General features: G+C 63.9%; 48 protein-coding genes, 5 tRNA genes and 1 pseudogene (1 of these 54 running past the window's edge). 40 read left to right on the top strand and 14 right to left on the bottom strand.

Going from position 1 to position 57,671, the window contains the following annotated elements; translation table 11 throughout:
* The 5 genes and pseudogenes from QZ149_RS02185 to QZ149_RS02205 all read left to right on the top strand — a co-directional run.
* Positions 1 to 469, top strand: a pseudogene (locus QZ149_RS02185) (DNA topoisomerase IV subunit B); the annotation flags it as partial.
* A 186-nt stretch (positions 470 to 655) separates the two neighbouring features.
* Positions 656 to 1,594: a GNAT family N-acetyltransferase gene (locus tag QZ149_RS02190; protein ID WP_291449569.1), complete on the top strand. Its 939-nt coding sequence runs from the start codon at positions 656 to 658 to the stop codon at positions 1,592 to 1,594.
* Positions 1,595 to 1,611: 17 nt separating this feature from the next.
* Positions 1,612 to 2,634, top strand: coding sequence for a GNAT family N-acetyltransferase (locus QZ149_RS02195; RefSeq protein WP_291449417.1), 1,023 nt, complete (start codon positions 1,612 to 1,614; stop codon positions 2,632 to 2,634).
* A 219-nt stretch (positions 2,635 to 2,853) separates the two neighbouring features.
* Positions 2,854 to 4,320, top strand: a complete 1,467-nt coding sequence (locus QZ149_RS02200; protein WP_291449420.1) for a sugar porter family MFS transporter — start codon at positions 2,854 to 2,856, stop codon at positions 4,318 to 4,320.
* On the top strand, positions 4,313 to 5,263 hold the full coding sequence (locus QZ149_RS02205; RefSeq protein WP_291449423.1) for a PfkB family carbohydrate kinase: 951 nt from the start codon (positions 4,313 to 4,315) through the stop codon (positions 5,261 to 5,263). The genes QZ149_RS02200 and QZ149_RS02205 overlap by 8 nt, the downstream gene beginning before the upstream one ends.
* 139 nt (positions 5,264 to 5,402) lie before the next feature.
* Here the strand turns inward: QZ149_RS02205 and QZ149_RS02210 are convergent, their stop codons facing one another.
* Positions 5,403 to 7,877: a DNA topoisomerase IV subunit A gene (locus QZ149_RS02210; RefSeq protein WP_291449425.1), complete on the bottom strand. Its 2,475-nt coding sequence runs from the start codon at positions 7,875 to 7,877 to the stop codon at positions 5,403 to 5,405.
* Positions 7,878 to 7,944: 67 nt separating this feature from the next.
* Here QZ149_RS02210 and QZ149_RS02215 point away from each other — a divergent pair, with 67 nt between their 5' ends.
* Positions 7,945 to 8,481, top strand: coding sequence for a DUF5998 family protein (locus QZ149_RS02215; RefSeq protein WP_291449428.1), 537 nt, complete (start codon positions 7,945 to 7,947; stop codon positions 8,479 to 8,481).
* Positions 8,474 to 9,622, top strand: coding sequence for a nucleotide pyrophosphatase/phosphodiesterase family protein (locus QZ149_RS02220; protein WP_291449430.1), 1,149 nt, complete (start codon positions 8,474 to 8,476; stop codon positions 9,620 to 9,622). Before QZ149_RS02215 ends, QZ149_RS02220 begins: the two co-directional genes overlap by 8 nt.
* A gap of 36 nt (positions 9,623 to 9,658) precedes the next feature.
* Here QZ149_RS02220 and sepH read toward each other — a convergent pair whose 3' ends face one another.
* Positions 9,659 to 10,921, bottom strand: coding sequence for a septation protein SepH (gene sepH / locus QZ149_RS02225; protein WP_291449432.1), 1,263 nt, complete (start codon positions 10,919 to 10,921; stop codon positions 9,659 to 9,661).
* A 164-nt stretch (positions 10,922 to 11,085) separates the two neighbouring features.
* Here sepH and QZ149_RS02230 point away from each other — a divergent pair, with 164 nt between their 5' ends.
* From QZ149_RS02230 to QZ149_RS02245, 4 genes are read left to right on the top strand one after another with little or no spacing between them, the layout of a single operon-like run.
* Positions 11,086 to 11,388: a DUF4193 domain-containing protein gene (locus QZ149_RS02230; protein ID WP_009648860.1), complete on the top strand. Its 303-nt coding sequence runs from the start codon at positions 11,086 to 11,088 to the stop codon at positions 11,386 to 11,388.
* Between the two features lie 9 nt (positions 11,389 to 11,397).
* Positions 11,398 to 12,030: a DUF3710 domain-containing protein gene (locus tag QZ149_RS02235; RefSeq protein WP_009648872.1), complete on the top strand. Its 633-nt coding sequence runs from the start codon at positions 11,398 to 11,400 to the stop codon at positions 12,028 to 12,030.
* A gap of 1 nt (position 12,031) precedes the next feature.
* A complete protein-coding gene (locus tag QZ149_RS02240) occupies positions 12,032 to 12,412 on the top strand; it encodes a DNA-binding protein (RefSeq protein ID WP_291449439.1) in 381 nt (126 codons plus the stop codon).
* Positions 12,412 to 13,089, top strand: coding sequence for a DUF3159 domain-containing protein (locus QZ149_RS02245; RefSeq protein ID WP_291449441.1), 678 nt, complete (start codon positions 12,412 to 12,414; stop codon positions 13,087 to 13,089). The genes QZ149_RS02240 and QZ149_RS02245 overlap by 1 nt, the downstream gene beginning before the upstream one ends.
* Here QZ149_RS02245 and QZ149_RS02250 read toward each other — a convergent pair.
* Together QZ149_RS02250 and QZ149_RS02255 are read right to left on the bottom strand one after the other, a co-directional pair.
* On the bottom strand, positions 13,029 to 13,727 hold the full coding sequence (locus QZ149_RS02250; protein WP_034505466.1) for a TrkA family potassium uptake protein: 699 nt from the start codon (positions 13,725 to 13,727) through the stop codon (positions 13,029 to 13,031). The genes QZ149_RS02245 and QZ149_RS02250 overlap by 61 nt on opposite strands.
* A gap of 2 nt (positions 13,728 to 13,729) precedes the next feature.
* Complete coding sequence (locus tag QZ149_RS02255; protein ID WP_291449446.1) at positions 13,730 to 14,380, bottom strand: TrkA family potassium uptake protein; 651 nt, start codon at positions 14,378 to 14,380, stop codon at positions 13,730 to 13,732.
* 109 nt (positions 14,381 to 14,489) lie between these two features.
* On the opposite strand from QZ149_RS02255, the gene QZ149_RS02260 reads away from it, so the two are divergent.
* Both QZ149_RS02260 and QZ149_RS02265 read left to right on the top strand, forming a co-directional pair.
* Entirely contained in the window at positions 14,490 to 16,562 is a 2,073-nt protein-coding gene (locus tag QZ149_RS02260) for an APC family permease (RefSeq protein WP_291449571.1), read from the top strand.
* Positions 16,559 to 17,908 (top strand): TRAM domain-containing protein, encoded by a 1,350-nt coding sequence (locus QZ149_RS02265; RefSeq protein ID WP_291449447.1) that lies wholly within the window; start codon positions 16,559 to 16,561, stop codon positions 17,906 to 17,908. Before QZ149_RS02260 ends, QZ149_RS02265 begins: the two co-directional genes overlap by 4 nt.
* On the opposite strand, the gene QZ149_RS02270 is transcribed toward QZ149_RS02265, so the two are convergent.
* Both QZ149_RS02270 and QZ149_RS02275 read right to left on the bottom strand, forming a co-directional pair.
* Entirely contained in the window at positions 17,905 to 19,746 is a 1,842-nt protein-coding gene (locus QZ149_RS02270; protein ID WP_291449450.1) for a chloride channel protein, read from the bottom strand. The two genes, QZ149_RS02265 and QZ149_RS02270, sit on opposite strands and share 4 nt — an antisense overlap.
* On the bottom strand, positions 19,743 to 21,743 hold the full coding sequence (locus tag QZ149_RS02275; RefSeq protein WP_291449451.1) for a prolyl oligopeptidase family serine peptidase: 2,001 nt from the start codon (positions 21,741 to 21,743) through the stop codon (positions 19,743 to 19,745). The genes QZ149_RS02270 and QZ149_RS02275 overlap by 4 nt, the downstream gene beginning before the upstream one ends.
* Before the next feature lie 133 nt (positions 21,744 to 21,876).
* Here QZ149_RS02275 and dxs point away from each other — a divergent pair, with 133 nt between their 5' ends.
* Complete coding sequence (gene dxs, locus QZ149_RS02280; RefSeq protein WP_291449454.1) at positions 21,877 to 23,778, top strand: 1-deoxy-D-xylulose-5-phosphate synthase; 1,902 nt, start codon at positions 21,877 to 21,879, stop codon at positions 23,776 to 23,778.
* 97 nt (positions 23,779 to 23,875) lie between these two features.
* On the opposite strand, the gene QZ149_RS02285 is transcribed toward dxs, so the two are convergent.
* The 3 genes from QZ149_RS02285 to glgX all read right to left on the bottom strand — a co-directional run bounded on the left by QZ149_RS02285 (position 23,876) and on the right by glgX (position 27,901).
* The gene (locus QZ149_RS02285) at positions 23,876 to 25,120 is read right to left on the bottom strand and encodes an HRDC domain-containing protein (RefSeq protein ID WP_291449456.1); all 1,245 of its coding nucleotides are present in this window, start codon (positions 25,118 to 25,120) and stop codon (positions 23,876 to 23,878) included.
* Complete coding sequence (locus QZ149_RS02290; protein WP_034505474.1) at positions 25,121 to 25,675, bottom strand: DUF3000 family protein; 555 nt, start codon at positions 25,673 to 25,675, stop codon at positions 25,121 to 25,123. It abuts the gene before it with no gap.
* A gap of 114 nt (positions 25,676 to 25,789) precedes the next feature.
* On the bottom strand, positions 25,790 to 27,901 hold the full coding sequence (glgX, locus tag QZ149_RS02295) for a glycogen debranching protein GlgX (RefSeq protein WP_291449460.1): 2,112 nt from the start codon (positions 27,899 to 27,901) through the stop codon (positions 25,790 to 25,792).
* 154 nt (positions 27,902 to 28,055) lie between these two features.
* Here glgX and QZ149_RS02300 point away from each other — a divergent pair.
* From QZ149_RS02300 to QZ149_RS02325, 6 genes are all read left to right on the top strand, one after another.
* Positions 28,056 to 28,128: transfer RNA gene (locus tag QZ149_RS02300), tRNA-Gly, on the top strand.
* Position 28,129: 1 nt separating this feature from the next.
* Positions 28,130 to 28,201 (top strand) — tRNA-Val (locus QZ149_RS02305).
* Positions 28,202 to 28,253: 52 nt separating this feature from the next.
* Positions 28,254 to 28,326, top strand: a tRNA-Gly gene (locus tag QZ149_RS02310).
* 34 nt (positions 28,327 to 28,360) lie between these two features.
* Positions 28,361 to 28,431 (top strand) — tRNA-Cys (locus QZ149_RS02315).
* Between the two features lies 1 nt (position 28,432).
* Positions 28,433 to 28,507 (top strand) — tRNA-Val (locus tag QZ149_RS02320).
* A 711-nt stretch (positions 28,508 to 29,218) separates the two neighbouring features.
* Positions 29,219 to 30,862, top strand: a complete 1,644-nt coding sequence (locus tag QZ149_RS02325) for a DUF5979 domain-containing protein (RefSeq protein ID WP_291449462.1) — start codon at positions 29,219 to 29,221, stop codon at positions 30,860 to 30,862.
* 91 nt (positions 30,863 to 30,953) lie between these two features.
* Here QZ149_RS02325 and QZ149_RS02330 read toward each other — a convergent pair whose 3' ends face one another.
* Both QZ149_RS02330 and QZ149_RS02335 read right to left on the bottom strand, forming a co-directional pair.
* Positions 30,954 to 32,708, bottom strand: coding sequence for an alpha-glucosidase (locus QZ149_RS02330; RefSeq protein ID WP_291449465.1), 1,755 nt, complete (start codon positions 32,706 to 32,708; stop codon positions 30,954 to 30,956).
* Positions 32,692 to 33,201 (bottom strand): hypothetical protein, encoded by a 510-nt coding sequence (locus QZ149_RS02335; RefSeq protein WP_291449468.1) that lies wholly within the window; start codon positions 33,199 to 33,201, stop codon positions 32,692 to 32,694. The genes QZ149_RS02330 and QZ149_RS02335 overlap by 17 nt, the downstream gene beginning before the upstream one ends.
* A 71-nt stretch (positions 33,202 to 33,272) precedes the next feature.
* Between QZ149_RS02335 and QZ149_RS02340 the strand changes: the two genes are divergently transcribed.
* The 12 genes from QZ149_RS02340 to QZ149_RS02395 all read left to right on the top strand — a co-directional run bounded on the left by QZ149_RS02340 (position 33,273) and on the right by QZ149_RS02395 (position 46,727).
* Positions 33,273 to 34,550: a carboxylate--amine ligase gene (locus QZ149_RS02340; protein ID WP_291449471.1), complete on the top strand. Its 1,278-nt coding sequence runs from the start codon at positions 33,273 to 33,275 to the stop codon at positions 34,548 to 34,550.
* 126 nt (positions 34,551 to 34,676) lie between these two features.
* Entirely contained in the window at positions 34,677 to 35,702 is a 1,026-nt protein-coding gene (locus QZ149_RS02345) for a GNAT family N-acetyltransferase (protein ID WP_291449474.1), read from the top strand.
* Positions 35,703 to 35,773: 71 nt separating this feature from the next.
* On the top strand, positions 35,774 to 37,807 hold the full coding sequence (thrS, locus tag QZ149_RS02350) for a threonine--tRNA ligase (RefSeq protein ID WP_291449476.1): 2,034 nt from the start codon (positions 35,774 to 35,776) through the stop codon (positions 37,805 to 37,807).
* 5 nt (positions 37,808 to 37,812) lie between these two features.
* Positions 37,813 to 38,388 (top strand): HIT domain-containing protein, encoded by a 576-nt coding sequence (locus QZ149_RS02355; RefSeq protein WP_291449573.1) that lies wholly within the window; start codon positions 37,813 to 37,815, stop codon positions 38,386 to 38,388.
* Positions 38,388 to 38,969, top strand: coding sequence for a phosphatidylinositol phosphate synthase (pgsA, locus tag QZ149_RS02360; RefSeq protein WP_291449478.1), 582 nt, complete (start codon positions 38,388 to 38,390; stop codon positions 38,967 to 38,969). The genes QZ149_RS02355 and pgsA overlap by 1 nt, the downstream gene beginning before the upstream one ends.
* A 41-nt stretch (positions 38,970 to 39,010) precedes the next feature.
* Positions 39,011 to 39,937 carry a phosphatidylinositol mannoside acyltransferase gene (locus QZ149_RS02365; RefSeq protein WP_291449481.1) on the top strand — a complete coding sequence of 309 codons (927 nt, stop codon included), beginning with the start codon at positions 39,011 to 39,013 and terminating at the stop codon, positions 39,935 to 39,937.
* Positions 39,934 to 41,115: a glycosyltransferase family 4 protein gene (locus QZ149_RS02370; RefSeq protein WP_291449484.1), complete on the top strand. Its 1,182-nt coding sequence runs from the start codon at positions 39,934 to 39,936 to the stop codon at positions 41,113 to 41,115. The genes QZ149_RS02365 and QZ149_RS02370 overlap by 4 nt, the downstream gene beginning before the upstream one ends.
* A complete protein-coding gene (locus QZ149_RS02375; RefSeq protein ID WP_291449487.1) occupies positions 41,112 to 41,735 on the top strand; it encodes a hypothetical protein in 624 nt (207 codons plus the stop codon). Before QZ149_RS02370 ends, QZ149_RS02375 begins: the two co-directional genes overlap by 4 nt.
* Position 41,736: 1 nt before the next feature.
* Positions 41,737 to 43,035 (top strand): PrsW family intramembrane metalloprotease, encoded by a 1,299-nt coding sequence (locus tag QZ149_RS02380; RefSeq protein ID WP_291449489.1) that lies wholly within the window; start codon positions 41,737 to 41,739, stop codon positions 43,033 to 43,035.
* 17 nt (positions 43,036 to 43,052) lie between these two features.
* Positions 43,053 to 45,266: a PrsW family glutamic-type intramembrane protease gene (locus QZ149_RS02385; protein WP_291449492.1), complete on the top strand. Its 2,214-nt coding sequence runs from the start codon at positions 43,053 to 43,055 to the stop codon at positions 45,264 to 45,266.
* Between the two features lie 88 nt (positions 45,267 to 45,354).
* On the top strand, positions 45,355 to 46,203 hold the full coding sequence (locus QZ149_RS02390) for a PrsW family intramembrane metalloprotease (protein WP_291449494.1): 849 nt from the start codon (positions 45,355 to 45,357) through the stop codon (positions 46,201 to 46,203).
* The gene (locus QZ149_RS02395) at positions 46,200 to 46,727 is read left to right on the top strand and encodes an NUDIX domain-containing protein (RefSeq protein WP_291449497.1); all 528 of its coding nucleotides are present in this window, start codon (positions 46,200 to 46,202) and stop codon (positions 46,725 to 46,727) included. The genes QZ149_RS02390 and QZ149_RS02395 overlap by 4 nt, the downstream gene beginning before the upstream one ends.
* Positions 46,728 to 46,733: 6 nt before the next feature.
* On the opposite strand, the gene serB is transcribed toward QZ149_RS02395, so the two are convergent.
* The gene (gene serB / locus QZ149_RS02400) at positions 46,734 to 47,423 is read right to left on the bottom strand and encodes a phosphoserine phosphatase SerB (RefSeq protein ID WP_291449500.1); all 690 of its coding nucleotides are present in this window, start codon (positions 47,421 to 47,423) and stop codon (positions 46,734 to 46,736) included.
* Positions 47,424 to 47,425: 2 nt separating this feature from the next.
* Positions 47,426 to 48,661, bottom strand: a complete 1,236-nt coding sequence (locus tag QZ149_RS02405) for a glucose-1-phosphate adenylyltransferase (RefSeq protein ID WP_291449502.1) — start codon at positions 48,659 to 48,661, stop codon at positions 47,426 to 47,428.
* Positions 48,662 to 48,832: 171 nt separating this feature from the next.
* Here QZ149_RS02405 and glgA point away from each other — a divergent pair, with 171 nt between their 5' ends.
* The 7 genes from glgA to QZ149_RS02440 all read left to right on the top strand — a co-directional run bounded on the left by glgA (position 48,833) and on the right by QZ149_RS02440 (position 57,389).
* Positions 48,833 to 50,056 carry a glycogen synthase gene (gene glgA / locus QZ149_RS02410; protein WP_291449505.1) on the top strand — a complete coding sequence of 408 codons (1,224 nt, stop codon included), beginning with the start codon at positions 48,833 to 48,835 and terminating at the stop codon, positions 50,054 to 50,056.
* A gap of 36 nt (positions 50,057 to 50,092) precedes the next feature.
* A complete protein-coding gene (locus QZ149_RS02415; protein ID WP_291449508.1) occupies positions 50,093 to 50,881 on the top strand; it encodes an ATP-binding cassette domain-containing protein in 789 nt (262 codons plus the stop codon).
* A gap of 13 nt (positions 50,882 to 50,894) precedes the next feature.
* Positions 50,895 to 51,371: an NfeD family protein gene (locus QZ149_RS02420; RefSeq protein WP_291449511.1), complete on the top strand. Its 477-nt coding sequence runs from the start codon at positions 50,895 to 50,897 to the stop codon at positions 51,369 to 51,371.
* Positions 51,372 to 51,420: 49 nt separating this feature from the next.
* On the top strand, positions 51,421 to 52,380 hold the full coding sequence (locus QZ149_RS02425; protein WP_291449514.1) for an SPFH domain-containing protein: 960 nt from the start codon (positions 51,421 to 51,423) through the stop codon (positions 52,378 to 52,380).
* A 70-nt stretch (positions 52,381 to 52,450) separates the two neighbouring features.
* Positions 52,451 to 53,791: a glutamine synthetase family protein gene (locus tag QZ149_RS02430; RefSeq protein WP_291449517.1), complete on the top strand. Its 1,341-nt coding sequence runs from the start codon at positions 52,451 to 52,453 to the stop codon at positions 53,789 to 53,791.
* Positions 53,788 to 56,721 carry a bifunctional [glutamine synthetase] adenylyltransferase/[glutamine synthetase]-adenylyl-L-tyrosine phosphorylase gene (locus QZ149_RS02435; protein WP_291449520.1) on the top strand — a complete coding sequence of 978 codons (2,934 nt, stop codon included), beginning with the start codon at positions 53,788 to 53,790 and terminating at the stop codon, positions 56,719 to 56,721. The genes QZ149_RS02430 and QZ149_RS02435 overlap by 4 nt, the downstream gene beginning before the upstream one ends.
* On the top strand, positions 56,718 to 57,389 hold the full coding sequence (locus QZ149_RS02440; protein WP_291449523.1) for a histidine phosphatase family protein: 672 nt from the start codon (positions 56,718 to 56,720) through the stop codon (positions 57,387 to 57,389). Before QZ149_RS02435 ends, QZ149_RS02440 begins: the two co-directional genes overlap by 4 nt.
* Here QZ149_RS02440 and QZ149_RS02445 read toward each other — a convergent pair.
* Positions 57,377 to 57,628: a hypothetical protein gene (locus QZ149_RS02445; RefSeq protein WP_291449525.1), complete on the bottom strand. Its 252-nt coding sequence runs from the start codon at positions 57,626 to 57,628 to the stop codon at positions 57,377 to 57,379. The genes QZ149_RS02440 and QZ149_RS02445 overlap by 13 nt on opposite strands.
* 32 nt (positions 57,629 to 57,660) lie before the next feature.
* Between QZ149_RS02445 and QZ149_RS02450 the strand changes: the two genes are divergently transcribed.
* Positions 57,661 to 57,671, top strand: the start of a protein-coding gene (locus QZ149_RS02450) for a phosphoglycerate mutase family protein (RefSeq protein ID WP_291449528.1). The gene runs 472 nt beyond the window's last position; 11 of the gene's 483 nt are visible here — the first part of the coding sequence; the start codon lies at positions 57,661 to 57,663; its stop codon lies off the right edge, out of view.

Below are 57,671 nucleotides of genomic sequence, written 5' to 3' on the forward strand. Positions count from 1 at the left end.
CCTCATGACTGATGCCGACGTCGACGGCGCGCACATCCGCCCCCTGCTGCTCACCCTGTTCTTCCGCTACATGCGCCCCATGGTCGAGGCCGGCCGCATCTACGCCGCCGTCCCGCCCCTGCACCGCATTGAGGTCGCGGGCAAGGGACGCAAGAAGCGCGAGTACATCTACACCTACTCCGAGGATGAGCTGCACCGCAAGCTCGCCGCGCTGCGCCGCTCGGGCCGTACGTGGAAGGAGCCGATCCAGCGCTACAAGGGCCTGGGTGAAATGGATGCCGATCAGCTGGCAGAGACCACGATGGATCGCGCCCACCGGTCGCTGCGTCGCATCACCCTGGCCGACGAGGAAGCCCTGCGCCAGGCGGAGGACGTGTTTGAGCTGCTCATGGGTTCGACCGTGGGTCCGCGCAGAGAATTCATTGTCAATGAATCGGCCGGCCTTGATCGCATGCGGATTGACGCGTAATTTCGGGCGTAAGCCGTCCGCTTCCTGAAAAAACGTTCAGCGTGGGCACACAAAAATCCGAGGTCAGTGTGACTTAAGGCCCGATTACCCGCTAGGATGTTACGCATGACAGGACTTGCGCAGCGACTCACGCCGCCCGGGTCCGTCCCGTACCCGGGCAATCACCTCGGGTTGCGCTGGCGGCCCATGATTGGCCGCGACGCACCCGCCGTGTACGCACTCATCTCCCTGATCGAAGACGACGATAACGCTATTCGGCGCACCTCCGTGGAAGACATCGCTGACATGATGGAGGGGGAGAACGGCCGCGATTGGGTGGATACGATTGTCGGCCTTGATGCGAATCGGAATATTTGCGCGGTCGCATCGGTGCGTGTGCTGCGCGGGATCCACGAAGCTGCAACTGCCATCGTGAGTGCCTATATCCATCCGCATTGGCGAGGCCGTGGCGTGGGTCGAGCCCTTCTGTACTGGCAGGACGGGCGTGCTCGCCAGATGCTGGTCGAGACTTTCGGCGCCGAATCGGACGTCCCTGTGTCAATCTCGAACCTGGTGGACGCACACATGACGGATCGCCGCCGCCTCTACATTGCGGCAGGCTTCTTTGCCAAGTGCATCTACCGTGTCATGTATCGCGACCTGGCGGGCGGCGAAGTAGCCCCGCAGGCGCGCCACGGCTACCGCATCGTACCGTGGAGCCAGGTTCCGCAGGAGCAGATCCGTGCGATCCACATGGAGGCTTTCCAGCAGGCGTTCCGTTCTCCGCTGCGCGCCCTGTGGTGGGATGACGCGATGAATCACTTCGATCCGCGCTGGTCGTTCGTGGCTGTGGACAGCGAGGGCGAGGTCGTCGGCTATGCGATGACGGGTCGTCCTGCGCAGCGCTGGGTTGCTACCGGTCGGTCGGAGGCCTATATCTATCTGCTCGGCGTCGCCGAGGCACACCGCGGTCGTTCGGTGGCTAGTGCCCTCGTGGGTAACGCTGTCGCAGCCGCATCAGCATCGGGTGCGTCACGTATTGGGCTCGATGTGGATATGTCAAGTCCGGATCGGGCGCATAGTATTTATGAGCATCTTGGTTTCGTTGACGAAGCCGCCGAGGTTTACTATACGATCGATCAGTAGTCCGCTAGGAGCCGAGCATGAGCATTCCTCTCGCGCAGAGAGCCGGTGCCCCTGAGTTCGTTCCCTTCCCGGGCGAGCATCACGGCATCGAGTGGGAGCCGCTGACGGCTTCTCATCATGTCGGCTTGTCGGCGCTTTTTGCGCGCATGGAGGCACGCGATAATCCGCCGTACCGCACCAGCCCGGACGAGGTAAAGGAGATGCTCTCGTCGGCCTCTCATTGGCGAGGCCTGGTCGGGGTTGCGCGCAGGGGTATCGCCGCGGGTCGCCTCGTTGCCTTCGCGCAGGTGGTCTTGCGATTCCCTGGGCGCGTGGAGTGTGTGTGCGTCGGGGGAGTGGATCCAGACTTTCGACGTATCGGCCTCGGTAACGCGATTGTCGATTGGCAGGAGGGGACGGCGCGCCAGATGCTCGCTGGTGTTGAGGGCGACGGTCCTGCGCAGATTACCTGCCACGTCGAGGCGGGGCAGGATGATCTTGAGGCGCAGTTGAAGGTGCATGGTTTCCGCTGGGCGCGCACCTACTACGAGTTGCGCGCGACGCTGGAGGACCTGGCTCCGATGCCGGATCTCGGGTCGTACATGAGTATCGAGGCCTGGGATCCCCAGTGGGAAGAACCAGCCTTGCGCGCTGCGAACCGTTTGAACGAGTCGGAGTGGGGTCGCCCCCCGCTCACGCAGGAGCAGTGGATGCAGGGACGCACCGCTTTTGCCCCCGAATGGTCTTTTGTCGCCGTGGATCGCACGGGTGATCGTCCGCGCGTCGCGGGCTTCCTGCTGGCTTCGCGCTATGAGCAGGACTGGGCGGCGCTGGGGTGGCGTGAGGGCTATATCGACCAGTTGGGCGTGTTGTCGGCGTGGCGCGAGACTCACGTTGCAGACGCGCTGATCCTGGCCTCGATGTGGGCACAGAAGCGCGATGGCATGGATCGCTCGGGCACCGGCGTCGGTTCTGCCAACCACACGGGTGCCCTGGCGGTCTATGACTCTCTGGGCTTCCGCACGGTCGGGCAGACTCGGCTGTATGCGATCGAAGTGTGACAATCGTCCCATATTCTGGAACGGTGTCTAACTGAGATAATGTTGTGTTTTGTTTCACATTTGCAAGCTTCTTGTGAGGAGTGAGTTTCTGTGAGCACTTTCGCAGGAATCGCTCCCTTGGTCCTAATTGTCTGACCAATAAATTTTTTAGGCTCACAGCGGAGGACCGCGAGCGTCCTCGGTGCCACGCGCGCCCCATCTCCACAGTGCGGAGCCAGCATGACTACGAAGTCGTCAGCACAAAACACATCCATTCCGCCTCTGGTCATTCGAAGCGCCATCGTTGCCTCTCTCGGCGGCCTGCTCTTCGGCTTTGACACAGCGGTCATTTCCGGTGCGGAAGAAAAACTTACCGAGCTGTACGCTCTGTCCTCCTTGGGTGAGGGCATGATCGTCGCCATCGCAACCATCGGTACGATCTGCGGTGCCATCGTCGCCGGTAACCTCGCCGACCGCTTCGGCCGTAAGCCAATCCTGTTCTGGATCGGTGTCCTCTTCGGCGTTGGTGCTCTGGCAACCGCGCTGGCCCCTCTGCCCACACTGGTCACAGGTGCGGATGGAACTGTGTCGGCCTCGTCCTCCTTCCCGATCACTTTCTTCATGGTGTTCCGCTTCCTCGGCGGCGTTGGCGTGGGCCTGTCTTCCGTAGTCGCGCCCATCTACACCGCTGAGATTGCGCCCGCTCGCGTGCGTGGTCGCCTGGTCGGCCTGGTCCAGTTCAACATCGTCTTCGGTATCCTCCTGGCCTATGCCTCCAACGCGGTGATCCGCGAGATCGCCCACGAGGAGACTGCGTGGCGCTGGATGCTCGGCGTCATGGCCGTCCCCGCTGTCTTCTTCCTCATCTTTCTTGCCACCGTGCCCGAGACTCCGCGCTGGCTCCTGGCTCATGGACAGGAGGAACGCGCCGTCACAATCTCCGAGCGCCTCACCGCCACGCAGGCAGAGAGCCGCGAGCAGATCGACGAGATCAAGGCGCAGATCGCCGAAGACGCTGCGGGTGGTAAGGTCGCCTTCTTCACGCGCCGCTACCGCAAGGTCATCCTCATGGCGTTCTGCATCGCGATGTTCAACCAGCTCTCCGGTATCAACGCGATCCTCTACTACGCGCCGAAGGTCATGAAGCTCGCAGGCGGTGCCGCCGTCCTGGGCGACGCCTTCCCCTACATCGGCTCCGTCATCGTCGGCCTCATGAATCTCATCGCAACTATGGCTGCCCTGACCGTCATCGACAAGATCGGTCGCCGCCAGCTCATGATCGTCGGCTCGATCGGCTACCTGGTCTCCTTGGGCTTCCTCGCCGGCATGATGTTCGCCTACGAGGGCGGCTGGTTCGAGGAGGGCAGCGCTGCTCCCGTGTGGCTCATCCTCCTGGGTCTTCTCGGCTTCATCGCCTCCCACGCCTTCGGTCAGGGTTCGGTCATCTGGGTGTTCATCTCGGAGATCTTCCCCAACCGCGTACGTGCGCGCGGCCAGTCGCTGGGTTCGCTCACGCACTGGGTGTTCGCCTTCATTACCACCTATGCCTTCCCTGTGCTCACCGATAAGCTCGGTGGTGGCTACGCTTTTGGAATCTTCTTCCTCGCGATGGTCGGTCAGCTATTCTGGGTCCTGAAGGTTATGCCCGAAACTAAGGGCATCCCGCTCGAAGAAATGGAAGAGAAGCTGGGGTTGACGAATGACTAGGATCGTGAACATCGGGGAAGCTCTCATCGATGAGATCACCCGCCCAAACAGTGAACCCGTCGAGGTCGTCGGGGGATCGATGCTCAACGTCGCAGCCGGTCTGACTCGGCTGGGTCACGAATCCGAGCTGGCGACTTGGTTCGCGCGCGATGCGCGCGGCGACAAGGTCCGCGAGCACGCCGAGGCCGCGGGAGTGACCCTCACTCCCGGCTCTGACGGAGCCGAATTCACCACGGTTGCCCATGCGGCAGTCGACGAGAAGGGCCACGCCACCTACGAGTTTGATCTCTCGTGGGATGTGCCCGCCATCGATGATCCCGACAGCGTTGGACACGTGCATACCGGCTCCTACGTGGTTGTTGTCAAACCCGGTGCCGACAAGGTCCTGGCTGCCGTTAAGCGCCAGGCTATCCGTGGCACCGTCTCCTACGATCCGAACATCCGTCCCGCTCTGCTGGGGACGCCGGATGAAGCCCGCCCGCACGTTGAGGCGATCGTTGCCCTCGCTGACGTCGTCAAGGCGTCGGATGAGGACCTGGAGTGGCTGTACCCGGGCCGTCCCGTCGAGGATGTCTTGCGCGAGTGGTTGCAGTCCGGGCCCTCCCTGATCCTGTGCACGCGCGGCCCATGGGGCGTCTACATTTTGAGCGCCGCCGAGCGCGATATGCTGGTCGTCGATCCTCTCGACGTCGAGCTCGTGGACACGGTGGGCGCGGGCGACTCGCTTATGGCAGGCCTGATCTCTGGCCTGGTCGACGCGGATCTCCTGGGTTCGGCTGAGGCGAAGCAGCGCCTGCGCGAGGCGTCGTGGGACCAGATCCTGCCCGCCATTCACCGCGGCATCATCACCTCAGGTATCACGATCCTCTACCAGGGTGCCTACTCACCCACGCGCGAGGAGGTCAACGAGATCCTGGCAGCAGACAAGACGCTGCGAGGCTGATAGGGGAGCAATCCTCGACTGATGGGTGTGGGCCCGGCCAACTGACCGGACCCACACCCATATCAGCGTGACCCTGACAAAGCAGTGGGCTGGCAGGGATTTTTCCCGGCCAGCCCACCGTCGTAACGACAGGAGAGCGTCAGCCAATCGACGCAATCGCGAAGGTGATCGGCACGCCCGAGCCGTCGCGGCGCTCGTCCTCGGCGGGCAGCTCCACGGGGGTGCCGTCGGAGGCAGCAGCCCGCCCAGGCCTCGTGCCGACCCACGCGATGTCGAGGCGATCCTCGCCGCGCAGGAAACGCTGACAGCGCACGCCCTGTCCGCCGCGGCCCTTTGGCGGGTAGCACTCGAAGGGCGTGACCTTCACCGTTGTCTGGCCCGTGCCCGGCAGCGCGCCCAGCGCCGCGGCCACCGTCACCACGACAGCATCGGTGGGGGCCTCGACCACCCAGAAGCCCAGGGCCACGGCACCGGGGTCGAGCTTCATGCCCGCCATACCGCCGGCCGTGCGACCCTGCGGGCGAACCTTCGCCGCGGGCGTGCGCAGCAGCTGCGCATCCGAGGAGATAAACACCAGGTCCGCGTCGTCCGTGCACTGATCGAAGCCCACGAGGCGATCACCGTCCTCCAGGGTGATGACCTCCCACTCGTCGCGCTGGAGCACGTCCGGGCGCAGCCGCTTGACCGTGCCGTGGGCCGTGCCCATCGCGACGATGGCTTCGCTCTCAGGGTTTAGGAGACCCACGGCGGGCACATCCGTGTGCAGGAGCATCGAGGAAGGCATAGCCCCGGCCAACGACAGACCCGTCTCGAAGCGGGGGAGCGCTGGCAGGTCCACGACCTCGATGCGGTGCGCGATGCCATCCTGGGTGACCACGGCCACCTGCGAGCGCACCGTCGAAGCCAGCTGCACCCGCCAGCCGTCCGAGGCTGCGCGCGAACCCGGCTCGAGCGGATCCCCACCCTCGATGCGAGCAAGCGCGCCCGAGGAGGACAATACGACCACGCACGGGTCGTCCGGGATCTGCAGTTCCAGGCCCTCACCCGAACGCGACACCGACGGCAAGGCTGCCAGGGCGGCATCCTCCGCAGCAACCGTAGCCCCCACTGGCGTGCCCGTCGAGGCCATGAGCAGCGTGCGACGCGGCGTGCCCAGACGCTTCGAGACCTCGCGCAGCTCCTTCTTCACAAGCTTGCGCAACAGCTTCGGATTCTCCAGGATCTCGCGCAGGGAAGCGATTGCCGCTAACAGCTCGTCGCGCTCAGTCTCCAGCTCGATGCGGGAGAACTTCGTGAGGCGACGCAGGCGCAGTTCCAGAATGTAGTTCGCCTGGGCCTCGGACAGGTCAAAGGCCGTCATGAGGCGCTCGCGCGCGCTCTCCGCGTCATCGGAGGACCGAATGATCGCGATGACGTCATCGATGTCTAGGATCGCGATGAGCAGACCCTCGACCAGGTGCAGGCGATCCTCGCACTTTGTCAGGCGGAAGCGACTGCGGCGCGTGGTGACGTCCAGGCGATGATCCAGGAAGACCTGCAGCATCTCTTTCAGGCCCAGCGCGCGCGGCTGACCATCCACGAGCGCCACCGCGTTGATCGAGAAGGAATCCTCCAGCGGCGTGCGCTGGTAGAGCTGCTGGAGCACGGCCTCGGGAACGAAGCCGTTCTTCACCTCGATGACCAGGCGCAGGCCGTGGATGCGGTCAGTGAAGTTCTGGACCGACGAAATGCCCTTGAGACGGCCTGCGTTCGCGTTTTCCTTGATCTTTTCGATGACCTTCTCGGGTCCCACCATGTAGGGCAGCTGGGTGACGACGATGCCCATCTTGCGGGCCGTCACACGCTCGATCTGGACCCTCGCGCGCGTCTTGAACGTGCCGCGGCCAGTCTCGTAGGCTTCTTTGATGCCTTCGAGTCCGACGATGACGCCACCCTCAGGCAGGTCGGGGCCGGGAATGTAGCGCATGAGGTCGGTGACGGACGCCGACGGGTTATCCAACAGATGAATGGCACCAGCGATCGTCTCGGAAAGATTGTGCGGGGCGATATTCGTCGCCATACCCACGGCGATGCCCGAGGCGCCGTTGACCAGGAGCTGCGGGAACGCTGCCGGCAGGACGTCAGGCTGCATGAACTGGTTGTCGTAGTTGGGGACGAAATCGACCGTGTCCTCGTCCAGGCCCGTCACCAGGTCCAGCGCGGCGGGTGCCATGCGTGCCTCGGTGTAACGCGCTGCGGCCGGACCGTCATCCAGCGACCCGAAGTTACCGTGTCCATCCACCAGGGGAACCCGCAAATTGAACGGCTGAGCCAGACGGACCAAGGCCTCGTAAATCGCGGAATCGCCGTGCGGGTGCAGCTTGCCCATGACCTCGCCGACGACGCGCTGAGACTTCACGTGCCCCTTGTCGGGACGCAGCCCCATCTGATCCATCTGGAACATGATGCGGCGCTGCACGGGCTTGAGGCCGTCGCGCGCGTCGGGCAGCGCTCGGGCGTAGATGACGGAGACCGCGTACTCCAAGAAGGACCCACGCATTTCATCTGACACGTCGATCTCGGAGATGTTTTCGTCTTTTTCGGAAATGTCGACGACCTGGTCCTTTTTTGCCATAGGCGCAATTATGACGCGGGAACGCTCTCATTTCGACTGGGACGCAGGTTCGGGGCACAATTGTGGGATGAATACTTGGACCCGCATAGAACGAAGCGGCTTTTACCCGCGCGCAGTGGAGCGTGCGCTACGCCGAGCGCTGGGAGCAGGAGAACCGCTTGCGACGCTGTGTCAGGTGGACACGGGCTTCGACCGGGGTTCCGTGTTCCGTCACCTCACCGTCGCTTCCTTGACCGAGCGGGCCATCGTCCAGCTGCACGTCGACGAGATGGACGGCGGATCCGCGACCATCGCGACGGCCGTGCACCGCGTGACCGACATCGCCGGATATTCCACGATGGAGGTTTTCACTGACCCCGAGAACGCCGTCGGCCTGTCCGAGATGACCATCGCGCTGGACTTGAAGGGGGCGCGCCGAATTGACGTCGAACCCGCCCGCTGCGACGACCCGAATTGCATGGCCGACCACGGCTACACGGGTACTTCGTATCCGGATGACATGACCTTCCGTGTTTCGGCGGCTGCCGACGGGCAGGATGCCTTGGACGAGGCCGTCGAGTTCGTTGATTGCCTGGCTGGGCTGATGGGGACCCGCAGTGAGTGAACGCGTCATGACACTGGACATGCCCGGCGCTGACCTGCCGGGCACCACCGATCCGTCGATCACGGACATCATCCCCGGCGCGCTCGCCGCCATCGACCCGGCTCTGCCCGGCGCGTCGTCCGAGGCCGCCAGCGTGCTCGGGATCGAGCCCGGGGCTGGCCAGGTGCTCCTCATCCTCGTTGACGGCTTTGGCTATGAACTTATGCAGGAGCACTTGGGGCACACGCCGACGCTTCGTCGCATGCGGGCCGACATCCGTTCGATCCACACGATTGTGCCCTCGACGACGTCGGCTGCGATCACCGCGTTTGGCACGGGCGCGCGCCCGGGAGCAACCAACATGGTGGGCTTCTCCGTCGCCTACGGAGGTGGCGTCATGAACCTGCTTGCTATGGAGGGCGGTCCCGCGCCCACGCAGTGGCAGCCGGTCCCCACCTATTTTGAGCGTCTCGCTGAGGAGGGCGTGTCCTCAGCGGTCGTGTCGCCCGCGCGCTTCGCCCGGTCCGGCCTGACGGGCGCGGCACTGCGCGGTGCGCGCCACGTGCCCGCCGACACCCTTGAGCAGCGCGTGAGCGCGGCCCTGCGCGAGCTGCGTGCGGGGACGCCCGTCGTCTACCTGTACTGGTCTGAAATCGACCACTCGGGTCACGCTCACGGCGTGGCCTCCGATGCGTGGATCGGACAGGTCGAGCAATTTGATGCGGGCCTGGCAATGCTCATGCGGGGCCTGCCGAGCGGCGTACGCGCCGTTCTGACGGCCGATCACGGCATGATCAACGTGGAACCCGACCGCATTATCGACGTGGCCTCCACGCCCGCCCTGCGTGAGGGTGTGCGAATCGTCGCGGGCGAGACACGAGCGGCCCATGTGCACGCCGAGGAAGGACGCGCCGACGAGGTCGAGGAACGCTGGCGTGAGACGCTGGGGGAGAGCGCCTGGGTGCTGTCGCGCGCCCAGATGCCCGCGCTCATCGGCGAGGGCAGCGGCGCATCGGTTATCGGCGACCTGCTGGTTCTTGCGCGCGTGCGCGGGGGAGTGGTCGACTCACGGACACAGAGTGCGGCGGCCATCGCGATGCCGGGCATTCATGGCTCGGTGACGCCGACTGAGATGCGTATCCCCGTCGTTACGCTCTCCTAGCGGTGTCGGCCCTCTGTTGTCAGGGGGCCGACCTGTTTACGGCTTCGAGCCAAAGACGATTTCGTCCCAACTGGGCACCGAGCGCCGCCCCTTCTTAGAGGACACGCTACGTGTCAGGCGGCTCCCTGATAGACCCTGCGCAGGGATCGATCCGGTTGCGGTCGATGCGCCACCCGTCAGAACAGACACAGCCCCCGTCGTCGTGGGCGCATTGTTCGCGCCGGAGGACTCGCCGCCAGCGGTCACGGCCTTCAGGGGCAGCGCGGGAGTGCGTTGCTCCTCTGAATCCGCCGAGGCCTCGGTCCCTTCGGAAGGAGAGGCGGAGTCAGAGAGCCACGGCAGCGCGTGGGACGAGGTCTGGGCACCGTCACGCGTCGAGCGGATACCGACGGGGATGGCACCGGTGACCTGACGACGCGTGGGCAGGGGGACGACACCGGAAGCTGGCGTACCCGCGTCCTGCTCAATCTTGGTGCGCGCGGAAGCCAACGAGTAGATACGTGCGGAGATCGGGCCGCTCGACGGCTCAGGCTCGGCGGAGTCCTCCGCATCCTCACCCGCGATAGCGGCCAAGTATTCTGCTTCTTCATCCTCCTCGTCGCCCAGATCTACGTCGACCTTCTGGCGTTTGCCGCGTGCAGCGTTCAGTTGATCGATCAGGGCCTCGCGGGTGCGTAGATCCTCTTCGTCGGGATCCGGAGCCGGCGCGGGGCGGGGAATGGGAGAGAAAATCGACGAGGAGGGGGAGACAGCGACCTGTTCGGTCAGCCACTGGGCCTCCTGGTCGATGGCCTCGAGCGTGCCTGAATTCGACAGATGCCAGTGGGCCGCGTGCTCGGCCGCTCCCTGTACAAAGGTGACGATGATCTGCCAAGGTTCCCCGGCCTCGCGCGTCGCGGACCAATCGAGGGAAGACGGCTCGACGCCACGCGCCGCCAGGCGGTCCAACACGAGGTCGCCCATCGTGGGGCCGCCCTCACCGATACGCACCGCTTGGGCCCGAAACAGCGCGTAATCTTTCTCCGCCTGAACGGGAGCCTCAAAACGCTCAACAGCCTTCACATCCATGCCGTGTGTGGATGCGATCTCCTCCGGGGTCGCGCCTGCGCGCAAGAGAGCCTGAATGTCGCGGGGAGCAAGAGTAGGACGCGAGGGCGTGATATCCACCTTGGGGCGGTCACGGCGGATAGCGCCGCGGAGCTCGTCCGAGATCAAGATCGAATAGCGTTCACCCTGGGCGTCGGTGAGCACCAGGGACTCGCCGTCGGAGCTGGTCCCGAGCAATTCGAGCTCAATCATCGCTTCCTCCTCATACGTCACGGTGGAATCGTCTCAAATTATGCGCACAATGTCGCGTAACAGCGCGCGTGTCACACATACGATGGCACATTCGTTCCACAAGTGTTATCCTCCCTGCGCATAGACACTCGTATAAAACTGTACGAGGGTGAAAGGGGAGAACCATGGCAACCGATTACGATGCACCGCGTAAGAACGAAGACGAGGTCTCAGAGGACTCGATTGAGGAGCTGAAGTCCCGTCGCAACGATGCCGGTTCAGCCGAGATCGAAGAAGACGAGAACGAGGCTGCCGAAAACTTTGAGCTTCCCGGTGCCGACCTGTCCAAGGAAGAGCTGACCGTTCACGTCGTTCCGCGCCAGGATGACGAGTTCACCTGCTCGGAGTGCTTCCTCGTCCACCATGCGTCGCAGCTCGATCACGTGGATGCCAACGGCAATCCTGTGTGCACCGAGTGCGCGATGTAAGGTAGAGGGATGTTCGGACGCAAGAAAAAGACATACAACGACGACTTCGACGAGGTTGAGGCGCTGCCTCGCCTCAGTGACGAAGACGCCGAAATCTGGAGTCAGCCCGGTCCTCGCAACTACAAGGACGTGGATACCTCCGAAGGCTACGTCGACATGGGTGCCATTTTACTCCCGTCTCGTCCGGGTATGCAGCTGCGCACCCAGGTCGCCGACGACGGCACCACCGTCCTGCAGATTCTCGTAGTACTCGGTAACTCGGGCATCCAGATGAGCGTCGCCGCCGCGCCGCGATCCGGCGGAGTCTGGGATGAGCTGCGCGATGAAATCCGTGCGGGCTTCGAGAAGCAGGGTGCCAAGGTTGCCGACATCCGCACGCGCTACGGTGCCGAGCTGCTCGTTGATATGCCGATGAAGATGCCTGATGGCCGCTCCGCGACCTCGCGCATGCGCATCCTGGGCCGCGAAGGCGACCGCTGGTTCGCGCGCATCGACATCATCGGCCCCGCCGCCGCCAACGCTGAGTCCGGACTCGAGATCGAAAAGGTCATCGACCGCATCGTCATTCGTCGCGACGAGCAGCCACGCACGCGCCTGGAGCTGCTGCCCGTTCACCTGCCCGCAGGTGCCCAGGAGGACTGACATGACCTCGTGGATTTCTCGGGTCGGTGCGGCCCTCGGCCTCGATAAGGACGCGCGTTCCTTGGATGCCGCCCTCGACGAAGATTCTGCGCGCGCCGCCCGCGGCGTCACACCCATCCGCGACGTGACCGACCGCAGCCACGCGCTGGTGTTCGGCACCCTCCTGAGTATGACCTACCCGCCGGAGGAGGGTACCCAGCGTGTTCTCGTCGCCACGCTCTACGATGGAACCGACACGCTCGAATTGCGCTGGCCGGGCCGCTCATCCATCCCGGGCCTGAGCGTCGGTCAGCGCCTCGAAGTTGAGGGCACCGTCGGTCGTGTTGGCGAGCGCACGGTCATCATCAATCCCCTGTACCATGTCATCGCGGGGGAGGGCTGATGCCCGCGCCGCGCTGGATGAGCCAGGCTGCCTCCGAGGAATTCTCGTGGTCGCAGACCTTGGGCGGCACACGCGGCGTCATTGAGACCAGCGCTCCCGGGCTGATCTTCGTCATCGTCTACGTCGCAACCCACGCCCTCGTGCCAACCCTCGTCGCGGCCTCCGCCGTCGCAGTCATCGCCTGCATCATTCGACTGATCCAGCGTCAGAGCATTCAACAGGCCGTCTCGGGGTTTTTCGGCGTCGCGGTTGGCGTTATTCTGGCCGCCGCGACCGGGCGTGGCGAGAACTATTTTGCGTGGGGGATCGTCACGAATCTCGCCATGGCCGCGGTCTTCGCCCTGTCAGTCCTCGCGCGGCGTTCCCTGGTCGGCTTCTTCTACGCAATGCTTACCGGCCTCCCCACGGGCTGGCAGCGTAAACCTTCCCTGCGTCCCCTCCGCCGCCGTTGCGCCCTGCTCACGTGGATGTGGGCGGGTTTGTTTGGCCTGCGCGTCGCCGTCCAAGCCCCCCTGTGGGCCGCGGGCGCGGTCGCGGCACTCGGCATCGCCAAGCTCGCTCTGGGTCTGCCGCTCTTCGCGCTCGGTGCCTGGGCTACCTGGTGGGGCCTGCGCGACTACTCCTCGTCCTCCGTCTCCTCTTCCGAGGACGGGGACGCTACGGCCTCGCGTAGCTGATCCAGAGCCGACGCGTCCGAATCCGGCACCAGCAGCAACAGCTCGTCCGAGGCCTCGAATACGTCATCGGCGCTGGGAGTGAGCGGACGCCCATCGCGCAGGAGAGCAGCCAGGACGGAGCGCGGAGGCAACTCCAGGGAGTGCACGCGCCTGCCGACCACGGGCGAATCCTCGGGAAGGATCAGTGCGTGCATGGACACAGCAGCGGTATTGAACGAAAAGAGACGCACCGGGATGCCGATGGAGACAGCCTCCTCGACCAGAGCGGTCATGATGCGCGGCGTCGACACCGATACGTCGACACCCCATGCCTGATCGAAAAGCCACTCGTTATTCGGATTGTTGAGGCGTGCGACGACACGCGGGACGGCGAACTCCGTCTTGGATAGCAGCGAAATCACCAGATTCGCTTTGTCGTCGCCGGTCGCTGCGACAACGACGTCCGCCTCCTCCACGCCGGCGTCACGCAGAGCATCAGGCGAGCAAGCGTCCGCAAGCACCCAGTCCGCGTCCGCGACGGTCGCGATGCGCAGCTTCTCCGGCATGTTGTCGATGAGTGTGATGTCGTGGCCGTGCGCCAGCAGCTCCAGGGCGACGCTGCGGCCCACCGAACCCGCTCCCGCGATGACGATTTTCATGCTCATTCCTCCGTCTTGGGCGGACTCGCCAGCTGGTTACGCAGCTGCGTCGTGTCCGTCCCGTTGATCGCGAAATACAGTTGATCGTGCTCTTGCACAACGAAGCTGGGTTCGGCCGTGCGGATCGAACCCAGGCGCGACGTGAAGATGACCCGGCATCCTGTGAGTTCCTCGACGACTGCGAAGCTCAGGCCATACCAGTGGGGGGAGGGGGTCACGTTGACGAGGCCGACCGCGCCGGTTGGGTGGGACCAGATGAGTGAGGCATCCGGGGGAAGCATGCGGCGAAGGACGGATTCGGCGGTGCGCTGCACGGAGGCCACCGTGGGGATGCCCAGGCGCTCGTAGAGATAGGCGCGCGTGGGATCGTAGATGCGGGCCACCACGTGCTCAACGTGGAAAACCTCACGTGCGACGCGCGCGGCGATAATGTTCGAGTTATCACCCGAAGAGACCGCCGCAAAGGCGTACGCGTCCTTGATGTTCGCTTGACGCAGGCAGTCGCGGTCCATGCCTACGCCCGTGACTCTCCGGCCAGAAAAGTCGGGGGACAGGCGCGCGAAAGCCTTGGAATCCTGGTCAATAATGGCCACGGAATGACCCACTGCGTCGAGCGTTGATGCCAGGCGGGCACCAACGCGCCCGCAACCCATGATCACAAAGTGCACGAGAACCAAACTACTCCGGTGCACGCCAGATGGCCACGCGTGCTCATGTGTCTTTCCCAGACGCGGGTCAGGTGGACTACGCTTAACATTCGTGATGAACTTGTTGGCTTACGCGAAGCGCGTGCTCATCGGGCGCCCGATGCGATCGGACGCGATGGGTCACCAGCTTCTCCCCAAACGCATTGCCCTCCCGATTTTTGCTTCGGACGCGCTGTCGTCGGTTGCTTATGCACCCGATGAAGTTCTCTTAACGCTGGCGCTCGCCGGAAGCATGGCAGCCGTCCAATCCGTGTGGGTGGGTGTTGTGGTTGCCCTCGTCCTGGCAGTCGTGGTTGCTTCCTACCGGCAGACTGTCCACGCGTATCCGTCGGGTGGCGGCGATTATGAGGTTGTGACCACGAACCTCGGGCGTTCCTGGGGACTACTTGTGGCCTCGGCTCTGCTGGTCGACTACATCCTGACGGTCGCCGTCTCGATTTCCTCGGGTGCCAGTTACATCACCACAGCCGTGCCATCGTTGCTCGGTCATGAGGTCCCCATCGCGGTTGCTCTCGTCATCATTTTGGCGACGCTCAACCTGCGCGGTACTCGTGAAGCGGGCAGCGCCTTTGCTGTGCCCACGTACGTGTACATGTTTTCTATCGGTCTCATGGTTGTCGTTGGTTTCGCGAAGATGGCGACGGGCCATCTGGGTACTGCCCCCACGGCTGCCTACGATCTCGTGGCGGCCCCCGGACATGCCGATGGCTTGGCCGGACTGGCGGGTGCCTTCTTGCTCATGCGCGCCTTCTCCTCGGGCTGTGCGGCCCTGACCGGCGTCGAAGCTATCTCGAACGGCGTGCCCATGTTCCGTCGCCCGAAATCCCGCAATGCAGCGACAACCTTGGCGATGCTGGGCATGATCGCGGCCTCCATGATGATCTCAATCCTCGTGCTTGCTCGCGCCACGGGCGTCAAGATCGTCGAAGACCCGGCCGCGCAGCTGACTCTCGATGGTGCCCCTGTCCCTGAGAAGACCCCTGTTGACCCCGCGATTTCACAGATCGCTTCCGCGGTGTTCGGGCACGGATCCGTGCTGTTCATTCTGATCACCGTCGTCACCGGCTTCATTCTGGTGCTCGCTGGAAATACTGCGTTTAACGGCTTCCCAACCCTGGCCTCGGTCCTGTCACGCGACTCCTTCCTGCCTCACCAGATGGTGCGTCGCGGCGACCGCCTGTCCTACTCCAATGGCATCGTCGTGCTCACCGTCGCGGCGATCGCGCTGATCGTCGGCTTCCAGGCACAGACCACACGCCTCATCCAGCTCTACGTCGTCGGTGTCTTCATCTCCTTCACGCTCTCGCAGCTGGGCATGATTAAGCACTGGAATAGGCAGCTGCGTACGCGCCAGTCGGGTCAGGAACGCATGAGTGTGCTGCGCTCGCGCGCCGTCAACATCGTCGGCTTCATGATGACGGGCGCGGTCCTCCTGATCGTTCTGGCTACCAAGTTCACGCACGGTGCTTGGATCACCCTGCTGATGATCGCCGTTGCGTTCTGTGGTCAGATCTCGATTCATCGCCACTATAAGACTGTCCGTGAGCAGCTGCGGGTTGATGACTGGCACGCGCGCCGTGCTCTTCCGACCCGCGTGCGCGCCCTCGTCCTCGTCTCCTCCCTGTCTCGCCCCGCGATGCGCGCTATCGCAGCTGCCAGGGCTTCCTCACCGACGTCCATTGAACTCGTCTCGGTCGTCGCCGATGACGAGGAAGAAAACAGGATGCTGCGCCAGTGGCGTGCGTCGGGCGTGCCTGTGCCGCTGACTCTCCTGTCCGCGCCCTACCGCGACATCGCTTCGGTGATCCTGCAGTACGTGCGCAGTCGCCGTCGCGCGATGCCCACCGAGATGCTTGTCGTCTACATGCCCCAGTTCCTCGTCACCCACTGGTGGGAGAACCTGGTTCACAACCAGTCCGGTCTGCGTCTACGAGCCGCTCTCCTGGACGTTCCCGGCGTGGTTATTACGATCGTGCCCTGGCAGCTCGGCGAGGACGACGTCGTGGAGGGGCGTCAGCGTGTCAACGATCCGTTCTTGCGCGTGGGAGCCCCGACCTCGTCTGAGTCGAATGTTCATGCTGATGAGCAGCCCGCTAATGCGCATAGCACCGCTGAGGAGACCTCATGAGTCCCCGTCCGTCACGTCGCCGCTCTTCTCAGCGTCGTCGCCCCACAAACACGCAGCCCCGCGAGGGGATCGGTGAGATCCTCCAGCTGACCGTCGGTGAACCCGCGCACGGCGGCGCGTGCGTCGCCCGTGACGAGAACGGACGCGTCGTCTTTGTACGCCACGCGGCACCCGGCGAGATCGTTCGTGCGCGCGTGACCGCCGTCCAGAAGAAGCTCGCGTGGGCGGACGCCGTCGAGGTCCTCTCCGCCTCCGATGTTCGCGTGGAGTCCGTTTGGCCTCAGGCAGGTCCGGGGGGTGTTGGCGGTGGTGAACTCGCGCACCTGACCCCGGTCGCCCAGCGCGACTGGAAGTCCCGCGTGATCGCCGGGCAGGTACGCCGTGTGGGTGGCGAGGCCCTGGCCGAGGCCGTGGATGCTCTCGGGGGAGTGCACGTTGTGCCCGCACCCGGGGACGAGGACCCGAACGATCCGCTGACCGGTCGCCGTTCGCGCATCGACGTCGTCATCGATGAGGCGGGCCGCGCCGGCATGCATGAGTTCCGCGGCCGCCGCGTGATCGCACTCGAGGATATGCCGCTGGCTGTGCCGGCGATCCGTGAACTCGGCCTGTTCGACGAGGACACACCGTGGCGACGACTGTGGAAGCCGGGGGACCGCGTGCGCGCGGTGGCCCCTTCCGGCGGCGATCCCGTTGTCCTGATCGGCGAGGACACTTACGCAGCCGACGGCGTGCGTATTGACGCCGATGTGTTGCGTTGGAACGTGCCCGTCGGTGGCGTGGAGGAGTCCTACTACGTGCTTCCCTCCGGCTTCTGGCAGACGCACGTGCGCGGTGCCGAGGTGCTCGCGAACGCCGTGCTGGTTGCGGCGTTCGGCCCGGACGAGGCCGGGGTCGGCCGCGCGGTCATGGAACTGTACTCGGGCGCGGGCCTGTTTTCCGTGCCGCTCGCGCGCGCCGTCGGCGAGACCGGCCGCGTTGCGACGCTCGAGGGCGAGGAGGGCTCCGTGCGTGACGCCGGAGAGAACCTCGCCGCGTTCGACTGGGTGGATGCCTTCGCCGGGAACGTGGATCGTGAGGGCGTCGTCGACCTGTCGGGTCAGCTGGGAGCCGTGCCCGATGTAGTCGTGGCTGATCCGCCGCGCGCCGGTGCTGGTGCCGAGGTCTGCCAGGCCATCGCGGCCACGGGTACCCCGCGCGTCGTGCTCGTCTCGTGCGACCCGGCGGCGGGTGCGCGCGACCTGCGGACCCTCACCGAGGCCGGGTACCAGCTCGAATCACTGCAGGCCTGGGACCTTTTCCCACACACCCACCACGTGGAAATGGTATCGGTCGTCAGCCGCTAGCGGCTCCTCCTGCGGTCCTGCATGCGCGACCCCCACGAGGTCTGCGTGCGGGCAGCAATAGCGCGGCGCTGATCGCGGTACATGCGATCCACCAGGTCGCGCTCGGACACCCAACCGACCACGCGGCGATCCTCGTCCAGAACGGGCAACGCCTGCAAGCCGGTGGACCTCAGCGCCCCGAGAACCTCAGACGGAGGAGCAGAGGCCGCCACGGCCTCGTCGATGAGGGGCAGATCCGAGACGGGAGCGTCGAGCGAACCGCCCTCCTGCGTGAGTTCGGCCAGGCGCAGCGAGGACACGAGGCCCGCGAAACGCCCCTCATTATCGACGACCGGGAGAACGGTCTCCTTCGTGCGGCGCAGCGCCGACAGCGCGGAGGCAACGGAACGGGTGCAGGCCAGGACCTCCGGGGCTGCGATCATCCACTGCGAGGCCTCACGCGTACCCAGCAGCGTGCCCTCAACCGGGTCGTCAAGAACGTCGCCGCGGCGGCGCAGCTTCTCCGTGTAAATCGTTGCGCGGGTGAGGAAACGCGAGGTACCCGTAGCAATGACAACCGCCAACATCATGGGGAGAATCAACGAGAACTGCCCCGTCATCTCCACGATAATGAGCACCGCCGTCATCGGCGCACGGGCCGCACCCGCGAAGGCCGCGCCCATACCCACCACAGCGAAGACGCCGACTGGCGAATTTGTCACAGGCGACAGCGCATCCCCGAAAGCAGCGCCCGCCATCGCGCCGATAAACAGCGTCGGGGCGAACACGCCGCCCGATCCGCCCATGCCGATAGTGAAGGACGTGTACAGCGCACGCCCCACCATGAGCGCCAACAGGAACCAGATCGAGTAGTTGCCCGCGATCGCCTCCTCCTCCAGCGGATAGCCAGAGCCGTACATGTACGGGAAAGCCACAAGGCCAGCGCCCAGAAGCAAGCCAAGGACGCCCGGGCGCGCCCACTCGGGCAGGCGCGTGTGCGCCCATACCCAGTCAATGGCGTCCTCGGAGGCATAGAGAATCTTCGAGAAACCGAGGCCGCAGAGTCCCGCAACGAGACCGAGGAGGGCCACCCACCACATGTCCGACATGGACGCGAAGGATAGGTTGTCGGCGACGCGCACGACCATCTCGTCACCCTGCAGGAGGCGCGCCACGATGGAGGAAGTGACGGCTGAGAGAACGACGAAGCCAAAGGTCTCGGCCGTGAACTCGACGAGGATGACCTCGAGGGCGAAAACAGCGCCCGCCAAGGGCGCATGAAAGGTCGCCGCGATACCCGCCGCCGACCCGCAGGAGGCAAGAAGGACGACGCGGGAGACAGGCATACGCATCCACGAGGCAATGGTTGAACCGAGCGATGCCCCCACCTGGACGATGGGACCCTCGCGGCCTGCTGAACCACCGGAGCCGATTGTGAGGGCCGAGGCCAGGATCTTCACGACCGCGACTCGCCCGGGGATGCACCCACCCTTGCGGCGCACCGCGAGCATGACCTCGGGGATACCGTGGCCCTTCGCGGATGGTGCGTAGCGCTGGATAAGCGGCCCGTAGATGAAGCCCGCTATGGCGGGGGACAGCAACAGGAACAGCCACGGGGCCCAGCCCCAGACGCCGTGCGACTGCCCAATGTGGGTCGTGTACTCGTCGAAGCCGGTCGACACCCACGTCCACCCGCGAATCGCGAGGTTAAACAGGACCGCTGCCGCGCCGACAACCGCGCCAACGAGCGCGGCGGCCACACCGAGGAGGGACCGATGGGCGGCGACTGTGTGGCCGACGCGAACGCGTTTCCCCGCAGCCGAGTGGTCAGACTGCGGGGACTTCGATGAGAGTGTCACAGGTTCGCGATCTCCACGTGAACGGGGTTATCGGTGTCGATACCCCAGACGGTCCTGTAGAAGGCCAGCTCCGACAGCAACGCATCCTTAATGTTGATGGCCGAACGGAAGCGGTGTCCCTCACCTTCGTAGAGCTTGAGGGCGACAGCGCTGCCGTTAGCGCACAGAGCCTCGTACATTTCCTGTGCTTGCGAAGCAGGCACCACCGGATCTGCGGTGCCCTGCAGGAGCAGCAGGGGAGCCGTGATCTCCGCAACGTGGTTGATCGGCGAGCGCTCTGCCCACACCGGATCCGACGTGTCGAACGTGCCAAGCAGAATACCGTCGTAGTGCGACTCGAACTTGTGGCTGGTCTCCGCCAACTTCGCCAGGTCCGCGATACCTGAGAAGGAAGCGCCAGCGGTGAACACGTTGGAGGAGGCGAGCGCGTTGAGCACGGTGAAGCCGCCGGACGAACGTCCACGGATAGCAATACGTCGGGGATCGACGCGGCCCAGGTCGATGAGGTACTGAGCGCCGTCAATGCAATCCTGAACATCCATGACGCCCCAATTTCCGTTGAGACGCTCACGGTAGGGGCGACCAAAGGACGTCGACCCACGGAAGTTCACGTCCAGGACAGCGAAACCGCGGCTGGTCCAGTACTGGAAAGGTATCTGCAGGCCGGGGCGCACCGAGCTGGTCGGGCCGCCGTGCACGTTGACAATGAGCGGGGGCAGCTCGCCCTCGGGAGCCTCAAAGTCGGGGTTGACGGGCGCGTAGTAGAAGCCGTGTGCCTCCTCGCCGTCCGAAGTCTTCCACGTGATCATCTCAGCAGTGGAGACCAAGGCGGTGGGAACTTCGGCCTCAGAAGAAGGACGCAGCACCTTCGTCTTGCCGCGCGACACCTCAATAATCGCTGGCGTGTGGGTGGCGGAGTCAGCCAGGAAGACGACACGGCCGTCAGCGGCGGCGACGTTACCGATGGGCCACCAGCCGGTCGCCCATTCCTCGGTCATACCGTTGTCGATGCGTACGGTACCGATGTGCCACACCTGGTCCTCGGCCCACGAGCACACCAGGTAGTCGTTGTCGAAGTTGTCGTAGGAGTGCAGGCCGAGATGCCAGTGTGGGTGTGAGAACGCGCGCTTGCCCGGGTGTAGGGCGCGGGTACGCAGACGCGACGTCCACGCGTTCGGGTCTTCGCCGTCATTCCACGTGAAGCCCTGGGTGCGGTACAGGTTCGCCCAGCCGGAGGCGTCATCCACGTGAATGAGTTCGCCGTCGAACGTCCAGCGCGGCTCGTAGACGCACACGCCCGGCTGATCGACGAGGACGACCTCCTGGTCGATGGTGCCCTCAAAAGTCAGGGACGCCACGCGCAGCTGCGAGTAGGTCCACGGCATGTTCGGGTGGTTCCACGAGATCCATGCCAGCTTCGTGCCATCCGGGGACACCGTTGGAGCCTGCGCGAAGTCCGTCCCGCCGAAGACGGGAATGATGGCGTCGTTATTGCGCGCCGCCGAACCGTCCAGCGGAATTGCCACGATGGAGTTGACGGGTTCGCCTTCGCCCGAGTGGTCCTCGGCGACCGCGTAGACGAGGCCGCGCACGTCGGCAATCCAGAAGTCGCCGTAACGAACCTGAGACAGGGTCGTCAGCGGTCGTATGCCGCGGCGCGGCTCCGCCGTATCAAAGGCGTACACGCGTCCGTCGGTGCGATCCGAGAAAACGATGACGCCGTGGTGCACCGCGTACGCCTTGCCGCCATACTCATGGACGCGGGTGCCAATGTCTGGCAGACGCACACCGTCGATCAACGGCAAGACCTCTCCCGTCTCACCGGTGCTCCGACGGCGCAGAAGCGTGCCACGACCGCCCTCAAGCGGATGACCCTCCACCCAGTAGGTATCTGGCCCGTCCACGCGAACCTGGGATAGAGTGACGGATCGAGCAGTGAACGAGTTGCCTGTGATCGGGGACTTCCAGACGCCGTGGGGTGCGACGGTAACGGACATAGTGCCTCCTTGAGCGGTATGGCGAGCCAATACTCCTATCTTAATGCGCCCGCTAGGGGCCTGCGTGCATCGGGATCCGATGCGCGAATAATTTGATCTGTAGGTGAGACGCTGGGCATTTACACTAGAAGCCATGTCTGGAGCACTAAGCACGCGTGACTTGCTGTCGCGCTGTACCACCCCTCGGGAGCTGCGTCGCCTCGAGCGGGAACAGCTGGATCAGTTGGCGGCGCAAATCCGTGCCTTCTTGATCGACAACGTGTCGCGCACGGGTGGCCACCTCGGCCCGAACCTTGGTGTCGTCGAGCTGACGATTGGCCTGCATCGCGTGTTCCGCTCCCCCCAGGACACGATCGTCTTCGACACGGGGCACCAGGCCTACGTGCATAAGCTGCTCACGGGGCGTCAGGATTTCTCCGCGCTGCGCTGCCCGGGCGGATTGTCGGGCTACCCGTCGCGCTCCGAATCCGAGCACGACGTGTTGGAGTCCTCCCATGCCTCGGCCTCATTGGCGTGGGTGGATGGCATTTCACGTGAGAAACACCGACATGGGGAACGCACGTGGACGGTCGGCGTCATCGGTGATGGCGCGCTCACGGGTGGCTTGGCGTGGGAGGCCCTCAACAACATCGCGGCTTCGAAGCACCGACGCATTGTCATTGTCGTCAACGACAATGGCCGTTCCTACGCTCCGACTATCGGTGGCCTCGCTGACCACTTGGATGCGCTGCGCACCTCCGCCGGCTACGAGAAGGCGCTTGCATGGGGTAAGCAACATCTTCTCAGCCACGGGACGCCGGGGCGCGCCGCCTACGATGCACTGCACGGCCTGAAGACTGGACTCAAGGATGCCCTCTTGCCGCAGGTCATGTTCGAGGACTTGGGCCTCAAATACATCGGTCCTGTGAACGGGCACGATATCGCCGCCGTGGAGACGGCCTTGCGTCGTGCTCGCATGCTCGAAGAACCCGTTATCGTTCACGTCATCACGGAGAAGGGACGCGGTTACAAGCCCGCCGAGAAGGACATTGCGGACCGTTTCCACGCCGTTGGCCCGATTCACCCGGAGACGGGCCTGCCGGTCGCCCCTGAACGCTTTGGCTGGACCGGCGTCTTCGCGGACGAGATCTGTGCCCAGGCCGCGACGCGCACGGATATCGTCGGGATTACCGCCGCGATGATGCTGCCGGTTGGCTTAGGTCCCATGCACGAGGCCTACCCGGGTCGCGTGATCGATGTGGGCATCGCGGAGGCTGAGGCGGTCGCCTCCGCTGCAGGCATGGCCTACGAGGGCGCGCATCCCGTTGTCGCCCTGTACGCGACGTTCCTGAACCGCGCTTTCGACCAGCTTCTCATGGACATTGCTTTGCACAAGGCGGGCGTCACGCTTGTCCTTGATCGAGCGGGAATTACGGGAGCGGACGGCGCGTCCCACAACGGCGTCTGGGATATCGCGATGTGCTCGCTGATCCCGGGGCTGCGTCTGGCCGCACCCCGCGACGAGGACACGCTGCGCGGCCAGCTGCGCGAAGCGCTCGACGTTGATGACGCGCCCACCGTCCTGCGCTACCGCAAGGGTGCTCTGTCTGAGCCGATGCCTGCGCTGCGCAGCGTTGGGGGAGTGGATGTTCTCCTCGACGAGGCCTGCCCGTCCTCACCCGCCAAAGTACTGATCGTGGGAACCGGAGCATGCGCGCCCGACGCCATTAAGGCGGGGGGACGACTGGCCGCAGACGGCATCAGCGTCACCGTCGTGGACCCCCGCTGGCTCATTCCCATTTCGTCCGATCTGGTGGACATGGCCGCCGACTACGACGCCGTGATCACGGTCGAGGACGGCATCGTGCACGGCGGCTTCGGCTGGGCGCTGCGTGATGCTCTCGCGGAATCTGGTACCCCCGTGCGCTGCCTCGGCGTCCCCCAGGGATTCCCCGAGCACGGCGAACGTTCCCAGATGATCGCTGACTTTGGCTACGATGCAGACGGAATTGAGGCGACGGCTCGCGGCCTCGTGAACACGGTCGCAGCGCGCTGACGCACGTTACTCGGGCGAGCCGACCCGAATGGACCAATGAATGGTGGGGCTTCGGCGCACACGCGTCGCACGCATACCCATGCGTCGAGCGGACCCCTCAGACGCCGAGTGCGTCACACACGGGGTCGAGTGTGAGATCGATCTGCCAGTCCCTGGCTCCGCGCGTCACCATACGCTCCTCGAGCTCGTCACCGGATGGACGCGAAGGATCCAGGGACGCCCACGCGAGGTAGCGCTGCACCTGCGGAGCCAGCACTACCTCGGGTGCCAGCCCCACGCTGGCCGCCACCGAGGCGACCGCACTACGAACGATACCCAGGCGCGCAGCCGAGGCCTCGTCGATGCGAACCCACTGGCGCGGTTCCGGGATCGAGCCGGGCTGCACTGGCTTGCGCTTGGGCGGCAGCTCGTCCTCGGTCAAGGCAGCCACGGACACGAGCGCGCGCATCCACTCATCCTCGTACTGTCGGGCGATGGGGGAGCGGAACTCGTTGATGGACATGAGGGCACGCTTGTTGGGAGGCGGATTCGACGCCGCACGCACGAGCGCCGCGTTACGCACCAGACGCCCCGGGGACATGTCGATACGACGCGCGATTGACTCACGGGTCTCCCACAGCGCCTTGAGGACACCCAGACCTCGGCGCGAACGGATCTTGCCGGCCCCGGGAAGGGAACGCCACCGATCGGGCTTCGCAGTCGGCGGCTCGACGCTGAGTGCGTGCGCGAACTCCTGCTGTGCCCACTCCCAACGCCCCATCTGATCCAAGCGCTTCGATAGGCGGTAATACAGCTCCGTGAGCAGCTCGACGTCGAGCACCGCGTAGCGTAGCCACTCCTTGGGCAGAGGGCGCACCGACCAATCCGAGGCCTGATGATCCTTCACGAGGCCCAAGCCCAACACCTGCTCAGCCACCGCCGCCAGACCGAAACGTTCCAAACCCACGAGGCGAGCGGCAATCTCCGTGTCGAATAGAGCGGACGGACGCAGACCCACCTGACGCAGATTCGGTAGATCCTGCAGACAATCGTGCAGCAGCCACACGTCCTCAACACCGGGCTGCAACACCGACAGATCCGGCAGCGCATGGGTGTCAATCAGGAACGAGCCAACGTCCTCGCGGCGGATCTGAACCAGATACGGGTCCGAACCATAACGGAACCCCTGCGCGCGCTCCACGTCCAGCGCAATCGGCGTCGAACCCTGTGCCAGCGCGCGTGCGGCCTTCTCGAGGCCTTCTCGGGTATCAATGACGGCAGGGATCCCCCCACGTGGCTGAGCGATAAGCTCCGGGTTATCCGTATCGCCCTGCGGCAAGCCACCGCCATTGTTTACCAGCACTCAAACTCCTTCGAGGTGACGGGTAGGAACGATGCCGGCCGTCTTGCGCATGGCGTCCGCCCACCCGAATAGATGCTCCCCAAGATACTCGCTATTGGGCGTCCACGAGGCTCGGACCTCGACAAACAGGGACGAGCCTCGCAGCTCCAGTCCACCGAACGCCTCGCTCATCTCACGAGTGACCGTGCCCGTGATGTCGTGGAAACCAGCGCCCGCACCGTCAAGGCAATCGAGCATCCACCCCCACACGCCCTCCGACAGCATCGGATCGACAGCCATGATGGAATCCACCTGAGTGCGCATCTGACACACGATACGGAACGTGCCATTCCAGCCGAGCTGGCCCACGGGGTCGTGCAACACGACCATGCGACCAGTCGACAAAGGCTGTCCAGCGCTGTCCTCATCGATCGTGCGCATCGCGAGCGCAGCTGTAAAAGGAGCCAGCCGACGAGGCGGTGGCACCTCCTCGAGGAGGATATGCGGCAGGTGGGAGGCCTGTCGCAGGGACAGCAGGGCCCGAACAAAGTCCTCGGGCACCGCGTTCTCATTCACGATTGAAATCGTACGGGTGTCATCTTGTCTTTTGTTACAGACGCGCCGCGCGGGGCCATCTCGATAAGTAGCGGGTACGTGTTTCCTGCAACGTATCGAGATGACCCCTGAGTTTTACAGGCGACGTGGATTACGCAGAATAAAGGCGGTATGTGGCCTGACATGGACGGTGTCTCCCGAGCGGTAGTCTCGGTGGTCATCGTCGCCCGCCGTGTCAACAACCGTGTGCCACAGGGACCCATACTTTGCGTCGGGGAGTGTAAAGTCAACCGCCTCCGGCGCAGCGTTGATCAGCAGCAGGAAATCGTCGTCGAGGATCCGGCGTCCGTCGGCATCGGGTTCACGAATCGCATCCCCGTTGTAGAAGACCATCGTCGAGCGCGCCCACGGCTGGTTCCATTCCTCTTCCGTCATGTGCGTGCCAGCGGGTGTAAACCACTCGATCTCACCCAGCTCAGACTCGCCGCCACGCTTGGCAGGCCCTTCGAGGAAGCGGCGACGGCGCATGACCGGGTGATCGCGGCGCAGATGGATCAGGTCGCGCGTGAACTGCAGGAGCTTGTGGTCGTGCTTGTCCAGGTCCCAGTCGATCCACGACAGCTCATTGTCCTGGCAATACGCGTTGTTGTTGCCGCGCTGGGTGCGACCTAGTTCGTCGCCGTGGGCGATCATCGGTACGCCCTGGGAGAACATGAGGGTCGTCAGGAAGTTGCGCTGCTGGCGGTAGCGCAACTCAATGATGTCCTTGTCGTCCGTGTTTCCCTCGGTGCCACAGTTCCACGACCGGTTATCATTCGCGCCGTCCGCGCCGCCCTCACCGTTCGCCTCGTTGTGTTTCTCGTTGTAGGACACGAGGTCGCGCAGTGTGAAGCCGTCGTGGGCAACGACGAAGTTGATGGATGCCATCGGCTTGCGGCCCGTCGTCCCATACAGGTCCGAGGAACCCGCCAAACGGGACGCGAAGCCGGGCAACGAGGAGAATTCGCCGCGCCAGAAGTCACGCACCGTGTCGCGGTATCTCCCGTTCCACTCCGACCACAGGGGAGGGAAGCCGCCCACCTGGTAGCCGTCCGAGCCCACGTCCCAGGGCTCCGCGATGAGCTTGACCTGCGAGACGATCGGGTCCTGGTGGATAAGGTCGAAGAATGCGGAGAGTCGGTCGACCTCAGCAAACTGACGTGCAAGCGTGGAGGCTAGATCGAAGCGGAAGCCGTCGACGTGCATCTCGGTCACCCAGTAGCGCAGGGAGTCCATGATGAGCTGGAGGACCTGAGGGGAACTCATGAGCAGGGAGTTGCCCGTTCCCGTCGTGTCGAAGTAGTGGCGACGATCCCCATCCACGAGGCGGTAATACGACGGGTTGTCAATGCCGCGGAATGACAGCGTCGGACCCATGTGGTTGCCCTCAGCTGTGTGGTTGTAGACAACATCGAGGATGACCTCGATGTTTGCGGCGTGCAGTGCTTTGACCATTGCCTTGAACTCTGAGACCTGTGCGCCGGGGTCCTTCGTAGCCGCGTAACCGTTGTGTGGGGCGAAGTATCCGATCGTGTTGTAGCCCCAGTAGTTCGACAGCCCCTTGGCCTGGAGCGTCGTATCGTTCGTGAACTGGTGGATCGGCATGAGCTCGACCGTGGTGATGCCGAGCTTTGTCAGGTGCTCGATAATCGCCGGGTGCGCCATGCCTGCGTAGGTGCCGCGCAGCTCCTCTGGGATCTCTGGGTGGCGCATCGTCATGCCCTTGATGTGTGCCTCGTAGATGATCGACTCGGAGTAGTCGTGGCCCGGGCTGTGGTCGCCCTGCCAGTCGAAGAAGGGATTGACGACGATGGAGTGCATCGTGGCGGCGGCGGAATCTCCCCCCTTCGGGACGAGAGGATCGTCGGAACGGTAGGAGAGGAGGGAGAGGGAATCCTTCAGCTGGCCCTCAATAGCCTTGGCGTAGGGGTCGAGTAGGAGCTTGGAGGGGTCGCAGCGCAGACCGTTCATGGGATCCCATGGTCCGTCGATGCGGTAGCCGTAGCGCTGGCCGGCGCGCACCTGCGGCACGTAGACATGCCACACGTAGGCGTCCACCTCAGTCATGGGGATGCGCATTTCGTTCAGGTCATCATCGAGCAGGCACAGCGTGACTGCGGTGGCGACCGATGAGTAGATCGCGAAGTTGGTGCCGGTTCCATCAAAGGTGGCGCCCAGCGGGTACGCCTTACCAGGTCGAGTTTCCATACGAATAAGGGTGGCATGAACACCGCACAACTGGTGATAATCCGGGCAAAAATGGGCGTGTGACTTGGATTACTGCGGTTTCGTTTTGCATTCTCGCCGGAAGGTCTGTTAAGGTTTTACCCGTTGCAAGGAACGGAAACGTTCCGGAGACAACGCGGATGTGGCTCAGTTGGTAGAGCATCACCTTGCCAAGGTGAGGGTCGCGGGTTCGAGTCCCGTCATCCGCTCGGGCGATTGGCGCAGCGGGAGCGCGCTTCCCTGACACGGAAGAGGTCACTGGTTCGATCCCAGTATCGCCCACGGAAACCCCTTGGGGTTATCGGGCATTAGCCCAGCCGCACAAGCGGTTCACGCGGATGTGGCTCAGTTGGTAGAGCATCACCTTGCCAAGGTGAGGGTCGCGGGTTCGAGTCCCGTCATCCGCTCTCAATCGGGAATCCACACGATCCCATTGGGCGTGGTGGGTTGGCCGAGAGGCGAGGCAGCGGCCTGCAAAGCCGTATACACGGGTTCGAATCCCGTACCCACCTCGGGCGATTGGCGCAGGGGTAGCGCGCTTCCTTCACACGGAAGAGGTCACTGGTTCGATCCCAGTATCGCCCACCATATTAGCCGGACCGTGCGGTTCGGCTTTTTGTATTTTCCCTGATGTTGTGGGGTTATCGGCTACTCGAACTTTCAAGGGGGGCGTAACCCTTGGAATTGCAACAACGTTATTTCAAAGATCTCTCAGGCGGACTCGACCAGCATATGTGTTCGTTAATCCATCTGCTTGCGGCTGGGTAGCCACGCCAGGTTCCGCCAGGCGGGTTTAGCCGCGCATGGGGTGATGAATACCACTCGTGGTTGTGTGGGTGTTCTGATTGCCCGACTTGGGTGCATGTGGCGAGCTTGAAGGGGGAATGGCTGACTGGTTGTCCTGCTGCAAAATGGGTGAATATGGTGTGCGATGCACCTGTGTGGGATGTGTCGTTCGATGGGATGGTAAGGGCATTTATCTTGGGTGGTTGCCCGCTGCGAACGTCTGGGGGTTCGAACTCATACCAGTCGGTTAGTACGGTCAAATAGGCGTGTCTGTTCGTTGATCATTCGTGCTGGTCATGCATCGGCACCCACCGTTTCGACACGCCCGAACTTTCAAAGTTTACAGTCTGCATATAAATGGCAAAACAGTACGGATTAAACGGCTTACAAACCATGTTTTCACCGGTTGTGAGGCGGGGGTCAACGCGTATCTTGACCTAATTACAGGGTAATGGCATACACTGACGGGGTGTGAAGCGACGTCGTCGCGCATCCCGTTGACAGGAGTTTTCTATGGTTGCGTTGAAGCACCGTCACTGTGGTGCCCTTCTTGCAATATGTGCACTGGTATTGAGTTTCTTTGGCGTCACACAAGTCGTCTCCGCGTCGCTCCCTGCACACGCCGACGCGCCGGCCTGTCCAGCACCGGTGACGAATGTGAGCGACAAGGTCACATTGGATTGGGACAAGGCTCAGCTCGTTGATCATACGGGACATGAGGTTCACGCCGTGGGGGACTGGTGGGATCTGGGAGTGAAACTTCCTTGGCAGACCGAGGGACGCGTGAAGGCCGGTGACTATTTCACCTACAACGCGAATGTCGTCAATCGGGCGACGGGCGAGACCGTTCTGCGCCCGAACGTTGCGCGTGCCTTTACGGTGTACTCCCACGACAATGTCGCCGTCGGCTGCGGAACCTGGGCCACTGATGGGACGGTGACCATCATCTTTAATGACAAGGTCGAGTCCGCTGCGCAGTGGTACGGCACGGTCACGACGCATGGGCTGGCCAGCTATTCCGGCCCCGGGGGCGAGACCTACGTCGTCGAGATTGGTGGAAAGGTCACGCGTGATCTCGAGATGACGCGTCGTACCCCCGGTGAAGCCCGCTACCAGAAGGACGGTTGGATTAACCTGTCCGATTCTGAGGATGGCGATGAGAACAAAGCCATCATGTGGCGCGTCGTGCTGCCTGCGGGTGATACGGCTGTGACGGGTGCATCCATTGTCGACGAGGCACCCGCCGACTCCAGTTGGAGCTTTGACTGCGACACGGTCAACGAGTACACGAGGACTCACACCTACCTCGTGACCGACCCGACCACCTCTGAGGGCCTGCGCCGTGACAAGGACACGTCCAATGGCGCATTCGGTGCGGCTGCTCAGATCCAGTGCACGCCTACCAAGGTGACGGTCGCGCTTGGTGAGATCCCCGCCAATCAGTCGGCGATCATCCTGCTGCCGGCCCGCGTTGAGGGTGCTAAGCGAGCCAGTGATGTTGCTGGGGAGTTTTCTAACACCGTGACCTACAACGTTCCCGGCGAAAAGGTCGACCCGATTACGAAGGTGCTGCGCTACGGTGCGGTCGCCGACGCCAACGCTCACCAGACGTTCTCGGTGACGAAGAAGGTTGAGGGTGACCTGCCGGAGGCTGCGAAGGACCTCGACTATACGCTGGAGATCACGCTGAAGAACGCCGCTGACCCCACGGTGAACAAGACCTTCGAGGCGACCATCAAGGCTGGCGAAACCTACACCTACCCTGCGCCACTGCCGCCAGGCACCGAGGTGACCGTGTCCGAGGGAGATCTGCCCGAGGCTGCTGAGATCACCTGGAATGATGCGGAGAGTCGTGTGTTTGAGACCGCCGATGGCGTCACGCTGGCAGCTGGCAACCGAGAGGCGAGCTTCACACTGAGTGATGACCACATCTTCGCGCTCACCCTGACGAATACGCTGGCCCCCACGCCGTCGCCAACGCCGTCGCCGACCCCTTCGGAGACGCCCTCCACCCCGGCCCCGACTCCGTCGGTGACACCGTCGTCGCCGCCGAACTTGGCGTCGACGGGTACCGATGCCGCTGGGCTGGGCGTGTTGGCGGGAATCGTCGTGATCGCGGGTCTGTCGTTCGTGGCAGCCAAGCGTCGCCATCGCTGAATCTCGCGTGGCACGCGCATAACTGACGTGGGTGGGAGGAATAATGTTCCTCCCACCCACTCGTGTCTGCGTCTTCAGTACCCGTTAGCGTTTAGCGTGCCGCCAGGTAGACGCGTGCCTCCCAGGGGGCCATGGACGAGGCCGGGGCCGGGTTCAGTGTTTCTTGCTCGGTGTCGGGATGGGAACCCGGCATATTTCCCAGGTACAGGTTCCAGCGCGAAGAGGGGAAGGCCTCGTCGACGAGAGCGCCTGACGGGATGATTGCGCGTCCCGAGAGATTTACGGCAACGAGAACAGCGGACCCCTCACAGGAGCGCTGATAGACGAACAGGGCAGGATCGCCAGCGTCGATACGTTCGAAGGAACCAGCCGTCAGTGCCGGCACTCGGTGGCGTGCCTCGATGAGCGCGCGGTAGTACGCGTAGATGGAGGAAGAGTCCTCCATCTGCGTCTCTACGTTGATATACGAGGCCGAGGCAGGCACGTCGATCCAAGGCGTTCCACTCGTGAACCCGGCGTTAGGGGAGGAATCCCACTGCATCGGGGTGCGCCCGTTGTCGCGCGAGATAGCTGCCAGACCGGCGGGCACATCATCGCCGGTGTGGGCGCGCAGGTAGTTCAGGGACTCGACGTCGCGGAAATCGGTTGGTCGGGTGAACTGCCCGCCGAGCATGCCGATCTCTTGGCCCTGGTAGATGAAGGGCGTACCACGCTGCAGGAAATACGCGGTCGCCAGGGCGGTCGCAGACTCGAACCAGGCGTTCTCGGGATCCCCGAAGCGCGCCACCGCCCGCGGCTGGTCGTGATTTTCCAGGTACAGGGCGTTCCAGCCACGCTCGCCCAGGGTCTCCTGCCAGCGAGTCAGTACGTCGGCCAACTCGCCGTCAGCCAGGGGACGCGGGGAAAACTTCCCGTTCTCCTGACCGAGGTTCACGTGCTCGAATTGGATGAGCATGTTGAACTCGCGCCTGGCCGGATCACAGAACAGAAGGGCAGACTCGGGGGAGGCATTGGAAGCCTCGCCGACCGTGAACGTGCCGGGGTGGAGCGCGAACGTGCGCTCGTGCATCTCCTGGAGGAACTCGTGCAGGCGAGGGCCATCAGCGAAGCACTCGTGACCGACACCGAAGGGAGCACGGGCGGGACCTCCATCGGGCAGGCCCGGGCGCTTGGAGATAACGTCGATTGCGTCGACACGGAAGCCGTCGACACCGCGATCAAGCCACCAGTTCATCATGTCGTAGACCGCGTCGCGCACCTGCGGGTTTTCCCAGTTCAGATCCGGCTGCTCGCGGGCAAACAAGTGGAGGTAGTACTGGCCCGAGGTTGGATCGTACTCCCAGGCAGAACCACCGAAGAAAGACTCCCAGTTCGTCGGCTCTGCGCCCGGCGTGCCCGGTTCGAGGCCTGGGCGTGGATCACGCCAGTAGTACCAGTCGCGGCGTGCGGACTCGCGCCCGGATGCCGATTCAACGAACCACAGGTGCTTGATCGACGTGTGGTTGACGACCAGATCCATCACCACGCGCATACCCAGCTCGTGGGCGCGCGCAACAAGGGCGTCAAAGGCCGCCAGGTCGCCAAATAGCGGGTCGATGTCGCGGTAGTCGGAGATGTCGTAGCCGTTGTCGGCCTGCGGCGAGCGATAGATGGGGGAGATCCAGATGATGTCGACCCCGAGGCATGCCAGGTACTCGAGGCGGCTGTAGATACCGTTGAGATCTCCGATCCCGTCGCCGTTCGTGTCCTGGAAAGAGCGGGGGTATACCTGGTAGAGGACCGCATTTTTCCACCACGGGTCGGCATTGACACGAGCGGCGGGCAGAAGATCAGAGCGTAGGAACATAGGATTCTGAGGAGGCAGTAGGCGTCGTGAGGGCGACGAATGGATGTATCTGCGTACTCGCTGCGGCTTCCGATGTTGTCTGGCGAGAGGAACCCTCCGAGACGACAACTTCGGAAAAGAAGTAGTCCTTCAGCAGAAAGCCGCACACCAGCGTAATGACGAAGACGCCAGCGATAATCGCGGCAATGATCATCTTTCTCGTATTGTCATCCGAAGAATCATCCATCGCTACCATGGCGGGCCGAGGCTGCCTGGGCATGGGCGCGCCGTAGCGTTGCTGGACGCCCTGCTGATACCCGCGCTGCTGTGGACCCGCTTGTTGGTATCCGCCCTGTTGGTAGCCATCTTGCTGTTGGTATCCGCTCTGCTGGTAGCCGCTTTGTTGAGGCTGTGCCTGCTGGTAGCCGCCCTGTTGGTAGCCGCCTTGCTGGTATCCGCCCATCGGCTGACGCGGATACGGCTGGCGATTGTTGGGCGGGAACTGGGCACTCATGATGGACTTTCGGGTAGGTGAGTCAAGTCTCAGGGATCGTTCTGTATCCTACCAGGCGCTAGGCTGGTGGCATGACGATTGACTACCTGACTCGGCCTCGCCCGCTCTCTCCCCGCCAGGACATCCTTCCTGTGATCATCGGAGGGGACTTCGGCGTATACGGAATTGGCCGCTGTTTCAATGAAGCCTTCGGGTGCCGCTGCATCTGTGTGGGGTCCCAGCCGACCGAATCGATCACACGGTCACACTTTTTCGATGTCCGCCACGTGAGCGCACACGCCACCGACGCCCAGCTCCTCGACACGCTCATGATGATCGCGGGGGAGCTCCCCGACAAGAAACTCATCCTCATGGCGAACCATGACATCTTCTCCGCGTTCGTGGCCCGCAACATGGACAAGCTCTCGCGCCACTATGCGCTGCCCTTCCCGAACCTGGAGGTCATGGAGAGGCTCACTGACAAGGCAGAGTTCGCGCGCGCCTGCGAGCGCGCCGGCATCGACACGCCCGGCACGGTCGAGGTGGACTTCTCCAACGCCACGGACGAGGCCTGGGCGGCCCCGGAGATCCCCTTTACGTTCCCCGTGGTGGCCAAAGCCGCTAACGGCGAACCCTACGACGTCCTCGAGTTTGAGGGCAAGCGCAAGATCTGGTTCATCGACACGCCTGAGGAACTGACTCAGCTCTGGAAGACTCTGAAGGATGCGGGCTTCCGCGACACGTTCCTCGTCCAGGAACTGATCCCCGGGGACAACACCGCGATGCGTTCGATCACTGCCTACGTGGATTCGCGCGGTGAAGTCACGCTCATCGGCTCGGCCCGCGTGCTCCTCGAAGACCATGCTCCGACTATGATCGGTAACCCTGTCGCCATGATCACTGAGAACTTCCCTGCGCTGTGGAAAGGCGCCTGCACGCTCCTCACCGAGAACGGCTACCGTGGGTTCGCGAACTTCGATGTCAAGATCGACCCGCGCGACGGACGCGCCGTTTTCTTCGAGGTTAACCCCCGTATTGGCCGTAACAACTGGTACATGGCCGCCGCCGGTGCCAACCCCATGATCCCGATGGTTGCTGACCTCATCGACGGCCAGGCCTGCGAGCAGACGCAGGCCAAGGACGAGATCCTCTACACGCTGGTTCCCGACTCGCTGCTCCTGCGCTACATCATCGACACCGATCTACGTGCGCGCGTCAAGCGCATCATCCGCGAGGGACGCCGCTTCGACCTGCTCCTGAACCCCACCGAGAAGGACCCGCGCCGTAACCTGACCGTGTGGCTTCAGAAGCAAAACCACCGCCGCAAGTTCGCGCGTTACTACCCGAAGCCCACCGAAACCTCGTACTGAGGCGGTCACCCGCCCGAGGGAACTGGACCCGAGACCCGGCCACGACCTCGTCAACGGGGGAGCAGCCCCTGCTACACTGACCACCTACCTACACGCGACAGACATTTACAACAAACTGAGGACACCATGACGACCACCTCACTCGTGCCCATCTCTCAAGAAGACAAGATTGCCGCAGTCTCCGGATTCCAGGACCGCTCCCTGCCGATCGAACAGACCTGCGTGTGGGAGACCTTCGAAAAGTCGCAGGGACACGGCGTGTGGGGACGCTACGCCTGGTACGAGGACGACACCAAGGTCGCCTTCATCACCCTCTACAAGTACACGGTGCGCGGCGTGCACTACCTGTGGGCCAAGTGGGGTCCCGCCTGGGTGAAGGAAGCCAGCCCGGAACGTGAGGCCGCGCTGCGCGCCGACCTGGTGCGCGAGATCAAGGAGCGGGACAAGTCCGTCGTCTTTGTGCGCCTGCACGCCATCTACCAGCACCCCGACCTGGTCATGCCGCTGCAGACCATCTCCTACGACCGCACCGTCGTTATCGACACCTCCGGCAAGACCGAGGACGCGATTCTGGCCACCATGCCCAAGTCCGGTAAGCGCTCGATCCGCTCCGGCCTGAAGAAAGGCAAAGCCGAAGGCATCACCTTCCATGAGGATACAGCCAACGCCGCCGAGGTCATCGACGAGTACTACGCCGTCATGGAAGAGACCGCCGAGCGCGATGGTTTCCGTCCTCACCCCAAGGACTATTACATGAGCCTGCTCACGACTCTCGGCCCCAAGCACGCGCGCATCTTCTCGATGCGTGACGCCGACGGCAATATCCTGTGCTGGGACTTCTGTCTGATTGAGGGCATTCGCGCACAGGCCGAATACGGTGCTTCCACGGAGGCCGGCCGACGCCTGCGCCAGCCCCCCGTTTTGGACTTCCTAGCAGCCGAATTCCTGGCGCGCGACGGCGTACGCGAATTCGACCTTATGGGCGCGCACTCGCCGCGTTGCCCCGAACTCTACAGCGTCGGCAAGTACAAGAGCGCCTTTGCCTCGCACTTCACAGACGTGCCCGGCGGCTGGGATATGCCCATTAAGAAGAGCACCTATCGCGCCTTGAGTGCGGCCAAAGCCGTCAAGGACTGGCACGCCCGCTCCTGAACGGCGGGGTCAGCAGGGATAGAATCCCACTAGTGACTAAAGCTCTCGAACGAATCGAACAAGGAGACACCGTGCCCGACATCTCGCTCGTCATCGACGGAGAAAACCAGACCGTACCAGCGGGGACCACGGGCACGACGTGGTTCGAAAAGTCCCGTGACGTCGTCGCCATCAAGGTTGACGGCACGCCGCGTGACCTCGCGACCCCCTTTGAGGAGGGCACGACCGTCGAGGCCATCACCCTGGCCAGCGAGGATGGCCTGAACATCCTGCGCCACAGCGCCACGCACGTGCTCGCGCAGGCCGTTCAGGACGTCTTCCCCGACGTGAACCTCGGCATCGGCCCGTTCATCACCGATGGCTTCTACTACGACTTCGGCAACATCGATGCGGTGACCCCCGAGCTGCTGCGTGAGCTCGAGAAGCGTATGAAGCGCATCGTCAAGGAAGGCCAGCGCTTCGTGCGCCGCGAGGTCTCCGAGGACGAGGCCGTGGTTGAGTTGGCCGAGCAGCCCTACAAGCTCGAGCTCGTCACCACGAAGGGCAAGGGTGCCGAGGGGGCCTCCGTCGAGGTTGGCGGCGCGACCCTCACCATGTACGATAACGTCCGCCGCGACGGCTCCGTCGCCTGGAAGGACCTGTGCCGCGGCCCCCATCTGCCCTCCACCAAGCTGATCGGCAACGGCTTCGCCTTGACCAAGGCCTCGGCCGCCTACTGGAAGGGCGACCAGTCGAACGACCAGCTTCAGCGCATCTACGGCACCGCCTGGGCCTCCAAGGAGGATCTCGTCGCCTACCAGGAGCGCATCAAGGAAGCCGAGCGCCGCGACCACCGTCGCCTCGGAGCCGAGCTGGACCTGTACTCCTTCCCCGAGGAGATCGGCCCCGGCCTGGTCATCTTCCACCCCAAGGGCGGCATCCTGCGCCACGAGATCGAGTCCTACGTGACCGACCGACACAAGTTGGCCGGTTTCGACTTCGTGCACACCCCCGAGATCTCCAAGGGCGGACTCTTCCACACGTCGGGTCACCTGCCCTACTACGCGGACACGATGTTCCCGCCCATGCTCGTGGACGAGGAACGCGACGCTGAGGGTGACGTCACCAAGGCGGGCCAGGAGTACTACCTCAAGGCCATGAACTGCCCGATGCACAACCTCATCTTCCGCTCGCGCGGTCGCTCCTACCGCGAGCTGCCCCTGCGCTTCTACGAGCTGGGCCACGACTACCGCTATGAGAAGAGCGGCGTCGTCCACGGCCTGACACGTATGCGTGGCTTCACGCAGGACGACTCGCACACGTACTGCACGCCCGAGCAGGCCTCCGAAGAAATCCGTAGCCAGATCGAGTTCTTCCTCTCGATCCTCTCCGCCTTCGGCCTGAAGGACTTCTACCTCGAGCTGTCCACGCGCGACGAGGATGGCAAGAAGAAGGACAAGTTCATCGGCTCAGACGAGGACTGGGCGGCCGCCACCAAGGCTCTGGAGGACGCGTGTGCTGCGACCAGCCTCGACCTCGTTCCCGATCCGGGCGGTGCCGCCTTCTACGGCCCCAAGGTCTCCGTGCAGGTCAAGGACGCCATCGGCCGTACGTGGCAGATGTCGACGATCCAGTACGACTTCAACCAGCCCGAGCGCTTCGACCTGGAGTACACGGCCGCCGACGGTACTCGTCAGCGCCCCGTCATGATCCATTCCGCGAAGCTGGGTTCCGTCGAGCGCTTCATCGGCGTTCTCACCGAGCACTACGCGGGCGCGTTCCCGGCGTGGCTCTCGCCCGTCCAGGTCCGCCTCATCCCGGTCGCGGAGGCCTTCGACGACTACGTCAAGGACGTTGCCGCCAAGCTGCGCGAGCGCGGCGTACGTGTCGAGACCGACCTGTCGGATGACCGCTTCGGCAAGAAGATCCGCAACGCCTCAAAGGACAAGATCCCCTTCACGCTCATCGCCGGCGGCGAGGACGTCGAGGCCGGGGCCGTGTCCTTCCGCCTGCGTGACGGCTCGCAGCACAACGGCGTTGCCGTTGATCGCGCCGTCGAGCTGATCGTCTCGCACATCGAGCAGCGCAACAACGCCGACCAGATCGACGGCCTCGACGAGGCGTGAGCACCATGACGGAGCCGGGCACACACCCCGAACCGTTGCCCACCGAGGACGCCCGCGAGCTCGCGGGCGTCCCGGACGGCTTCGGTCGTTTCTGGACCCCGTACCGGATGGCCTACATCCACGGAGAAGGTAAACCAGCCGATGCGAGCGACAGGACCTGCCCGTTCTGCAGTGCGCCGGGCAAAGCTGACGACGAGGGACTCATCGTTCACCGAGGGGCCACCTGCTTTGTGCTCATGAACCTGTTCCCCTACAACTCAGGCCACCTGCTGGTGTGCCCGTACCGTCACGTGTCCGACTACACGGAGCTGACCGACGCCGAGCGCGTGGAGCTGGGAGAACTGACGGCTACCGCCATGCGGGTCAGCCGCGAGGTTGCCGGACCGCACGGCTTCAACCTGGGCATGAACCAGGGTGAGGTCGCGGGTGCAGGCATTGCCGCTCACCTTCACCAGCACGTCGTGCCTCGGTGGGCGGGGGATGCGAACTTCCTCCCCATCATCGCGCGCACGAAGGCTGTGCCTGAACTACTTGAGGACGCGCGCGCCCGGCTCGCCGCCGCCTGGCCGAAGGAGGGCTGATGCTCGGCAACCACGGACGATCAATCACCAAGGCCGTGTTCACGCCCCTGGCTCGCGTGCTCGCGCGCATGGGCGTGACCCCGAACATGGTGACGGTGGCTGGGACGGTCGCGTCCGTGGCCGTCGCGGTCGTCTGTATCCCGCGGGGGTGGATCTGGCAGGGGGGCATCGCCCTGGCGGTCGTGATGTTCGGCGATTCGGTCGACGGAACGCTGGCGCGTATGACGACCGGCGGAACGCGCTTCGGTGCCTTCCTGGATTCGACGCTTGACCGGCTCGCCGACGGCGCGGTCTTCGGATCGCTGACTGCTTTCGCGATCTTCCGCATGGCTGATTCCCCTGTGCGTACATGGGTGATCATCGCGGGTATCTGCTCGATCATCGGTGCGGCTGCTGTGCCCTATGCGCGTGCACGCGCGGAATCGGTCGGTGTCGTCGCCAAACTCGGTATTGCCGAGCGCACGGATCGCCTGATCGTTGGTATGGGGTCGGCGATAATCATGAGCCTGGGAGCACCCGAGTGGGTGCTGGCCGTCGGCCTAACCTGGGTGGCGTTCGCATCCTTCGTGACCGTTTGCTAGCGCATCTGGTTCACTGCGCGTCACATCGACGAGGGAACCCAGTGACCTTTTCCCTCCTGTCCGTAGCTTTCACTGTTGCTCCCCGCCTTCCGCTCGGCCTCGTCATGCGCGCGGCCTACGTCGGAGCTGGGATCGCGGCGCGGCGTGGGGGAGCGTCCATCGCACGTCTGCGTGCCAATATGGCTCGGCTCACTGGTAGCGAGCCAGCGGAGGAGCTGGTCGTTGCCGCTGTTCGCTCGCATATTCGCAACTACGCCGAGGAGCTCATGCTCGGTTCGCGACGTGGGGCACCGCTGGCAGAGGGCATCACTTTCGAAGGCTTCGGGGAACTCGTCGCAGCCAGCGTCGACGGCCCGGTCGTTCTGGCCCTGGGGCACTCGGGCAGTTGGGATCGCGCGGGGGCATGGGTGTGTGCGAACGGGCGAACAATCGTCACGGTGGCTGAGAAGGTCGAGCCGCGTTCGTTGTTCCAGCGTTTCGTTGCCCTGCGCGAGGGTTTGGGAATGGAAGTCATCGGCGTCGGCAAGGGTGACTCGGTGTTCGCTACCCTCGTCGAGCGCGTACGCGGACGCAGTGTCATTGTGCCCCTCCTGGCCGACCGGGATATTTCCGGCTCTGGCATCGAAGTGGACCTAGGCACGCGACGCGCGCTCGTCGCAGCCGGCCCCGCAGCCCTCGCGCTGAAGCTGGAACGCCCACTCTTCGCGGCGTGCATTACCTACGAGAACGAGTCACCGGCGGGGGCGGACGTGCGCGTGCGCTGCGTGGGTCCCATCGCCGTCCCAGCCGATCTCGCCCCCGGTGTCAACCGCGTGGAGGCACTGACACAGGCGTGGGTCAGCGCGTTCGCCGCGATGATGGCGGATAAACCCGAAGACTGGCACATGATGCAGCGGGTGTTCATCGACGACTTGGACCCCCAGCGCCTAGCCCGTGCCCGGGCCGAGCACGAGAGGAAGAATCGATGAAGATCGGGATCGTGAACCCCTATTCGTGGGACGTTCCCGGGGGAGTGGGTTTCCACATTCGCGACCTTGCCCTCAAACTCCGCTCACGCGGCCACGACGTGCGCGTCCTGACGCCGTCAACGTCACGTGACCTGCCCGAGTGGATCACATCCGCAGGCTCCTCGGTATCAGTTCCCTTCAACGGTTCTGTTGCCAACATTTCGGTGAAGCCAACGACGATGACGCGCACGCGGCGCTGGCTGGAGGAGAACGACTTTGACGTTGTCCACGTGCACGAACCCGTTGTGCCGTCGGTGTCGATGGCGGCAGCGATGATCTCGCGCGCCCCGCTGGTCGGCACGTTCCACGCGGCGCTCGGTCGTTCGGTTTCCCGCGCCATTGCCTCGGCCCCGATGAGGCTTTACATGGAGCGCATTGGCGTGCGCATCGCCGTGTCCGAGGAGGCACGGCGCACTCTCATCGAACACCATGGTGGTGACGCAGTCATCATCCCGAATGGTGTGGAGACTGCCTCGTTCCGCACGGCGACGCCCCTTCCTCAGTGGGTTGCCACCGAGGAGCGTCCTGTCGTCGTGTTCCTTGGGCGTCTCGACGAGCCACGTAAGGGGCTGAGTATCTTCGTCGGAGCAATCGACACTGTCCTCGCGCGCTTCCCGGGCACGCGTTTCCTGATCGCTGGCCGGGGAGACGCCCCCGATTGTCGCGAGGCCGTGGCTCGTTTCGGCGAATCAGTATCCTTCCTGGGTGGCATTAGCGACGAGGAGAAGGAATCCCTGTTGGCGGGCGCGAGCGTCTACGTCGCTCCGCAGACGGGAGGCGAGTCCTTCGGCATCGTTCTGGTCGAGGCGATGGCCGCGCGCACCGCAGTCGTTGCCTCCGACATTCCGGCCTTTTGCGCGGTCCTGGAGGATGGGCGCGCGGGTGCCCTCTTCGAGACAGGCAGCTCCGAGGCCTTGGCGGCTACCCTCATTGACCTGCTGGGGGATCCGGCGCGGCTCGACGCGCTGGCCAACGCCGGCCAGCGCTCATCGGCTCAATACGATTGGGAGGTCGTCGCAGACAAGGTTTTCGAGGTATACAAACTGGCCATCGACATGGGTAGTCCCGCAACCTCCGGTCCGCGCCGGACGCGTCATCTGTTCCGTCGTCATAAAAAGCGAGGAGAATCGCTGTCGTGATCTCACTGTCCGCTTGGGTTCTTTTCGCCATTGTCCTCGTCCTCGTCGCGCTCGCAATCAGCGTCGGAGCAGCGATCAGTCGGGCACGCAGGCTCGACCGTCTGCACCAGCGCATTATCGCCTCGCGCGACGCGCTCTCACGTCTGCTGTTGCGCCGTGCCTCCGAAGCCTCACTCCTGGCACAGACTGCTCCTTTCAATGGGGGAGAGGCCGAGGCTATGCGTGACGTCGCGCGCGCCTCCATCCACGACGACGGTGACCAGCTAACGACCGATGGCCTCGACCGACGAACCACGGCCTCGCGTAGGGGAGATCGTGTGGAGGTCACGGCACGATTGGAACGAGCGTCGGCGCTATCACGCGCCATCCGTGACACGCTCACTCCTGAGGTGCGTTGCTCAATAACCTCGGATCCGCAGGCCGCCGCTCGCCTCGAGGCTCTCGACGCAACCTGCTACCGCATCGAATTGACGCGAAATGTGCACAACGTTGACGTCGCGGGGGTTCGGGCCCTGCGTTCCGCACGAATGGTAAAATTGCTCAGGCTCGCTGGGCGCGCTCCGATACCGGAACCCATTGACTTTGACGACGATACACACATTGGCGGACGAGGATACTGATATGCGACGCGCCCATTGGGGAGGGCCGGGCGAAGACTACCGGCTCAAGAAGCTCAGTGCCACCGCCATCGGTGAGGCCAGCAGCATTGGTTCGCCCGCGCCCGACGAAGCTGCTCCCGTGTGGCAGCCACCGAAGGCTCAGCATTCCTTCCCCTGGCTTGAAATCGTCCTGACCGCTGCCGGGATTATCGGCCTGATCGGCCTAACCGTTTTCTTCCTCTCGCCGGTGGCATCGAGCTACCTGGCACTCGTGAAAACTACTCTGCTTGCCCTCATTCCCCTGGGGATCGTTCTCGCGTTCCTGCACCGCCTGGACCGGTGGGCCCCCGAGCCATGGAAAACCAAGGTCGCAGTGTTTTTGTGGGGCGCGGGCATCGCAACCCTGTCCTCTGGCATCGTGAATACTGCGCTGGGCAAGAACCTAGACTATTCACTCGGCAACTTTGATACGGCGAACGCTCTGTCCACAACCTTCGTCGCTCCCCTCGTCGAGGAAACCCTCAAAGCCATCGGCGTGATCATCATCGTCGTCGTTCGTCGCACCAACATCAACTCCGTCCTCGATGGTGCCATCTACGGGGGATTGTCAGCAGCTGGCTTCATGTTCACAGAAGACATCCTCTACTACCTGCGCGGAGAACCAGAGGGAACGGCGCACCTTCTGTGGCTGGTCGCTCTGCGCGGCCTGATGAGTCCGTTCTTGCACGTGATGGCAACATCCATGACCGGAATCGGTTTGGCTCTGGCCCTGCTCTCGTTCAAGAACGGATGGATGAGGGCTGGCATCGTCACGATCTTTTGGGTGTGTGCCATGCTCATCCATCTGACGTGGAATGGCAGCGCAGCATATTTCGGCGACCGGGGATTCTATACCATGTACGGTGTCATTTATGTACCCGGCTTCATCCTGTGGGCGCTCCTGCTGCTGAGAGCAACAAGCCAGCAGCGAGCGAAAATCCGCAAGGGCTTGGTCCCCTATGTACGCACCGGATGGGTGCTCCCAGGCGAGGTGACGATGGCCACAGACAAGCGCGTGCAGAAGGCCTCTATTAAGTGGTCAACGCGAGGTGGGCGCGATGCAACTCGCGCGATGCGTTCCTTCCTGGCAAACCTCGCTTCTCTTGGACTTGACCAATGCATCATGGCTAAGCACGGACCTGACCCGGCGCGTATCGATGCTGACCGCCAGAAACTTGCGACGGTAGTGGAGAATCGAAGGGAATTCCTTCGCCTAACATCCATCGCCGATCAACAAAATGTTGTCTCCCAAGCCGTGACCGCACGCACGCGGAACGTCTGAGTACGGAAGGACTGATCGTGACAGAATCCCGACAGACAGACCAAGGATCGGCTGCTCAGCACGAATCCCCCGACTCGCAGGTCGCTTTGTCAGCCTCGGCTGCCCAGCGCTTCGCCGAAAGCGCTGTGACTCCGCTATCGGAGCGTAGGCGTCCGAGCGCAGGTGACCTTGGCCAAAACGGTGGCCTTAAGCGTACGGGTGCAGGCAAAGCAACGCCGGTGCCCGGCGGCGGTGGAGTTCCTTCCGCTCCTCAATCCCCGGCTGTCGATCAGCAGGCGACGACCGTGATGCCGCAGCGTCCTGGTCCGTTGCCGCGTCGTTCGGGTGTGGATTCGGAGGCGACGACGGTCATGCCGCAGCGTCCTGGTCCGTTGCCGCGTCGTTCGGGTGTGGATTCGGAGGCGACGACGGTCATGCCGCAGAACCCGACTGCCGCTCCGGGACGCTCTGCTGCGTTCCTGCCCGAGACGACGGTCATGCCGCAGAACCCTGAAATCCGACCGCAGCGTCCTGTTGGTGGTCCGCAGGCTCCGATGGGTATGGGGCAGCGTCCCGTTGGTGGTCCGCAGGGGCCGATGGGTATGGGCGGGCGTCCTGTTGGTGGTCCGCAGGCTCCCTTTGCGGGTGGCCAAGCCCCGGCCTCGTCCCCTGTGGGAGCCGCCCGGAGTCTTCCCCTTGGGGAGCCTCTCCCGCAGCATCCGGAGCAGACACGTGAATCTCCCGTCGGCACACAGACAACCACTGCAGATGAATCTACGAAGGCCCCGTCCTCCGTACACACGGATCGCAGTATTCCTCTCGGCGAAACAGGGCCGCAGTGGCCCGAGGATACTCCGAATACCCTGTCCGCACCCGAGATAGCGCAGGAATCTGCCACCGATGCGACGAAGGAATCCGGCCCCGAGGCACCCTCTAACCCGACGCCGCGCACGCCGCCGAGCAGTGGATCGAACACCCCGGTCTCTTCGCCCTCCACGCGCAATGCCGCTGAGGGGCAATTCAGCCCCAGGTTCCAGGCCTTTGTCGAGTCCGGCCCCTCGATGCCGGGGCCGAAGACTGCGCAGTATCCGACGCTCGCGCCCCGTACCGCCCAGGTGTGGTCGGTGCCCAAGCCGAAGAAAAAACCCCTGCCGATCTTCGAGTCGGTCGTTGCCGGTGCGGGAGCAGCGCTCATGCTCGTCGGTGTACTGGGTTTCCTTCAGGCCAGTGGCCCGATTGTGACGGTCTTCCTCGCTATCTTGTGCATCGTTCCTCTTGCTATCGTCGTCTCGGTACTTCTGTTCATCGACCGATTCGAACCCGAACCCCTGGGGATGAAGCTTGCCGCGCTGGCGTGGGGCGGTGGCGTGTCCATTTTCTTCGGAATCATGGGAAATGAATTTGTTCAGTATTCCGTCACTGAACAAACGGGTGACGAAGTCCAGGGAATGATTTTCTCCGTCGTTGTCGGTGCGCCGGTGGTCGAAGAACTGTTGAAGGGCCTCGGCGTTCTCGTTATCGTGTGGGCTCGCCGTACACACATTTCATCTGCCATCGACGGACTTGTCTACGCCGGATTCGCCGCCTGTGGATTCCTGGTTGTCGAGGACTTCACCTACTTTGTGAGAGCAGTTTTGACGGACGGTGACCTCGGGCAGATGTTCTTCCAACGTGTCGTCATGGGTGTCTTCGGCCACGTGATGTACACGAGCTGCATGGGCTGGGCGACGGGGTGGGCGGTCACACGCGCCCGCTCGGCCGCCGCCGGATGTGGTGCAGTGGCGCTCGGCTGGTTCACGGGTATGCTCCTGCACGCGACGTGGAACGGCACTGCCGTCCTGTCTGGGGGTGACGATGAACTGTTCGACACCTTCTACATCTTCATCCACGTCCCGTTGTTCCTCTTGTGGTTCCTGTTCATCGCGCTGGCGATGAAGCGCGAACGACGCGACGCCGCAGCGGGCCTCATGCCCTACGTGGCCCAGGGGTGGATCGTCCCCAGTGAGATCCAGATGGTGTGCGATCCTCGCTCACGCCGTGCCGCCCTGGCCTGGGCGTCCAACGGTGGGCCGTTGGCGAAGAAGGCAATGAAGCAGTTCATGTACGCGCTTACCACACTCGGCCTGCACCAGGTTGTCATGAAGAATCGTGGTCCCGAGCAGGCACGCATCGAAGAATCGAGAGAGCTCGCGAAGGAAGCAACCTCACAACGCAAGATCTTCATGAAGCTCACAGGTATGCGACGATTCTGACGTGCCGCATCATGGCCGCTTCACCAGCTTCTCACAGAGGATGCACAGGAGGAGCGGCCATGATTGCGCCGACAGAAAGGAAACATACGTGACTAATGCTCAACATGTCCGTGCCTCGTCTCGGGCTCTCACCGTGTGCTCGGTCATCCTGATCATCGTCGGGATCCCGACGATGGCCCACGAAGTGATCGGTGCGATTTATGGTGTCACCACCTCTACGGCGGCGCTAGCTGTGAGTGCCTCGTGCGTGAGCGCGTTCGTCGGCCTCGTCTTCTTCGTGTGGCTAGTGCGATTCGCTCCATCGGTTCTGTCGTGGATTGCGGCATTCATGTGGGGGACTGGAGGTGCGCTCATCATTGCCGGCATTGGCAACGGCGTGACTGACGCTGCCGTTCAAGCGACGTCGCTAGGCGGGGAGACCACGGATGTCATGACGTCAGTCGTGAGCGGACCACTCATTGAGGAAACCGCGAAGGGTATCGGTGCACTCATGTTGATCCTTGCAGCTCGCAGGACTCTGCAGCACCCCGCTCAGGGGGCTGTTCTGGGTGGACTCGTCGGTCTCGGCTTCGCGTGGGGCGAAGACATTGGCTACTACGTGAGCGCGCTTGAAGACGGCATGGGCGGACTGGGGCAAGCCTTTCTGATCCGTGGGGTGCTGGGTGGCTTTGGGCATGCGATCTACACGGGAGTCTTCGCCTACTTCCTGGCTTGGGCGCTCCTGCGCGCGAGAAACGCGTTCGTCGGGATTGTTGCAGTGTGTGGCGGTTTCGTAGGTGCCGCGCTCCTGCACGCGCAGGCGAACGGAGTGGGCTTCCTTGCGCCCGAGGACTCGTGGAACCTCACCTACGGCGCGATCGAGTTGCCGGTGACAGCAGTGGCGATCACCCTCCTCGTCTGGGGAGTGCGTCGTCGTCGCGCTACGCTGGAGGCATGAGCGCACTCGACTGGCCTGTGGACGCGGACGGCTACCCCCATCGGGAGGCCGCCCGCGTCCTCCTTTTTGACGACCACGGACGTGTCTTGCTGGCCATGGGGCACGACGAGGAGCAGCCCGAGCGTGCCTGGTGGTTCACGATCGGTGGTGGCATTGAGGAGGGGGAAGACCCCCGCGCAGCCGCCGTGCGCGAGGTGTTCGAAGAGACCGGAATTCGCTTGGAAACATCCGATCTGGTCGGTCCCGTTCTCTACCGGACCGCCGAGTTCGATTTCCTGGCCGTTACCGCTCGCCAAGACGAGTGGTTCTTCATCGCGCACGCCCCTTCAACCACTCTCAGTCGGGATGGATGGACCGAGCTGGAACGTTCCGTCATTGACACGCAACGCTGGTGGGATATCGACGAGGCCGCGGCAACCATCGACGGAGAAATCTACCCCGCGCAGATCCTCGAGTTTGCGCACGTCTGGAAAGACGGCTGGGATGGCCAGCTCATTGAGCTGACCGACACCCGCGAACCCTAAGGCAGTCTAGGCGCGGGAGAGTCCCAGCGGAGTGATCGCGAGCGACAGGTCAGGTACGTTGAGCTGGACCGACACCCGCTCACGTACCGCGGGCTTCGCGCAAAAAGCGATCCCGACCCCGGCCTCGTCCATCATGGGGATGTCGTTCGCCCCGTCTCCGATTGCGACCGTGCGCGCCATGGACACACCCAGGGACGAGGCCCACTCACGTAGGCATTCGACCTTGACCTGGGAGGTCACGATACGCCCCAGCACGCGGCCCGTGAGAACGCCGTCCTCGACCTCCAGCCGGTTCGCGGCGTAGAAGTCGATGCCGAGGGAGGCCGCGAGGGGAGCGACCACCTCTTCAAACCCGCCCGAGACGACGCCGAAATGCCCACCAGCGGCGTGCACGGCGTCGATAAGTGCGCGCGCACCCTTCGTTGTCGTGATGGTCGCGAGGACATCACCGAACACAGAATCGGGAACACCGCGCAGTGTCGCAACTCGCTCACGCAGCGACTCAGCGAAATCGAGTTCGCCATTCATCGCTCGAGACGTAATCTCAGCGACCCGCTCCCGTGTGCCCGCGACCTCGGCCAGCTCTTCGATGACCTCTTGGGTGATTAGCGTCGAATCAACGTCAGTAACAACGAGGCCGGGTGCCCCGCTGGCGAACAGCAGTGGGGCACCCGGCTCATCGAGATGGTGAGTCATGCTCACTTGGTGACGACCGTCCCCTTGGGAACGACCGTAATACCGGACTCGGTGACCGTGTAGCCGCGTTCGATGTCGCGGGCGAGATCCACGCCGACTTCGGCACCTTCCTCGACGACGACATTCTTGTCCAGAATCGTCTTGACGACCTTCGAGTGGCGACCGATACGCGTGCCGTGCATGACGACCGAGTCCTCAACCTGAGCCCACGAATGGACGTAGGTGTGCGGGGAGACAATCGAGCGCACGATCTCGCCACCGGAGACGATGACACCTGGGGAGACAAACGAGTCGATTGCATGGCCCAGTCGATCCTGGTCGCCGTACACGAACTTCGCGGGAGGCAGCGAGCCGTCGATCATCGTCATCGTCGGCCACTCGCGGTTGTACAGGTTGAACACCGGGTGCACCGAGATCAGGTCCATGTTCGCCTCGTAGTAGGCGTCCAGCGTACCAACGTCGCGCCAGTAATCGCGGTCGCGGTCGGTCGAACCCGGCACATCGTTGTCCTGGAAGTCATAGACGCCGCACTCACCGCGCGAGACGAACCACGGAATGATGTTGCCACCCATGTCGTGCTTCGAATCGGGGTCCTTAGCATCTTCACGCAGCGCGTGGACCAGGTCCTTGGTGGTGAAGACGTAGTTGCCCATCGAGGCGAGGACCTTCGTGGGGTCGTCCGGCAGGCCTTCGGCGTGCTGGGGCTTCTCCAAGAAGTTCTTGACGACACCACCCTCACCGTCGATAACGCCCAGTGCGGGAGCGAGCTCGATCGGCTGGCGAATGCCTGCGACCGTCGCCGGCAGACCCGAATCGATGTGGTGCTGGACCATCTGCGAGAAGTCCATACGGTAGATGTTGTCCGCGCCGATGATGACGATGTATTCGGGCTGCTCATCATCCACGATGTTCAGCGACTGGTAGATAGCGTCCGCGCTGCCCAGGTACCAGTGCGGCCCGCGACGCTGCTGAGCCGGAACGGGGGCAATGAAGTTGCCGAGCAGGGGAGAGGTGTACCAGGTCTTCGTGACGTGGCGGTCAAGAGAGTGCGACTTGTACTGAGTCAGCACAACGATCTTGAGGTATCCGGAATTCACGATATTCGACAGCGCGAAATCGATCAGACGGAAATGACCTCCAAACGGAACGGCAGGCTTTGCGCGGTCCGCTGTCAGCGGCATCAGACGCTTACCCTCACCGCCCGCAAGAACAATCGCTAGAACGTGGTTCTTTGCCATACGGCACCTCTTCGTTGGTCGTGTGAGACCCGCATCGACGCAGGTCCGTGGGTGTGGTCACACTGTATTACAGATGTGCATCGATTGCTACACCGTCTCGTTTCGATTTCGATCCCCGTGATTTCGGATACTATGTGTTACACGCGTCGCCACTGTCGGAAGGACCACATCATGCGCGTTGATCTGCTCACCCGCGAATATCCGCCCCACGTCTACGGCGGAGCCGGTGTCCATGTTCTCGAGTTGGCCAAGGTGCTGCGCGGCCTTGTCGATGACCTGCGAGTGCAGGCCTTCGATGGCCCTCGTGAACCCGGAACCGACGGAGCCGATCCGGGGGTGACCGGCCATTCGGACCTGCCCCAGCTGGAGGGTGCTAACGCAGCGCTGCGAACCCTCGGCGTTGACCTTGAGATTGCCGCCGCGTGTGAGGGTTCGGACCTGGTGCACTCCCACACGTGGTACGCCAACTTCGCGGGCCACGTCGCCTCGCTCCTCAGCGACATCCCACACGTCATCTCCGCCCATTCCCTTGAGCCTCTGCGCCCCTGGAAGGCCGAGCAGCTCGGCGGTGGCTACCGCCTCTCCTCCTACGTGGAGAAGACCGCTTACGAGGCTGCCAGCGCTATTGTCGCCGTCTCCAACGGCATGCGCGACGATATTCTGCGCTGCTACCCGTCTGTTGATCCCGAGCGCGTGCACGTGATCCACAATGGTATTGACCTGAACAAGTGGCATGCGCCCGAGGGTGAGGCCGGTGACGAGCTGCGCGCTCGCGTGCTGGCCGAGCACGGTATCGACCCGACCCGCCGCACCGTCGTCTTCGTCGGCCGCATCACCCGCCAGAAGGGCCTGCCCTACTTCCTACGTGCCGCCCGCTTGCTGCCCGATGACGTCCAGCTCGTACTATGCGCCGGTGCTCCTGACACCCCTGAGATCGCTGCTGAGGTGGAGGCCTTGGTCGCTGAGCTACGCGCCACTCGCACCGGCGTCGTGCTCATCTCCGAGATGCTCCCGCAGCCCGAGGTTGCGGCAATCCTCTCCGCCGCTCAGGTCTTCATCACCCCGTCGGTTTACGAGCCCCTCGGCATCGTCAACCTGGAGGCGATGGCGCTCGGTCTGCCCGTCGTCGGTACCGCGACCGGCGGTATCCCCGACGTCATCGTCGATGGCGAGACCGGCTACCTGGTCCCCATCGAACAGGTGCAGGACGGCACTGGTACCCCGCTTGACCCGGAGACCTTCGAGCGCGACATGGCTGACCGTCTCGTCCGCGTCCTGGATGATCCCGAGCTGGGTCGCCGTATGGGCGAAGCGGGCCTCGTGCGCGCGCGCGAGCACTTCTCCTGGGAAGCTATCGGCGTCAAGACCGCTGATCTGTATCGTTCGCTCGTCTGAGACGCGCGCGGTGTTCAACACGACTAGGCTAGACGCATGACTTACGTCCTAAATCTCTCTCATGTGTCGCTTCAACGAGGAGACACACAGGTCCTGTCCGACGTGTCGTGGTCGACGCGTCCACGCCAGCATTGGGTCATCGTCGGCCCCAACGGTGCGGGCAAGACGACCCTCGCTCGCGTTGCCTCGGGCCGGATTTCGCCGGATTCGGGCGAGGTGAGCCTGTCCGATACGGATCTCGCGAACGCGGATCCCGCTGAGGTGGCGACGCGCATCGGCCTGGCCTCGGCTGCCGTGGCGGCAAAGATCGTCCCTACGCAGTCGGTGTTGGACACCGTGCGCAGCGCAGCCTGGGGTCTTGCTGTCGCTCACGATGAGGAATACGAGGAGGTCGACGATCAGCGTGCGCGCGCGCTCATGGAGATCTTCGGCGTCGCCCACCTCGCCCAGCGCGAATTCTCCACGCTGTCGGAGGGTGAAGCGCAGCGCGTGCTTCTCGCGCGCGCACTCATGACCGACCCGGAGGTGCTCGTTCTCGACGAACCCACCTCCGGTCTCGACCTGGGAGCTCGTGAGTTGCTCATTGCCGCGCTTTCTGAGATCATAAAGGGTTCGAAATCTCCGCAGATCGTCCTGGTGACCCACCAGATCGAGGAGATTCCTGACGGCGTGACGCACTGCGCGATCATGTCGCAGGGGCAGATTACTCATCAGGGTCCCATCGAGGACATACTGACGGGTGTCAATCTGTCGCAGGTCTATGGCATGCCGTTGCTCGCCGGTCGCACCGATGGTCGCTGGTGGGCGCGCGGTGTGACCGAGTAAGAGAGGCAGGGCGATGAGTACCTGGTGGTTGTGGATTTTGGCGGCCCTTGTGTCCGGCATTATCGAGGTCATGAGCGTGAGCTTCGTGTTCCTGATGCTCGCGATTGGTGCTCTCGCCGCCGGTATTGCGGCAGCATGTGGCGCGAATCTGATGGTTCAGTTGATCGTCTTCATTGTCGTGTCTGTTGCTCTCCTGGTTGTGTTGCGTCCCTTCTTGAAGGGACGGATCGAACGGTCGAACAACTACGTTCCCAGCAACACGGACCGCCTGATCGGCAAGAGTGGTTACGTCACCGAGACAGTGGGCGAGCGTCATGGACGCATCCAGTTTTCTGGCGGTGAATGGAGCGCGCGAACCGAAGGACCGGAGCTGCCCGCTGGTACTGAGGTGCGCGTTGATCGTATTGATGGTGCGACCGCCGTTGTCAGTGCTCTCAGCCTGACGCAGCAGCCTCTTGCCCAGCCGCCTGCGGGTCCCGTCTACCGATAGGCTCGACCTGTCGGCTTCGAAGTATGAGAAGTATGAAAGGAAAGATGCATTGAGGTCAGCAGAACTCATCGGCAACGTCGCGGTTATCGTGATCCTTGCCTTCGTTATCTTTGTTGTTGTGTCGCTTGTCCGTGCAGTTCGGATCGTTCCGCAGTCGCAGGCGTACGTCGTTGAGCGTTTGGGACGTTTCCAGGCCGTGATGAAGGGGGGTTTCCACCTCCTCGTTCCTTTCGTGGATCGCGTCGCCGCTCGTATCGACCTGCGCGAGCAGGTTGCGAACTTCCCGCCTCAGCCTGTCATTACCGCCGACCAGGCGATGGTGTCGATTGACTCCGTCATCTACTTTCAGATTACGGATCCGCGCAGTGCTACCTATGAGGTGGCCAACTTCCTACAGGCAATCGAACAGCTGACTGCGACGACCCTGCGTAACCTGATTGGCTCCCTCGATCTGGAGCAGACCCAGACCTCGCGCGAGTCGATCAACAAGCAGCTGCGCGGCGTCCTCGACGAGGCCACAGGTCCGTGGGGTATCCGCGTGACCCGCGTGGAGCTCAAGTCCATTGAGCCGCCGCCGCGCGTCCTGGCTGCCATGGAGCAGCAGATCACGGCGGAGCGCACCAAGCGAGCGACGATTCTGACGGCTGAGGCTGAGCGTGAGGCCCAGATCAAGAAGGCTGAGGGTGCCAAGCAGGCCGCTGTTCTGGCTGCCTCCGCCCAGCAGGAGGCTCAGATCCTGCAGGCCAGGGGTCAGAAGGAAGCGCTGATCCTCCAGGCCGAGGGCGCTCGCCAGGCGCAGATCCTGCGCGCGCAGGGTGAGGCCGAGGCGATCCAGACGGTCTTCTCCGCAATCAACGCGGGCAAGGCCACCCCTGAGCTGCTCTCCTACAAGTACCTGGAGATGCTGCCGAAGATCGCGGATGGACAGGCGTCCAAGCTGTGGATGGTTCCGTCCGATCTGACCGGCGCACTGGAATCCATCTCGAAGGGTTTCGGTCTGGGCAAGTAGACTGGAGCCTATGCCGGGCCGACCGCAGTCCCTGCGGTCGGCCCGTCGTCTATTCAAGGGGAGGACACCGGTGGATTCGCATCAGGAGCACGTGCTGCGCGAGGTCGCGCAGAAGAACATCCGTTTCATCAGGCTGTGGTTTACGGACGTCGCTGGCGTCCTGAAGTCGATTTCGATTGACCCGGGCGAGCTGGAGGACGCCTTCGCCGAGGGCATCGGTTTCGACGGCTCGGCTGTTGAGGGCCTCACCCGCGTGTTTGAGTCCGACATGCTGCTCATGCCCGATGCCTCGACCTTTCAGCTGTTGCCCTGGCGTTCCAACGAGGATCCCGTCGCGCGCATGTTCTGCGACGTCCTCATGCCCGATGGCCGCTCGGCGCCCTCGGATCCGCGCGGCGTTCTCGAGCGCGTTGTCGAGCGCGCCGCCGACGCGGGCTTCCGCGTCATGATGCACCCCGAGATCGAGTTCTACCTGCTGCGTCAGCCCGTCACCCCTGAACGCATGGTGCCCGTCGATCAGGCGGGCTATTTCGATCACGTTGCGCGCGGGGACTCTAATGATTTCCGGCGACGCGCGGTGCGCATGCTGGAGGATATGGGGATCCCCGTCGAGTTCTCTCACCACGAGGGAGGTCCCGGCCAGAACGAGATCGACCTGCGTGCGGTGGACCCGGTGCGCGCGGCCGACAACATTATGACAGCTCGTACGGTCATCGAGGAGGTGGCCCTGCGTGAGGAGTTGGTCGCCACCTTCATGCCGAAGCCCTTTATTGAGCACCCGGGGTCGGGCATGCACACGCATCTCTCGCTCTTCGAGGGTGAGGAGAACGCGTTCTTCTCGCCGTCGGGTCAGTACCGGCTCTCCATGACGGGTCGCCGCTTCATCGCGGGCCTGCTTGCGCACGCCGGCGACATAGCGGCGATCACGAACCAGCACGTTAACTCCTACAAGCGCCTGTGGGGTGGGGGAGAGGCCCCGTCCTATGTGTGTTGGGGCCACCTGAATCGTTCCGCTCTCGTGCGCGTGCCGCTCTATAAGCCGAAGAAGAGCGCGTCGGCGCGTATCGAGTACCGCGCTCCCGACCCGAGTGCAAACCCCTACTTGGCTTTTGCCGTTATGATCGCGGCTGGCCTGGACGGCATCGAGAAGAAGATGGAACTCATGCCGGAGGCCGAGGATAACGTGTGGGATCTGTCGGATCGCGAGCGCCAGGTGATGGGTATCCACGCCCTGCCGACCTCCCTGTCGGACGCGGTGCGCGAGATGAAGAAGTCGGAGCTTGTGGCCTCCACGCTGGGCGAGCAGGTCTTTGACTACGTCATCCGCAACAAGCGCAAGGAATGGACGGAGTACCGCCAGCAGATCACGCGACAGGAACTTGAGCAATTCCTGAAGGTTGTTCCCCGGTGATCCCCGATGATCTGCGGGTCGCGGGCTTCCTCGACGCGCGCCGGGCCCTGTCGTTCCTGGAGGAACTGCCTGCGGGGCAGTCATGGGTGGGGGATCTGAGTGCGTCGGCCGATCCTGACCAGGCCCTGCTGCAGGCGGTGCGTTTGCGCGAGGCGGACCCCGGCCTCGTCGATGCGCTGAGCCGAGATGAGCGCGCTCGTCGTCGCGTGTGCGCGATCCTGGGTGGGAGCCAGTGGTTGGGTGATTACGTCATCGCTGATCCTGCCCGCGCGGCTGCGATTAATGAGGATCCGGGTGATCCTCGGGAGGTCTTGTACGAGGCCGTGGGAGTCCGCACTGTCGGGCGCGGTGTGTGGGTGGCCGCGCGGGAAGCCACCGCCGACGACTTGCGCGCCGCCTACCGGCGCGTGCTGCTACATCTGGCCGCCGACGACCTGACGAGCGGTACCCCCGAGGACATCATGCCGAGCTTGGGGGCGCGCATCGCGGACCTGGTGGACGCCACTCTCGACGCGGGCCTGGCCCTGGCCCGCCGCGACGTCGACCCTGAGGGCACCGTCCCCTTCGCGATCATCGCCATGGGCAAGACGGGCGCGCGCGAACTCAACTACATCTCCGACGTGGATGTCATCTACGTGGCCGAGGCGGGGGAAGACGGGGACGAACGAAGCGCCCTGGAGAAAGCAACCCGCCTGGCCTCAGCCACGGCCTCGGCGTGCTCGGGGCCGGGCACGCAGGCACCGCTGTGGACCGTGGACGCGAACCTGCGGCCCGAGGGGCGCAACGGCGTCCTCGTGCGCACGATTGAGTCCTACCGACAGTACTGGGACAAGTGGGCGCAGACCTGGGAGTTCCAGGCTCTGCTCAAGGCACGCGCGTGCGCGGGCGACCCAGAGCTGGGGCGCGCCTTCGAGGAGGCGGCGCAGCCCTACGTGTGGAGCGCGTCAGCACGCGAGGGTTTCGTGGAGGCCGCGCGCGCGATGCGCCGCCGCGTCGAAGACAACATCTCCCGCTCCCACGCCTCACGTGAACTGAAGCTTGGGCGCGGCGGACTACGCGACGTCGAGTTCACCGTGCAGCTGCTTCAGCTGGTTCACGGACGTACCGATGCCTTCCTGCGGGTGCGCTCCACCTTGGATGCCATCGAGGCGCTGCGCGAGGGCGGCTATATCGCCCGATCCGACGCGGACCAGCTCGCCTCCTGCTACCGCTTCCTGCGCGCCGTCGAGCACCGCACGCAGCTGCCGCGCATGCGCCGCAACCACCTGATTCCCGACAAGGACTGCGACCTGCGCGTCCTCGGGCGGGCCATGGACCCGGCGCGTTACCCCGACGCCGACGCGATCCGCTCGGCCATCGACGAAGTGCGCGCTGACGTGCGCGCCCTGCACGAGGACGTGTTCTACCGACCGATCATCGCGGCTACCGCATCCCTCAGTGAGGATGAGGCCTCCTTGCACGCCGAGGGCGCGCGCGACCGACTGGCCGCCATCGGCTATCGAGATCCCGTCGGCGCCCTCACGCACATCGCGGCCCTCACCCAGGGCACGAGCCGTCGCGCCGCGATCCAACGCCACCTCCTGCCCGTATTCATCTCGTGGCTGGCAAACGGCGCTGACCCTGACATGGGCCTGCTCAACTTCCGCGTCCTGTCCGAGGACATTGGGGAGTCGCACTGGTATCTGGCGCTCTTGCGCGACTCGGGGATGGCCGCCCGCAGACTGATGACGATGCTGCCAAACTCTCGGTGGATCGCCGACGCGCTGGCCAAGCGGCCCGAGGCCGTGGCGTGGCTGGACGACGACGCGGAGCTGGCACCGCGCGAGCCGCAGCGGCTCACCCGAGAAGTCGCCGCTCTCATCGACCGCCACGAGGACGCGACGGAAGCAGCCGCTCGCGTGCGCGCGGTGCGCACCCGCGAGCTGACGCGCGCCGCAATGAGCGACCTACTCGGTGGAGTTGACCCGCGCGGGCACGCCATTGCCGACGCGACGGACGCCGCACTGCTTGGAGCCCTCGCGATTGCGGGGCGGGAGGAAGCCGAGCGGTGGGGGAGCGAGCGCGCCCACGTCACCTTCGTGGCGATGGGGCGCTACGGCGGGCGCGAGTGCTCTTATGCCTCCGACGCCGACGTCATTGCCTTGCATGAACCTGTGGGTGGTGCCTCCGACTCCGAGGCCGCGGCCAGCGCCACTGCGATCGTTAATCGAGTCAAGAAGCTTCTCGGTTCGGCGACCAGTCAGCTTGGTATCGTCGTCGACCTCGACCTGCGCCCCGAGGGGAAGAATGGCCCGATGAGCCGCACCATCGCCTCGCACGAGGAGTACGCGCAGCGCTGGGCCTCCACGTGGGAGCGCCAGGCGGCCGTGCGCGCCCGTCCCATCGGATCGAGCGACCTCGATGAGCGCGCCCGCGCCCTGTTTGAATCCATGGCCTACCGGGAGGTGAGTGAGTCGGAGGTGCGTGACATCCGACTGCTCAAGGCCCGCATGGAAAACGAGCGTCTGCCGCGCGGCAGCGAGCCCGCCCGGCACGTCAAGCTCGGCCCCGGCGGACTCTCCGACGTCGAGTGGACGATTCAGCTCATTCAGATGCGCCACGGTGCGCGCCTCCCTGCCCTGCGGACCCCCTCCACGACGCAAGCCATTGCGGTCGCGCGCGACGCGGGGCTGCTGGCCGCACCCGATGCTGAGATCCTCCTGAATGCCTGGGACCTGGCCACGCGTATTCGCGCCGGTAACACCTTGGCGACCGGGCGCATGAGCGGTGTGAAGCTCGACGTTGTGCCACGTGATAGCGCGGAGCTGAGCGCGCTTGCCGCTATCCTCGGGTACGGGAGCGGTGGGCTAACCGCCCTCGAAGAAGACTGGTTGCGCGCAGCACGACAGGCGCGCAACGTGATGGAACGAGCTTTCTGGGAGCAGCAGTGAAGATTGTGCTGGTACGGCACGGACAGACCCCCGCCAACCGACTGGGGGCCCTCGACACGGTCCGCCCCGGCCTCGGCCTGACCGAGGAGGGCCTGGCTCAGGCGCGCCGCCTCGCGGATCGCTGGGAATCCGAGGTTGCGCCTCCTCCCACCGTTATCGCCCTGTCCGGTCTGTATCGCACGCGCCTGACGGCCGCGCCGCTGGCTGCGCGCTACGGGCTGACGCCGCTCGTCTGTCCGGGGATTCGCGAGCTGCGCTCGGGTGACCTGGAGATGGCCTCAGACCCCGCCTCGCAGATGGAGTACGTGCGCACGACCCTGTCGTGGTGTGCGGGGGACTTGGACAACCGGATGCCGGGCGGGGAGAGCGGGCGCGAGGCCCTGGCTCGTTCCCTGGAGGCCGTGCGCCGCGTGGGACTGGCGGCTCGCGAGCAGGCGGGGGAGGACGCCGTCGCCGTCTTCGTCATCCACGGTGCGCTCACGCGCCTGCTGGCCACCTGGCTGTCGGCCGAAATTGACGGGTCCCTCGTGTTAAAGCACTTCATGTCGAACACGGGGACGACCACCTTCGAGTGGGCTCCCGGTTTCGCCCCGGCCTCGGCCTCCGAGCTGGCCAAAGGCCTGCATGCCCTGACCTGGAACGACCGCCCGCTCGATCAGTGGGCCTGAGGCTGGTTCTTGTCGCCTGACGGTCCGGCGGTGGGGGCCACGAAGGGCGAGACCTCGTAGGGGAACGAGCGGTACTTGAAGTAGCCCTCCAGGTAGGACAGATGCTCCTCGCACGCCAGCCACGTCTTTGTGCGGGCGCGGTGGATCGACGGATTACGCCAGTCGATCCGATAGATCGCGGCGTTCGTGCATTCGCGTGCCGAGCAGATACCCGACGCGCTTTCGACTCCCAGAGCCATGGTGTCCTCCCGATGCGGTTACGCTTGGAAGTATGCCAACCCT

Origin of the sequence: Actinomyces sp. ICM47 (genome assembly GCF_905369875.1) — a bacterium.
GTDB lineage: Bacteria > Actinomycetota > Actinomycetes > Actinomycetales > Actinomycetaceae > Pauljensenia.

Bases quoted from the DNA above. Each gene is read 5' to 3' on its own strand.
- QZ149_RS02190 (WP_291449569.1), top strand. From the start codon at position 656: ATGATTGGCCGCGACGCACCCGCCGTGTACGCACTCATCTCCCTGATC.
- QZ149_RS02195 (WP_291449417.1), top strand. From the start codon at position 1,612: ATGAGCATTCCTCTCGCGCAGAGAGCCGGTGCCCCTGAGTTCGTTCCC.
- QZ149_RS02200 (WP_291449420.1), top strand. From the start codon at position 2,854: ATGACTACGAAGTCGTCAGCACAAAACACATCCATTCCGCCTCTGGTC.
- QZ149_RS02205 (WP_291449423.1), top strand. From the start codon at position 4,313: ATGACTAGGATCGTGAACATCGGGGAAGCTCTCATCGATGAGATCACC.
- QZ149_RS02210 (WP_291449425.1), bottom strand. From the start codon at position 7,877: ATGGCAAAAAAGGACCAGGTCGTCGACATTTCCGAAAAAGACGAAAAC.
- QZ149_RS02215 (WP_291449428.1), top strand. From the start codon at position 7,945: ATGAATACTTGGACCCGCATAGAACGAAGCGGCTTTTACCCGCGCGCA.
- sepH (WP_291449432.1), bottom strand. From the start codon at position 10,921: ATGATTGAGCTCGAATTGCTCGGGACCAGCTCCGACGGCGAGTCCCTG.
- QZ149_RS02230 (WP_009648860.1), top strand. From the start codon at position 11,086: ATGGCAACCGATTACGATGCACCGCGTAAGAACGAAGACGAGGTCTCA.
- QZ149_RS02235 (WP_009648872.1), top strand. From the start codon at position 11,398: ATGTTCGGACGCAAGAAAAAGACATACAACGACGACTTCGACGAGGTT.
- QZ149_RS02240 (WP_291449439.1), top strand. From the start codon at position 12,032: ATGACCTCGTGGATTTCTCGGGTCGGTGCGGCCCTCGGCCTCGATAAG.
- QZ149_RS02245 (WP_291449441.1), top strand. From the start codon at position 12,412: ATGCCCGCGCCGCGCTGGATGAGCCAGGCTGCCTCCGAGGAATTCTCG.
- QZ149_RS02250 (WP_034505466.1), bottom strand. From the start codon at position 13,727: ATGAAAATCGTCATCGCGGGAGCGGGTTCGGTGGGCCGCAGCGTCGCC.
- QZ149_RS02255 (WP_291449446.1), bottom strand. From the start codon at position 14,380: ATGGGTTGCGGGCGCGTTGGTGCCCGCCTGGCATCAACGCTCGACGCA.
- QZ149_RS02260 (WP_291449571.1), top strand. From the start codon at position 14,490: ATGAACTTGTTGGCTTACGCGAAGCGCGTGCTCATCGGGCGCCCGATG.
- QZ149_RS02265 (WP_291449447.1), top strand. From the start codon at position 16,559: ATGAGTCCCCGTCCGTCACGTCGCCGCTCTTCTCAGCGTCGTCGCCCC.
- QZ149_RS02275 (WP_291449451.1), bottom strand. From the start codon at position 21,743: ATGTCCGTTACCGTCGCACCCCACGGCGTCTGGAAGTCCCCGATCACA.
- dxs (WP_291449454.1), top strand. From the start codon at position 21,877: ATGTCTGGAGCACTAAGCACGCGTGACTTGCTGTCGCGCTGTACCACC.
- glgX (WP_291449460.1), bottom strand. From the start codon at position 27,901: ATGGAAACTCGACCTGGTAAGGCGTACCCGCTGGGCGCCACCTTTGAT.
- QZ149_RS02325 (WP_291449462.1), top strand. From the start codon at position 29,219: ATGGTTGCGTTGAAGCACCGTCACTGTGGTGCCCTTCTTGCAATATGT.
- QZ149_RS02330 (WP_291449465.1), bottom strand. From the start codon at position 32,708: ATGTTCCTACGCTCTGATCTTCTGCCCGCCGCTCGTGTCAATGCCGAC.
- QZ149_RS02335 (WP_291449468.1), bottom strand. From the start codon at position 33,201: ATGAGTGCCCAGTTCCCGCCCAACAATCGCCAGCCGTATCCGCGTCAG.
- QZ149_RS02340 (WP_291449471.1), top strand. From the start codon at position 33,273: ATGACGATTGACTACCTGACTCGGCCTCGCCCGCTCTCTCCCCGCCAG.
- QZ149_RS02345 (WP_291449474.1), top strand. From the start codon at position 34,677: ATGACGACCACCTCACTCGTGCCCATCTCTCAAGAAGACAAGATTGCC.
- QZ149_RS02355 (WP_291449573.1), top strand. From the start codon at position 37,813: ATGACGGAGCCGGGCACACACCCCGAACCGTTGCCCACCGAGGACGCC.
- pgsA (WP_291449478.1), top strand. From the start codon at position 38,388: ATGCTCGGCAACCACGGACGATCAATCACCAAGGCCGTGTTCACGCCC.
- QZ149_RS02370 (WP_291449484.1), top strand. From the start codon at position 39,934: ATGAAGATCGGGATCGTGAACCCCTATTCGTGGGACGTTCCCGGGGGA.
- QZ149_RS02380 (WP_291449489.1), top strand. From the start codon at position 41,737: ATGCGACGCGCCCATTGGGGAGGGCCGGGCGAAGACTACCGGCTCAAG.
- QZ149_RS02395 (WP_291449497.1), top strand. From the start codon at position 46,200: ATGAGCGCACTCGACTGGCCTGTGGACGCGGACGGCTACCCCCATCGG.
- serB (WP_291449500.1), bottom strand. From the start codon at position 47,423: ATGACTCACCATCTCGATGAGCCGGGTGCCCCACTGCTGTTCGCCAGC.
- QZ149_RS02405 (WP_291449502.1), bottom strand. From the start codon at position 48,661: ATGGCAAAGAACCACGTTCTAGCGATTGTTCTTGCGGGCGGTGAGGGT.
- glgA (WP_291449505.1), top strand. From the start codon at position 48,833: ATGCGCGTTGATCTGCTCACCCGCGAATATCCGCCCCACGTCTACGGC.
- QZ149_RS02415 (WP_291449508.1), top strand. From the start codon at position 50,093: ATGACTTACGTCCTAAATCTCTCTCATGTGTCGCTTCAACGAGGAGAC.
- QZ149_RS02420 (WP_291449511.1), top strand. From the start codon at position 50,895: ATGAGTACCTGGTGGTTGTGGATTTTGGCGGCCCTTGTGTCCGGCATT.
- QZ149_RS02445 (WP_291449525.1), bottom strand. From the start codon at position 57,628: ATGGCTCTGGGAGTCGAAAGCGCGTCGGGTATCTGCTCGGCACGCGAA.